Below are 57,537 nucleotides of genomic sequence, written 5' to 3'. Positions count from 1 at the left end.
ACCCCGTGGCGTCCACGCGGGCGGGGCCGGCGAGACCGGCGGAATGCGCCACGGTCAGACCCGTCCGGTCACGTCCCGCCCGGCACCGAACCGGTTCAGTGCGCCGGTGGCTGCGAGCGCCCGCACGACGATCCAGCCGAGCAGGCCGGCGAGGACGGCGCCGGAGACCACGACGGTGCCGAGGTACAGGACGAGGAACTCGGCGGACTTCTGCAGGTTCCCGGAGAGGAAGAGCTCGAGCGTCCACGCGGCGAGGCCCGCCGCGGCGCCGGCGAGCATGGCCGTCACGACGCCGAAGCGGCGGTAGCCGCCGGCGAGGAAGACGAGCTCGGCCCCGAGGCCCTGCGCGATGCCCGAGTAGATCGTCTCGATGCCCCACTGGTTGCCGATGAGCGCCGACACGATCGCGGCGAGCAGTTCGACGTACAGCGCGGCACCCGGCTTGCGGATGATCAGCCCGCCGAGCACGCCGCCGATGAGCCAGATGCCCACGGCGATGCCCCCGAGGCCGGGGGTGACCGCGTCGGCCGCGCTGAACCAGGCGTAGCCGACGTTGTTCCAGATGAGGAAGACGAGTCCGGTGGCGACGCCGATGACGCTCGCCACGACGATGTCGACCACGCGCCAGCGCGAGCGCACGGGTGCCTGGTCTGCGGCCGTCGGGGCCGTGCCCTGGGATGCCGCGCGCTCGGTGGCTGCGGCCGTGGTGCGGTCGGTGCCGCTGGATGTCTCGTGCACTGTTCGTGCCCTTTCGTCTCGTGGAAAGCGGCACGGGAGATGAGATCGGATGCCCTCCCTGCGCTGGCATGACCCAGATCAGGTTCGACGGTCGAAGGTTGGAGAACCTTCCTCTCAGCCCGGCTCACCGGACTCCCGTGTTCGAGCACGAGTATACGCCCGCCGTGCACCGCATGACGCGGCCGGCGGGTGGGCGCGTGGCGTTCGCTCCCGCTACCGCTTCAACGCGCGGATGACGAGCTTCAGCGCCTTCCCGGTGACGGCCACGAGCGGGATCGCGACGATCAGCAGGCCGAGGATGTTCGGCTCGAAGCGCACGTCGCCGCCGCGGCTCACGTACGCGCCGAGCGGCACGGACCATCCGCCCCCGCCGCCGCCCGACCCCTCGCCCTGTTCCGGGGCGTTCCCGGAACCGCCGCCGAAACCGTACGCGCCGAGGGCGACCGGAACGAGGTCGACACCGCCCATCTCGACCTTCTCGGCGTACGAGGTGCGAACCCCGACCCCGGCGACCTTGTCTGCGAGCTCGAGCACGAAATCAGCCATGCGGCCACGCTACCGGTGCGGCCCGGGCCTCGAAAGGGTCTTGACGGATGCCGCCGGCCGCAGGATCACGAGAACGCGCGCGCGCCGGGCGGCAGCGGCCCGTCGGGACGGCCGGAGCGTGAGGGGCGGCCCCGCTGCGACGCCGGCTCGTCGGCGTCGTCACGTTCCCACCCGGTTCCGGCGGTCGGCAGCGGCCCCGGCGCGTCGGGTCGCACGAGCGAGGCGGGCCGCACCGCACCGCGCCCGAAGCGGCGCACCACTTCGTCGATCGTGCGTTCGGCGTCGCGCCAGTCCTCGTCGGGATCCCACAGCGGCGCGCCATCGCCCACAGCGCGAAGGTGCTCGGCGCGCACGCCGATGAGGCGGACGCGACGGCCGTCGCCGACGAGTTCGCCCAGCGGAACGAGTGCCTCCTCGTAGATGCGCCTGGCGACATCGGTCGGCTCGGCGAGCGTGCGCGACCGGGTGACGGTGGTGAAGTCGCCGTAGCGGAGCTTGAGCGTGACCGTGCGTGCGAGCATCGCCGCCCTGCGCAGCCGGACGCCCACGTCGGTTGCGAGCCGGAGGAGCTCGCGCGCGATCTCGTCGTGGTCGACCAGGTCGTGGTGGAACGTCGTCTCGTGTCCGATGCTCTTCTCGACGCGGCTCGTCTCGACATCGCGCGGGTCGACGCCGTTCGCGAGGCGCGAGAGCCGCGCGGCCAGCGCCGGGCCGACCGCGCGAGTCAAGGCGTCGGCGGGCATGTCGGCGACGTCGCCCACCGTGCGGAGCCCGAGCTTCAGCAGCGACTGCTCGGTCACGCGGCCCACCCCCCAGAGCGCCGACACGGGAAGCGGATGCAGGAATCGGGTGGTCTCCGAGGCCGGAACCACCAGCATGCCGTCGGGCTTCGCGCGCGAGGAGGCGACCTTGGCGACGTACTTGCTCGCGGCGACCCCCACCGAGCACGTCAACCCGGTCTCGTCGCGCACGCGCCGCCGGATCGTCCACGCGATCTGGGCCGGGCTGCCGTGCAGGCGTCGCGCCCCGGACACGTCGAGGAACGCCTCGTCGATCGAGAGCGGCTCGACGAGCGGCGTGAGCTCGCGGAAGATCGTCATGACCCGGTCGGAGTACTCGGCGTACCGCTGGTAGTCGCCGCGGAGCACGACCGCGTTCGGGCACCGCTGCAGGGCGACCGACATCGGCATCGCCGAGTTCACGCCGAAGCGCCGCGCCTCGTAGCTCGCCGCCGCCACCACCCCGCGGCCGGCGGTGCCGCCGACCAGCACCGGCTTGCCTCGAAGCTCGGGACGCCGCAGCAGTTCGACGGACACGAAGAACGCATCCATGTCGACGTGCAGGATCGGCGTCGCCGAATCGTCGACCGGGCCGGTGGTGACCTGTCGCGACGAGCCGTCCTGCTTGCTCATGCTGCGACCCTAGCGGCCACGGCCGACGAGGTCGCCGTGATCAGAATCCGCCGAAGTCGCCACCGAAGTCGCCGCCGCCGAAATCGCCGCCGAAGTCGCCCCCGGAGCCGCCCCAGTCGCCTCCCGAGCCGCCCCAGTCGCCACCGGCGTCGCCGCCGGCGTCCGCCGAGTCCGCGCCCGTGTCGCCTGCGGCATCCGCTCCCTCGGCGCCGGCCGCGTCGAACGCCGCCGGGTCGGGAAGGAACGCCTGGGCGATCGCGCTGCCGATCACGACACCGGCCACGGTGCCCAGCAGCGAGCCGCCGACCATCGAGCCGAAGGACGGACCTCCTTGGCGGCCGTAGGCGCCACCGCCCTGAGGGCCCGCGAAGGCGCGTTCCATGGACCCCGGCTGGCGGAGCTCCTGGCGCGTCGCGGCGCGCGCGAGCGACTGCGGGTCGTCGGAGCCGATCCGCTCGCCCGCGGGCGCCTGCTCGGCCAGCGAGCGGTACACCTGTTGGCGCTGCTCGGGCGTCAGCTTCGCGAAGGCCTCGGCGTGCACCGCCTCGATCGACTCGGGCGGCGCGGTGCGCAGCAGGTAGCGGTAGCGCTCGATCGCGAGCTCGTCGTCGCTGAGGCGGCGCTGCTGCGGCGCCTGCGGTACCTGCGGCGCGGGCCGGCGGTCGCGATCGTCGCCGCCGCCGAAGAGCCGGTCAAGGAAACCCATGATGTCCTCACTTCCGTAGGGAACGCCAGCGTATCGGCGCCCACCATGAACCCGCTGGGAAACGACGGATGCCGCGGTGCGACGGGGACGGGTCGCCCCGCGGCATCCGGTCGTCGATCGGGCTACGCGTCGCCGCCGGCGCGCTCGAGCACGAGCTCGCGGACCCGTGCCGCATCGGCCTTGCCCTGCATGGCCTTCATGACCGCGCCGATCACGGCCCCGGCCGCCTGCACCTTGCCGTCGCGGATCTTCGCGAGCACGTCGGGCTGCGCGGCGAGCGCGTCGTCGATCGCGGCGATCAGCGCGCCGTCGTCGGAGACGACCGCAAGCCCGCGCGCATCGACGATCTCGCGCGGCGAGCCCTCGCCGGCGACGACGCCCTCGAGCACCTGACGGGCGAGGCGGTCGGTGAGCACGCCCTCGTCGACGAGCGCCGCCAGCTCGGCGACCTGCGCCGGCTCGGCCAGCTCGGCGGCATCCGTGCCGCGCGCGTTCGCGATGCGCGTGAGCTCGCCAGTCCACCACTTGCGCGCGGCGGCCGGCGTGGCGCCCGCCTCGACCGTGGCGAGCACCTCGTTGAGCAGGCCGCCGTTCACGACGCCCTGGAAGTCGATGTCGGTGAAGCCCCACTCCGCCTTGAGGCGTCGGCGGCGTGCCGCGGGCGGCTCGGGCAGCGCGGCCCGGAGCTCCTCGATGAGCGCCGGCTCGGGCTCCACGGGCAGCAGGTCGGGCTCGGGGAAGTAGCGGTAGTCGTCGGCGTCGGACTTCGGCCGGCCCGGGCTCGTGGTGCCCGTGTCCTCGTGCCAGTGGCGCGTCTCCTGCGTGATCGTTCCGCCGTCGGCGAGGATCGCCGCCTGGCGCTGGATCTCGTAGCGCACCGCGCGCTCGACCGAGCGCATCGAGTTGACGTTCTTCGTCTCGGTGCGCGTGCCGAACTTCTCCTGGCCCTTCGGACGCAGCGACACGTTGGCATCGCAGCGCAGGTTGCCGCGCTCCATCCGCGCCTCGGAGATGCCGAGCGAGAGCACGATGTCGCGGATCGTCGCCACGTAGGCGCGGGCGAGTGCGGGCGCATCGGCCCCGGCGCCCACGATCGGCTTCGTGACGATCTCGACGAGCGGCACGCCGGCGCGGTTGTAGTCCACGAGCGAGTACTCGGCGCCGTGGATGCGGCCCGTCGTGCCGACGTGCGTGAGCTTGCCGGCATCCTCCTCCATGTGGGCGCGCTCGATCGCGACCTGGAACGTCCGACCGTTCGCGAGCTCGACCTCGACCGAACCCTCGAAGGCGATCGGCTCGTCGTACTGCGAGATCTGGTAGTTCTTGCCGAGGTCGGGGTAGAAGTAGTTCTTCCGCGCGAACCGGCTCGACGCCGCGATCGAGCAGCCCAGGGCCAAGCCGAGCGAGATCGAGTACCGCACCGCGGTGCCGTTGACGACCGGCAACGAGCCGGGCAGGCCCATGTCGACCGGCGCGACGAGCGTGTTCGGCTCGGCGCCGTGGTAGGCGCTGTTCGCCGGGTTGGGGGCCGGGGAGAACATCTTGGTGGTCGTGTTGAGTTCGACGTGCACCTCGAGGCCGATCACCGGCTCGAACCGGTCGAGGGCCTCGTCGAAGTCCATCAATGCCGCGCGCGCCATCAGACCACGCCCTCCTCGGTCGCCATGAGTTCGTGGGTGGACAGGTCGGGTGCCTGCGCGAGCAGCGGGCCGCCCCACCGGTCGACGAGCAGTGCCTCGAGCGCGCCGCCGACGTTGTACAGGCGGGCATCCTCGCGTGCGGGCGCGAGGAACTGGATGCCGACCGGCAGGCCGTCTTCGGGCGCCAGGCCCACGGGCACCGAGATGCCGGGCACGCCCGCCAGGTTGGCCGGGATCGTCGCGACGTCGTTGAGGTACATCGCGAGCGGGTCGTCGAGCTTCTCGCCCAGCTTGAACGCGGTGGTCGGCGCCGTGGGGGTGGCCAGCACGTCGACCTCGCCGAACGCGGCGTCGAAGTCCTGCTGCACGAGCGTGCGCACCTTCTGAGCGCTGCCGTAGTACGCGTCGTAGTACCCGGCCGAGAGCGCGTAGGTGCCGAGGATGATGCGGCGCTTGACCTCGGGACCGAACCCGGCTTCGCGCGTTGCCGCCATGACCTCCTCGACCGTGCCGCCGCCGTCGGGCGTGACGCGCAACCCGAAGCGGACCGAGTCGAACTTCGCGAGGTTGGAGGACGCCTCGGCGGGCAGGATCAGGTAGTACGCGGCGATCGCGTACTCGAAGTTCGGGGCGCCGACCTCGACGATCTCGGCGCCGTTGGCCGCCAGCAGCTCGAGCGCCTCGTGGAACCGCTGCCGCACGCCGGACTGGAAACCGTCGGTGTCGAGCTCCTTCACGACGCCGATGCGCAGCCCCGAGACATCCGCCCGCCGAACGGCCTCGGCCATCGACGGCCACGGGTCGGGGATCGAGGTCTGGTCGTGCGGGTCGTGGCCGGCGATCACGTCGTGCAGCAGCGCGGCGTCGAGCACCGTGCGGCTCACCGGGCCGACCTGGTCGAGCGACGACGCCAGCGCGATCGAGCCGTAGCGGCTCACGCCGCCGTAGGTGGGCTTGGTGCCGACCGTGCCGGTGACGTGGGCGGGCTGGCGGATCGAGCCGCCCGTGTCGCTGCCGAGCGCGAGCGGCGCCTCGAACGCGGCGACCGCCGCCGCGGATCCGCCTCCGGAGCCGCCGGGGATGCGCTCGAGGTCCCACGGGTTGTGGGTCGGGCCGTATGCGGAGTGCTCGGTGGAGGAGCCCATCGCGAACTCGTCCATGTTGGTCTTCCCGAGCGGCACCATGCCGGCCTCGCGGACCTTTCGGACGGGCGTCGCGTCGTACGGGGGAATCCAGCCCTCGAGGATGCGCGAACCCGACGTCGAGGGCATGCCCGTGGTGACGAGCACGTCCTTGATGGCGATCGGCACGCCCGCGAGGGGGCCGAGGTCATCGCCGGCGGCCCGCCGACGGTCGACCTCGGCGGCGGTCTCGAGTGCGGCCTCGTTGACATGCAGGAACGCGTGCACGGCGCCGTCGACGGCGGCGATGCGGTCGAGGTGGGCCCTGGTGGCCTCGACGGACGAGACCTCGCCGGCGGCGAGCTTGGCGGCGAGGTCGGCGGCGCTCAGGCGGATCAGGTCGCTCACTGCTCCTCCCCCAGGATCGCCGAGACCACGAACCGGTCGCCGTCGCGCTCGGGCGCGCCCGAGAGGGCCTCCTCGACGGTGAGCACGTCGCCGACGACGTCGTCGCGGAGCGGGTTGTGCAACGGGATCGGGTGACTGGTGGACGGCACGTCGGGCGTGGCCACCTCGCTCACCTTCTCGACCGCCTGCATGATCTGGCCGAGTTCCGTCGTGAGGTGGCCGATCTCTTCCTCCGTGAGCGCGATGCGAGCGAGGTTCGCGAGGTGCGCGACCTGCTCGGCGCTGATTTCAGACATGCTGCTCCGTCGTGTGGGGATGGGGATGCCAGCGATTCTATCGAGGCGCGCCGAACAGGCCGATGCCGTACTTCTGCAGCAGCTCGTACGCCTCGCCGTAGGTCTCCGGCTCGGGCTCGCTGCCGTCGCCGTACTTCGCGATGAGCAGGCCGAGCAATCCCCGGGCCGGTGGGCTGAGCGGCGCGGTGCGGTGCGCGTCGCCGGGGTGGGGCGGCTGCGACTCGGGGTTCGGCGGAGTGTACTGCGGGGTCGTGGCCGGCCAGGTCAGCGGATGACGCGGCGCGTCGAGGGTCACGGCGTTCAGGATGTCGGGCGCCCCGTCGTCGCGACCGGTGAGCGGATCGAGCCGGTGGAGCTTGCAGAGCGTGGCGATGACCGAGCCGTGGTGCATCGCGTCGTGGACGACGCCGCCCTCGGCCGTGTACGCGGAGATCGCGATGGCCGGGACCCGGCAGCCGAGCCGGTCGAACGTGAAGCCCATCTCGCCGGGCTTCGCATCGGCGTGCGGCGGCGTCGCGGCGGGCGGCGCGACGTGGTCGTAGGTGCCGCCGTGCTCGTCGAACGTGATGAGCAGCATGGTGTTCATCGCGTTCGATCCGCCGTCGGTCGCGCTCTCCCGGATGGCCGTGTAGATGCGGTGGACGAGCAGTTCGCCGGCCCGGACGTCGGAAATCGCGCTGTCGGTGACCTCGCGACCCTCGACGTCGGACTCGCGCAGGGGGCCCACCGGAGGGTGGAAGTCGTTGTGGTCGTAGATCATGCGCGGTTCGACGAAGGCGTACGGCGGGAGCGTTCCGCCCGCGACGTCATCCCAGAACTGCGACATGGGTGCGAAGTGATCGGTGCGCCAGTACTCCTCGAGGGCGGGGGCGTGGATGATGCCGGTCATGGAGACGAGCTGGACGTCGTCGAAGTAGATCCGCCAGTCGAGCCCCGCCTCCTCGAGCCGGTTGAAGATCGTCGGCGTCGCCTTGGCGTCGAGCCACTTGCGGTAGCCCTTGCCGCCACGGTTGGTGACGAACCCGTGCGACGTGGAGGCGTGGAAGAAGGAGCGGTTGCAGAAGGTCTGGCTGGGCACGGCGCAATGCCACGCGTCGTACACCGTGAAGCCCCTGGCGAGCGTCGAGAGCACCGGCAGCATCTCGGGCGAGAACGAACCCATGATCTGGTGGATGTCGCGGTGACCCGCATCGTGCACCTCGTGCTCGACGTGGTTGGCGTAGTCGACGAGGAAGCCGTCCATGCTCGGTGCGGTGCCCGGGTCGGGGGCGTTGAACGGCGCCTGCATGTCGTCGATCGCGGCGGAGGCGTTCGAGTCGGGGCGGATGGTGCCGAACAGCTGCGTGTTGACGTGCGGGAACTCCTCGCCCGGATCCGGGTGGGGCCGGCTCATGATCACGTCGGTCGAACCCGCGTAGAGGTGCACGGGGACGCGCTCGCCGTCGGGCGCGGTGTTGGCGTAGTCGCCGAACGCCAGGCCGTCGAACGCGGCGCCGTCGGGGAGCGTCTCGGCGTCGTAGAGCCAGCCGAGCAGGTTGTCGAAGGAGCGGTTCTCGCCCATCACGACGACGAGGTGGTCGAACCCGGGCTTGGAGCGGGGCGCGGGAGCCTTCGGCAGCGCCGCGATCCCCGCGGCGCCGTCGCTCACTCCCGTGGCATGTCCGACGGCCGCGCCGGCGGCCGCCGCTCCTCCCCCGGCGACCACGGCCGCGGCGCCGGCCACCCCGCCGATCTTGAGGAACTCGCGCCGGGTCGCGCCCGACGCCTCGGCGCCGCCCTCGTGCGCGCGTTCGTCGCCGCTCTCCGCCATGCCGCCCCCCTCAGCCGAGCGCGTCGGGCCCCTCGCTGACGAGGATCGCGAACTGCGCCGCGTCGAGGACCCGGATGCCGAGCTCCTCGGCCTTCGCGAGCTTGGACCCGGCCCCCGGGCCCGCCGCGACGAAGTCGGTCTTCTTCGACACGCTCGATGCCGCCTTGCCCCCTGCCGCGATGATAGCCTCCTGCGCTCCTTCGCGGGTGAAGCCCTCGAGGCTGCCCGTCGCGACGACCGTGAGCCCGGCGAGGACGCCGCCGGTGTCGGCGGCGCGCCCGGGGCCGGGATGGCCCGGCGTGGCGAACTGGACGCCCGCGGCGGCCCAGCGATCGACGATCTCGCGGTGCCAGTCGACCTCGAACCAGTCGATGAGCGAGTCGGCGATGATGCCGCCGACGCCCTCGACCTGCGCGAGCTCCTCGCGCGAGGCGGCCCGGACGGCGTCGAGGGAGCCGAAGTGGTCGGCCAGTGCGCGCGCGGCCACCGGCCCGACATGCCGGATGTTGAGCGAGACGAGGATCCGCCAGAGCGGCTTGGTCTTGGCCTTGCCGATCTCGTCGATGAGCTTCAGCGCGCTGGCGGACGGTTGCGGCCCGACGATTCCGGATTTGCGCTCGGCGGCGGTCGGGTTGCGCCGGAACGGCGCGCGGACTCGGGCGGAGCCGTCGGCCTCGAGCTTCTCGAGTCCGGTCTCGGCATCGCGCACGACGACCTCGATCGGGATGAGGTCGTCGACGACGAGGTCGAACAGCCCCGCCTCGGTGGGCAGCGGCGGCTCCTCGGGCACGCGCGGCTGCGTGAGCGCGGCCGCGGACACCTCGCCGAGGGCCTCGATGTCGAGGGCGCCGCGCGAGCCGATGTGCTCGACGCGGCCGCGGACCTGAGCGGGGCACGCGCGCGCGTTCGGGCAGCGGAGGTCGATGTCGCCCTCCTTCATCGGCCGCAGCGGCGTGCCGCACTCGGGGCACTCCGCCGGCATCACGAATGCGTGCTCGTCGCCGTCGCGCAGTTCGACCACGGGCCCGAGCACCTCGGGGATGACGTCGCCGGCCTTGCGCAGCACGACGGTGTCGCCGATGAGCACCCCCTTCGCCTTGACGACCTCCTGGTTGTGCAGGGTCGCCTGGCGGACGACCGAACCGGCGACGCGCACGGGCTCCATCACGGCGAACGGCGTCGCCCGGCCCGTGCGGCCGACGCTCACGACGATGTCGAGCAGCTTCGTGTTCACCTGCTCGGGCGGGTACTTGTAGGCGATCGCCCACCGGGGAGCCCGGCTGGTGGCCCCCAGTTCGTCGTGCAGTGCGAGCTCGTCGATCTTCACGACGACGCCGTCGATCTCGTGCTCGACCGAGTGCCGGTGCTCGCCGTAGTACGTGACGAACTCCTGGACGCCCTCGATCGAATCGACCACACGATAGCGGGCCGACGTGGGCAGCCCCCACCCGGCGAGCAGCTCGTAGACCTCGGACTGCGCCGACACGGGCGGATCGGGCCACGCGCCGATCCCGTGGACGAGCATCTGGAGGCCGGACAGCCGCCGGCGCATGAGCTCGAGCTGCGCGGCGCTCTTGCCCTCGGACTTCTGCCGCAGCGATCCGCTCGCGGCGTTGCGCGGGTTCGCGAACTCGCGTTCGCCCGCCTCCGCCTGTCGTGCGTTCAGTGCTCCGAACGCCTCGGTCGGGAAGAACACCTCACCACGGACCTCGACGAGCTCGGGGTGCCCCTCGCCCTCGAGCTTGAGCGGGATGCCGGGGATGAAGCGGACGTTCTCGGTGACATCTTCGCCGACCCGGCCGTCGCCGCGCGTGGCCGCGGAGACCAGGCGGCCCCGCTGGTAGCGCAGGCTCAGCGCGAGCCCGTCGATCTTCAGCTCGCACAGCCAGTGCACGCGCCGGCCCGCGGCGGCCTCGGCACGCGCAGCCCACTCGGCGAGCTCGGCGGCCGAGAAGACGTTGTCGAGGCTGAGCATGCGCTCGGCGTGTTCGACGGGCGCGAAGAGGGTGGTCTCGCCGCGGCCGCCCACGGTCAGGGTCGGACTGTCCTGGCTCTGGAGCTCGGGGTAGAGCCGCTCGAGTTCCTCGAGCCGGTGCATGAGCCCGTCGTACTCGGCGTCGCTGATGAGCACGGTGTCGCGCTCGTAATAGGCGTCGCGCGCCTCGTTGATGCGGATGGTGAGATCGGCGACCTCGTCGGCCGCGTCTTCACGGGTCACGGTCGGGGTCGCGATGTCGTCGACGGATGCCACGGGGCAAGCCTAACGAGGGCCTCCGACGCTCCGCCGGACCCCGGGCGGGCAGGTGCACCGGGCGGGGTGCGCGGCCCCCACCGCGCACCCCTCTCCGGCGCCGCGCCCCCTGCGTCAGGCGCCGAAGCCGGCGGCGTCCACCTTGCGGTGGTACCGCGTGCCGGCCTTGCCCCCGAGGATGGCTCCGCCGAGGCTCGCGAGGATCACCAGGACCAGGGTCACGATGCCCGTCACCGTGAGTGCGCCCTCGTTGACCGGGATCCGCGGGAACGCATTGAGGTTGGCGAAGATGTCGTACTGGCTTCCGGCGACCGCCGCGATCACCGCGGCGACGACGGCGATGACGATGGCCCAGAGCCACACCGCCAGCCCCTGCTTCATGCCGTTGAAGCGTGCCATGCGCCCGGCCACGTAGCCGCCGGCGAAGTACGCCACGAAGAGGATGACGAGCAGCGCGATGATGCCGACGATGCCGATCGTCTCGACGTTCTCGGCTGCGGCCTCGTCGACGGCCGCCCCCAGCGTGCCGAGGCCGAGCGCGGCGCCGGTCGCGGCGAGGAGGGCCGTGAGGAGCACGGTGACCCCGACGGCGGTGAGCCAGCCGAAGAACGCGGCGCCGAACTTGAAGCCGCCGAAGCGCTCGCGTTCGCGGTCGACGACGGCCGCGCGGAGTGCTGGATCGGAGACGAGCCGCTCCTCGCGCCCGACGTGGCGGCCGCGATCGTCGGGCACGCCGTCGCGGTTCCGGTCGGCGACCTCGCGGTCGTCGCGGACGCCGTCGCCGTCGCGGTCCGCCGGAGTGGGCGGGTACGCGTCAGGGCCGGGTCGATCGGATGAGGTGCTCATGACAGGTCCTCTCGTCGTGTACGCCGCACACGGGTGGAGCCTGCGGCGCCACTTCGACGATACGACTGCGGCCCCCCGGCGGCAGGGGCCTTGACACGAGGGCCTCCGGCGCCCTCGAAGCGCAGGCAACGCTCGGGAGACGTTCAGGTGTGCTCGCTTCCACCGATCGACGAGCGGTGACTAGGCGTCGGCGGGGACGGCGCTCACGGTGCGGTCGATCGTGCACTGGCCGAGTACGCGCGTGCCCACGTAGACCACGGCGGTCTGGCCGGGCGCGACGCCGCCGAGCGGCTGCTCGGGCGTGATCACGAGTTCGGCCGAGCCGGCGGCATCCGTCAGGACCTTCGCGACCGCGGGCACCGGATCGGCGTGCGCGCGAATCTGCACCTCGCACGAGAAGGGATCGCCCGGATCGACGGGCGGCAGACCCGCCCACGTGAAGCGGGCGCCGGCGATCTCGGCGATCGCGAGCGCCTCCCTGGGTCCGACCACGACGGTGTTCTCCTTCGGGCGGACCTCGAGCACGAAGCGGGGCCGGCCGTCGGGCGCGGGCGTGCCGAGGTGCAGGCCGCGGCGCTGGCCGACCGTGTAGGCGTGCGCGCCCTCGTGCGAGCCGACGACCTCGCCCGAGCGGTCGACGATGTCACCTGGGGCGATGCCGACCTTGTCGCCGAGCCAGCCGCGCGTGTCGCCGTCGGGGATGAAGCAGATGTCGTGCGAGTCGGGCTTCTGCGCGACGCTGAGGCCGCGGCGCGCCGCCTCCTCGCGCACCAGCTGCTTCGAGGGCGTGTCCCCGAGCGGGAAGTACGCGTGCGCGAGCTGCTCGGCGGTGAGCACGCCGAGCACGTACGACTGGTCTTTCGCCCACGCGCTCGCGCGATGCAGTTGGCGGTGGCCCGCGGCATCCGTCACGATCGTCGCGTAGTGGCCGGTGCAGACCGCGTCAAAGCCGAGCGCGAGGGCCTTCTCGAGGAGCGCGGCGAACTTGATGCGCTCGTTGCAGCGCATGCACGGGTTCGGCGTGCGGCCCGCCGTGTACTCGGCGATGAAGTCGTCGACGACGTCGGCCTTGAACCGCTCGGAGAAGTCCCACACGTAGTACGGGATGCCGAGCACGTTCGCGGCGCGCTGGGCGTCCATCGAGTCCTCGATGGTGCAGCAGCCGCGGCTGCCCGTGCGCAGCGTTCCCGGCATGCGGCTGAGCGCCAGGTGCACGCCGACCACGTCGTGCCCGGCGTCGACGGCGCGCGCCGCCGCGACGGCGCTGTCGACGCCGCCGCTCATCGCTGCCAGGACTCGCATGGCGTCCAGTCTACGAACCCGGTCCTGAGCGGATGCCGCGGGGGCCGTGCACTTCGTCAAGATCATGCAGTTCCGAGGCGACAGGGTCGCGCGTGAAACGCTCTACTTCGCCGACCCCTTCCCGGCGCCGGAATGGCGCCGGCCGTGGGCTGCGAAGCGACCGCGGCCAAGCGCCAGCATGACCTACCCGATCACGTCATCGGCGGGAACTGAGCCGGCTCCCGCCGGAAGTGCACGTGGTCAGTCGCCAGGTGGGCGACGCAATCGCTTGAGGTCGGTGCGCCGCTTCTTCGCCTGCAACCGCCGTTCTTCGGCCCCTCGACTCCGACGTGTCGGTCGTCGTGACGGTGACGGCGGCCGCAGGGCCTCGGCCACGACGGCGGCGAGCCGAGCGCGCGCAGCAGTCCTGTTGCGCAGTTGCGCGCGATGCTCGGATGCGGTGATCGTCAGCACTCCCCCGACGACGCGACTGCTCAGACGCTCGAGGAGTCGCTCCCTCTGGAGCGGAGTGAGGACGGCCGACCCTGCCACATCCCACACGAGTTCCACTCGGGAGTCGGCGGTGTTCACACCCTGCCCGCCGGGACCGGACGATCTCGAGAACCGCCAGGACAACTCGGACTCTGGGATCGTGAGTCCGAAGCCGATCCGAAGTCCGGGACGGTGGGCAGCGGGCATGGATCCATCATCCTCCTGCGCTCGACGTGCTCGCCGCAGACCGGCTCGGGATCCCGGACGGCAGGTCAGCGGTCGAAGCTCGTGGCGCGGCTCGCCATGCCGGCGCGCGCGGCGCGCTCGTAGGCGGCCGGGAGGGCGTCGAGGAACGCGTCGACGTCGGCGTCGGTCGTCGTGCGGCCGAGGGTGATGCGCAGCGCACCGCGCGCCTCCTCCTCGGAGCGGCCCATGGCCAGCAGCACGTGCGAGGGCTCGGGCACGCCGGCCTGGCACGCCGAACCCGTCGAGACGGCGACGCCTGCGGCATCCAGCAGGAACAGCAGCGAGTCGCCCTCGCATCCGGGGAAGGAGAAGTGCGCGTTGCCGGGCAGCCGGCCGGCAGGGTCGGGATCGCCCGAGAGCCGAGCCTCGGGCACGCTCGCCGCGACACCCGCCACCAGCCGGTCGCGCAGGCGCGACATCCGCTCGTCTTCGACCGCACGCTGCCCGGCGGCGGCGCGCGCAGCCGCCGCGAAGCCGGCCGCGGCGGCGACATCCTGCGTGCCCGAGCGGATGCGTCGCTGCTGGCCGCCGCCGTGCAGGAGCGGCTCGATGCGCGTCGAGCGGTCGAGCACGAGCGCGCCGATGCCGACGGGGCCGCCGAGCTTGTGCGCAGAGACGCTGATCGCGACGAGTCCGGCGCCGGGCGGCGCGTTCGTGTCGAGGCGGATCGCGTGCAGGTCGATCGGCACGTGACCGTACGCCGCGATCGCATCGACGTGCAGCGGCACGCCCGCCCGCGCGCACAGCTCGGCGACCTCGCGCACCGGCTCGATCGTGCCGACCTCGTTGTTCGCCCAGAGCATCGTGACCAGGGCGACGGATGGCGCGCCGCGCCCGAGTACCGCGGCGAGCGCGTCGATGCGCAGACGTCCGAGCTCGTCGAGCGGGAGCTCCTCGATCTCGGCGCCCTCGGCGCCCGCGAGCCACTCGACCGTGTCGATGGTGGCGTGGTGCTCGCCGGCCGGCATGAGGATCCGGTGCGCGCCCGTCTCGTGCCGCCGACGCCAGTACAGCCCCTTGATCGCGAGGTTCACCGCCTCGGTGCCGCTGCCGGTGAACACGACCTCGATCGGGTCGGCGCCGAGCGTTTCGGCGACCTGCTCGCGCGACTCCTCGAGCACGCGCTTGGCGTGCTGGCCGGCGCTGTGGATCGACGACGGGTTGCCCACGATCCCGAGCGCCGCGGTCATCGCATCGATCGCCTCGGGCCGCATCGGCGTGGTCGCGGCATGATCGAGGTACACGGCGTCGCCGGCCGGCATCGCGCACCTCCTGATCGGGAACCGGTTCCCTACGAACTACTGTAGTTCGCATGTCCTCCGCCGATCCGCTCCACGACCTGGGCGTGCGCAGCGGACCGGACGGCGGGAGCATCCGCGTCTGGTCTGAGCACGCGACCTCCGTGGAACTGGTCGTGTTCGACCCCGACGACCTGGACTGGGCGACCAGCCGTGTGCCCCTCGAACGCGGCGCCGACGGCGTGTGGAGCGCGACATCCGCCGCCCTGATCACGGGCGCCAGGTACGGCCTGCGGGTCGACGGGCCGGCGGGCATCGAGCACGCGTTCAACCCCGTGCACACGCTGCTCGACCCGTGGGCGCGCGGGCTGCAGGCCGCGGCCGACGGCTCGTGGCGCGGCGTCGTGCTCGACTCGCTCGAGTCCGAGGGCTTCGACTGGGGCGGGGTCGCCAAGCCGCGCGTGGCCCTCGACCACACGGTGGTCTACGAGACGCACGTCCGCGGGTTCAGCAAGCTCAACCTGCGCATCCCCGAGCAGCTTCGGGGCACATATGCGGGACTCGCGCACGACGCGTCGCTGGAGTACCTGACGGGCCTCGGCGTCACGACCGTCGAGCTGCTGCCGGTGCAGGCGTTCGTGCCCGAGCAGCGGCTGGTGCGCCAGGGCCAGGTCAACTACTGGGGCTACAACACGCTCGGGTTCTTCGCCCCGCACACCCCCTACGCCAGTGCCGCGGCCCAGGCCGGGGGGCCCGCGGCCGTCCGCCGCGAGTTCGCGGGCATGGTCAAGCGCCTGCACGAGGCCGGCCTCGAGGTCGTGCTCGACGTGGTCTACAACCACACCGCCGAGGAGGGCCGGCAGGGCCCGACCTACAGCTTCCGCGGCATCGACAACGCGTCGTACTACCGGCACGACGTGCACGGACGCTACGTCGACACGACCGGATGCGGCAACACCCTCGACTTCGGCCACGACGCCCCGACGCGGCTCGTGCTCGACTCGATGCGGTACTGGGCCGAGGAGCTGCAGGTCGACGGCTTCCGGCTCGACCTCGCCGCGACGCTCGGTCGCGACGCGCTCGGTGCCTACTCCCCCGACCACCCGCTGCTGCAGGGCATGCTCGCCGACCCCGTCATCGGCGCGTCGAAGCTCATCGCCGAACCCTGGGACGTCGGCCCGTTCGGATGGCAGACGGGCAACTTCCCCGCCGGTTTCAGCGAGTGGAACGACCGCTTCCGCGACCGCATGCGCGACTTCTGGCTCGGCGACCTGCGCCGCGAACGGGCGGGAGAGCCCGGAAGCGGCATCGGCCGGTTCGCCACGCGCCTCGCCGGCTCGTCGAACACGTTCGCCGCCGAGCGCGGCCCGCTGGCCAGCCTCAACTTCATCACCGCGCACGACGGGTTCACCCTCGCCGACCTCACCGCGTACGACGTCAAGCACAACCTCGGCAACGGCGAGCACAACCGCGACGGAACCGACCACAACAACTCCTACAACCACGGCGTCGAAGGCCCCACCGACGACGCCGACATCGCTGCGGCGCGGCGGCGCAGCATCCGGAACCTGCTCGGCACGCTGCTGCTCTCGGCCGGCGTGCCCATGCTCACCGCCGGCGACGAGTACGGCCGCAGCCAGCGCGGCAACAACAACGCGTACTGCCACGACTCCGAGCTCACCTGGCTCGCGTGGGACGGCGTCGACCGCGACTCAGCGCTCGAGGCGACCGCTCGGCACCTGCTGCGGCTGCGCCACGAGAACCCGGCGCTGCGGCCCGTGCGGTACGGGCGCTTCGGCGAGACCGTGCCGAGCGCCTCGCAGATGGACTGGTACAACGCCCAGGGCGACACCATGACGATCGACCACTGGAACGACGCGTCGCACCGCACGCTGCAGTTCGTGGCGGCGTCGACGCCCGAGGTCGAGGAGTACAACCGGATCCTCCTCGTCGTGCACGCCTCGGAGACCGATGCCGAGGTCCTGCTGCCCGAGCATCCCGGCGTCGACGACTACGAGCTGTTGTGGGACTCCTCGCGCGAGGAGCCCGACGGCGAACTCGGCGCGCGATTCGCTCCGGGTGAGCCGATGGCGGTGGCCCCGCAGTCCATGCGCCTGTTCCGCGCCACCGGTGAGCCGTCGCCGGGCCCCGCCGCCGCGGCCGCATCGACCTTCGCCACCGACGTCGATGCGCTCCCCGACGCCGACGACACGGTTCCACCGGAGGAACGGGCCGAGCGGCGCTGATGGCCAGGCGAACGGATGGCTCGGCCGGGACGCCGGCCACCGTCGCGCTCGCGCGCGCCGGCATCCGCTTCACCGCGCACGCGTACGAGCACGACCCCCGCGCGGCGGGCTACGGGCTCGAGGCCGCCGAGAAGCTGGGCCTCGAACCGGCGCGGGTGTTCAAGACGCTGCTCGCGACGGTCGACGGCGCACTCACCGTCGCGATCGTGCCCGTCGCCGACCAGCTCGACCTGAAAGCGCTCGCGGCGGCACTCGGAGGGAAGCGCGCCGAGATGGCCGACCCGGCCGTCGCCGAGCGGAAGACGGGCTACGTCATCGGCGGCATCAGCCCGATCGGCCAAAAGACGGCGCTGCCCACCGTACTCGACGAGACCGCGATCCTCTGCGAGTCCGTGTTCGTGTCCGGGGGCCGGCGCGGCCTCGACCTCGAGCTGGCGCCCGACGACCTGATCGCCGTCACGGGCGGCCGCTACGCCCCGATCGCGCGCCCCCGCTGACGCGTGCCGCGCAGCCGCGGCCAGCGTTCTCGATGAAGCGCTTCAGTCGGCGGCGGCGACCAGGCCGAGCTCGGCGGCGGAGAGCAGGAGCGGGTGGCGCGGCACGACCCTCACGGTGTACCCGAACGCGCCCGCGCGGTCGAGCGTGACGGTGCCGACGTAGACGCGGGTCGCGGCATCCGTCGTGGAGGTGCCGTCGGGCTCGAGCACCGCGATGCGCGCGTCGTCGATGCGGTCGTCGCCGTGCGAGTGGCCGTAGACGACCTCGACCGACACGTCGTCGGGCGAGAGCCAGCCGAGGGCGACGTGCGCGCGCAGGTGCAGTTCGTCGCCGACGTGCGGCGTCGACTCGACTCCGCCCGACTCGACGTGCGAGACCTGCACGCCCGACCACGCGGCCCGGACGCCGGCGACCCACTCCGCGAGCTCGCGCGCGGGCTTCGCGCCGTTCGCGCCGACGAGCGCGGCGTGCTCGGCCGCGGGGCGGTAGAGCCGCTCGACGTACTCGCGCACCATCCGGTCGGCGCCCAGCTCGGGCGAGAGGTTCGCGAGCGTGCGCCGCACGCGCGTCATCCACTCGGTCGGAACCCCGTCGTGGTCGCGGTCGTAGAACAGGCGCGTGATGCGGTGCTCGATGAGGTCGTAGAGGGCGGATGCCTCGAGCCGGTCGCGCTCACCGGGGTCGGGCGCCGCATCGGCGGTCGGGATGACCCAGCCGTGGTCATCGGCGGCGTACTCGGCCCACCATCCGTCGAGGATGGACAGGTTCAGCGCCCCGTTCATGGCCGCCTTCATGCCGGACGTGCCGCACGCCTCGAGCGGGCGGAGCGGGTTGTTCATCCAGACGTCGCAGCCCGGGTAGAGGGTCTCGGCCATGCCCATGTCGTAGTCGGGCAGGAACACGATCCGCTCGCGCAGGTCGGGGCGCTGCGCGAACTGGACCAGCTTCTGGATGAGGCGCTTGCCCTCCTCGTCGGCGGGATGCGCCTTGCCGGCGATCACGAACTGCACGGGCCGGTCGGGGTTCGTGAGGATCGCGGCGAGCCGGTCGGGGTCCTGCAGCATCAGCGTGAGGCGCTTGTACGTGGGCACGCGGCGCGCGAAGCCGATCGTGAGCACGTCGGGGTCGAGGACGCGGCGCACCCAGTCGGGCGCGACGGCCCCCGCGTGCTGGTCGGCCCAGGCCGCGGCGAGACGACGGCGGGCATCCTCGACGAGTTGCAGCCGCATGCCGCGCTTGACGCTCCAGAGCTCGGCGTCGCTCACGGCCTGGCTCATCCAGTCGGCGTGCTCGGTGTCGCCCGTGCCGAGTCGCTCCTCGGCGAGTTCGAGCAGGGCGGGGTCGGTCCACGTGGGGGCGTGCACCCCGTTCGTGATCGAGGTGATCGGCACCTCGTCGGGATCGAAGCCCGGCCACAGGTCGGCGAACATGCCGCGGCTGACCTCGCCGTGCAGCTTCGAGACGCCGTTGGCGTGCCGCGCCAGCCGGAGTCCCATGAACGCCATGTTGAAGGCGCTCTCGTCGGGGTGCGCTCCCGGTTCGAGACCGAGCGGCAGCGCGTCGGCCGGGTCGACGCCGGGCAGCAGGCCCGACTCGAGGTACCCGGCGACGAGGGTGCGGTCGAAGCGGTCGATTCCCGCCGGCACCGGCGTGTGCGTCGTGAACACCGTTCCCGCGCGAACCAACTGGAGCGCCTCGTCGAACGTGAGCCCCTCGCCGATGCAGGCCGAGATGCGCTCGAGGCCGAGGAAGCCCGCGTGGCCCTCGTTCATGTGGAACACGTCGGGGAAATGGCGGCCGGTGAGCTCGCTCCAGGCACGCAGCGCGCGGACGCCGCCGATGCCCAGCAGGAGCTCCTGCTGCAGGCGGTGCTCGCCCCCACCGCCGTAGAGCCGGTCGGTGACCTGGCGGAGGTCGTCGTCGTTCGCGGGGATGTCGGTGTCGAGCAGGAGCAGGGTCACGCGTCCCACGGCGGCCTGCCAGACGCGCGCGTGCAGGCTGCGATCGCCCGGCACCGCGAGCGTGACCTGGACGGGCGTGCCGTCGGCTCGCCGCAGCACCGACAGCGGCAGCCCGTCGGGGTCGAGCGCGGGATAGCGCTCCTGCTGCCATCCGTCGGGTGCGATGGCCTGCGAGAAGTAGCCGGCCTTGTAGAACAGCCCGACGGCGACCAGGGGCACGCCGAGGTCGGACGCGGCCTTGAGGTGGTCGCCGGCGAGGATGCCGAGCCCGCCGGAGTACTGCGGCAGTGCCGCCGAGATGCCGAACTCGGGCGAGAAGTACGCGATCGTCCGCGGCGTGTCGGCGCCGAGCGACTGGAACCAGCGCGGCTCGCTCACATAGGCGCGCAGGCCCTCCCGCTCGCGCTCGGCCCAGCCGACGTAGCCCTCGTCGTGCGCGAGCTCCTCGAGCCGGCGCGGGTCGACGTCGCCGAGGAACGCGATGGGGTCGCGCTCGGACCGGCGCCAGCCGACGGGGTCGATGTGCTCGAACAGCCGTCGGGTCGGCTCGTGCCACGACCAGCGGAGGTTCGCGGCGAGCTCCTCGAGCGCGCTGAGCTGCGGCGGCACCACGGCCCGGACGGTGAACTTGCGGATCGGCTTCACGGGACCACATTAGGCGGGCGCGTGTGACATCCGGGTGAACGGACATCACGATCCGGTCGCGAGGCGCGAGCGAGCAGCCGTAGCACGCCTCGTCATGCGGGCGAAACCGTGCTGCCGTTCGCCGGACATCCGCGCTACGGTCGGAACGTGACCAGCCGACCCGTTCGTGCCGGCCGGATCCCCGTGACCCGGCTTACGCCCGCCCTGCCCGATCCGCGATGGAACCCGAAGGCGTTCGCCGGGGAGGTGGTCCCGTTCCGCGCCACGGTCTTCCGCGAGGGGCACGACCTGGTCGGGGCCATGCTCGTGCTCACGAGCCCGTCGGGTGCGGTGCAACGGCACCGGATGTCGCCGCTCGCGGCCGGCACCGACCGGTGGGAGGCCAGGGCGCGGCTCGACGAGACGGGCGCCTGGTCGTGGCACGTGACGGGGTTCGGTGACGAGGTGGGCACGTGGATCCACGACGCCGAGGTCAAGATCGACGCCGGCGTCGACGTCGAGCTCATGTACGAGATCGGCGCGCGCCTGGCGGAACGAGGGGCCAAGCAGGTCGAGCGGCCCGCGGCGGTGCGCAAGCGCCTGAGGGCCTACGCGGCGGCGCTGCGTGCGACCGATGGCGAGCCATCCGCCCGCCGCGCCCTGCTGCACGACCCGCTGCTCGCCGAGTTCGACGTGCGGCCGCTCGCGCGGCTGACGACCGACTCCGAGGAGCACGAGATCGTCGTCGAGCGCCGGCGTGCCGGCGTCGGCTCCTGGTACGAGTTCTTCCCGCGCTCCGAGGGCGCGCGGCAGCTGAAGAAGGACGGCTCGTGGAAGTCGGGCACGTTCCGCACGGCGCAGCGCCGGCTCGACGGCGTCGCCGCGATGGGCTTCGACGTCGTGTACCTGCCGCCGATCCATCCCATCGGCGTCGCGTTCCGCAAGGGGCCGAACAACACGTTGAACCCCGGCCCGCACGACCCCGGCTCGCCGTGGGCGATCGGCGGCGCGGCGGGCGGCCACGACGCCATCCATCCCGACCTCGGCAGCCTCGCCGACTTCCGCGCGTTCGTGCGCCGGGCCGCCGCCCTCGGGATCGAGATCGCGCTCGACCTCGCGCTGCAGGCCTCGCCCGACCATCCGTGGGTGACCGAGCACCCGGAGTGGTTCACGACGCTGCCCGACGGCACGATCGCGTACGCCGAGAACCCGCCGAAGAAGTACCAGGACATCTACCCGATCAACTTCGACGACGACTTCGAGGGCCTCGTGGTCGAGGTGACCCGCATCGTGCGGCACTGGATGAAGCAGGGCGTGCGGATCTTCCGCGTCGACAACCCGCACACCAAGCCGCTGGCGTTCTGGGAGCGCCTCATCGGCGACATCAACGCGACCGACCCCGACGTCGTCTTCCTCGCCGAGGCGTTCACCCGCCCGGCCATGATGCAGGCGCTCGCGATGGTCGGCTTCCAGCAGTCGTACTCGTACTTCACTTGGCGAAACACGAAGCAGGAGCTCGAGGAGTTCCTGACGAGCGTGTCGCAGGAGACCGCCGACTTCATGCGGCCCAACCTGTTCGTGAACACGCCAGACATCCTCACCGAGTACCTCCAGTTCGGCGGGCCGGCCGCGTTCACGGTGCGCGCCACCATCGCCGCGACCGCCGCACCGACGTGGGGCGTCTACTCGGGCTTCGAGCTGTTCGAGTCGGTCGCCCGTCCCGGCGCCGAGGAGGCCATCGACAACGAGAAGTACGAGTTCAAGCCGCGCGACTTCGTGGCCGCCGAGAAGGAGGGTCGCTCGCTCGCGCTCTACCTCGGCATCCTCAACCGCATCCGCGCCGAGCACCCCGCGCTCGGCCAGCTGCGCAACATCCGCTTCCACTACAGCGACGACGACTCGGTGCTCGTCTACAGCAAGCACCTCGAGGGGCGGTTCATCGACGGACACGCCGACACCGACCACGACACCATCCTCGTCGTCGCCAACGTCGACCCGCACTCGGTGCGCGAGACGACCGTGCACCTCGACCTCGCCGCGATCGACCTCGACCCCGGCACGACGTTCGCCGTCGAGGACCTCGTCACCGGCGAACGCTGGGACTGGGGCGAGCACAACTACGTGCGCCTCGACGCGTTCACCCAGCCCGTGCACATCCTCCGAGTGATTCGAGGCGCCTCATGACCGACACCTCCCCCGTCCAGGCGCCCCCGGTGCCCGACGACCTCATCCTCGCCGTCGCGGAGGGCCGCCACCACGACCCGCACTCGGTGCTCGGCCAGCACGGGTTCGACGCGCCGGCGCACGGCGGCGCGCACACGGTCATCCGCGTGCGGCGGCCGCTCGCTGCAAGCGTCGACGCGCTGCTCGACGACGGCACCGAGCTGCCGCTCGAGCACGTCGCGTACGGCGTCTGGGCGGGCGCTGGCGCGTTCGGGCCGACCGGATACCGCGTACGCGCCCGCTACGGCGACGGCAGCCAGTGGACCGCCGACGACCCCTACCGGTATGCGCCCACCATCGGCGAGGTGGACCTGCACCTCATCGCGGAGGGCCGCCACGAGGAGTTGTGGAAGGTCCTCGGCGCCCACCACCGGGAGTTCCCGTCGGTGACCGGCCCGCTGCGCGGCGTGTCGTTCACCGTGTGGGCTCCGCGCGCCCGCGCGGTGCGCGTCGTCGGCGACTTCAACCGCTGGGACGGCGTGGGCCACCCCATGCGGAACATGGGCGCCAGCGGCGTCTGGGAGCTCTTCGTCCCCGACGTGGAGCCGGGGGCGTCGTACAAGTACGAGATCCTCACCCAGTCGGGCGCGTGGGTCATGAAGGCCGACCCGATGGCTCGCCGCGCCGAGGTCGCGCCGGCGACCGCGTCGGTCGTCGCGACCTCGCAACACGAGTGGGCCGACGGCGAGTGGATGTCGCGGCGGGCGCACTCGAACCCGCACGAGCTGCCCATGAGCATCTACGAGCTCCACCTCGGATCGTGGCGGCCGGGCAAGGGATACCGCGACATCGCCGACGAGCTCGTCGAGTACCTGCAGTGGCTCGGCTACACGCACGTCGAGTTCCTGCCCCTCGCGGAGCATCCGTTCGGCGGCTCGTGGGGCTACCAGGTCACCGGGTACTTCGCGATCACCTCGCGATTCGGCAGCCCCGACGACCTCAAGTACCTCATCGACCGGCTGCACCAGGCCGGCATCGGCGTGATCATGGACTGGGTGCCCGGGCACTTCCCCAAGGACGAGTGGGCGCTCGCGCGCTTCGACGGCGAACCGCTGTACGAGCACGCCGACCCGCGCCGCGGCGAGCAGAAGGACTGGGGCACGCTCGTCTTCGACTACGGCAACCCGCGCGTGCGCAACTTCCTCGTCGCGAACGCGCTGTTCTGGCTGGAGGAGATGCACGTCGACGGCCTGCGCGTCGACGCCGTGGCATCCATGCTCTACCTCGACTACTCCCGCGAGGACGGCGAATGGTTGCCGAACTGGTACGGAGGCCGCGAGCACCTCGAGGCGATCGGCTTCTTGCAGGAGGCCACCGCGACCGCGTACAAACGCAACCCCGGCGTCGTGATGATCGCCGAGGAGTCGACCTCGTGGCCCGGCGTCACGGCCCCCACCACGTCGGGCGGCCTGGGCTTCGGCTACAAGTGGAACATGGGGTGGATGCACGACACCCTGCAGTACATCCAGCGCGACCCGATGTACCGCTCGCACCACCACGGCGAGCTCACGTTCTCGTTCCTGTACACGTTCAGCGAGCACTTCATCCTGCCGATCAGCCACGACGAGGTCGTGCACGGCAAGGGCTCGCTCGTGCGCAAGATGCCCGGCGACCATTGGCAGCAGCTCGCGAACACCCGCGCGTACCTCGCCTACATGTGGGCGCACCCGGGCAAGCAGCTGCTCTTCATGGGGCAGGAGTTCGGGCAGCTCTCCGAGTGGAGCGAGGAGCGCGGCCTCGACTGGTGGATCCTCGACCAGCCGAGCCATCGCCAGCTCGCCGAGCTCGTCGGCGCGCTGAACCGCCGCTACCGCGACACGCCCGCGCTCTGGCAGCTCGACGACGACTCCGCCGGCTTCGACTGGGTCGAGGGCGGCGCGGCCGACCTCAACGTGATCGCGTTCCTGCGCTACGACCGCGAGCGCCGGCCGCTGCTCTGCATCGTGAACTTCGCGGGGCGCCCCCACGAGGGCGTGCGGTTCGGGGTCCCGTCGGCCGGTCGGTGGCGTGAGGTGCTGAACACGGATGCCGCGGAGTACGGCGGCTCGGGCGTGGGCAACCTCGGCGGGGTGGAGGCGACCGACGAGCCGTGGGGCGGCAAGCCGGCCTCGGCGGTGTTCACGCTGCCGCCGCTCGCGGCCGTGTGGTTCCAGCCCGAGTGACGCAGGGAGCACCCGGAGGATCCGGGCGCGGACCGAGACCTCAGTACAGGAGCATCGCGAGCCGGCGACGCGCCGCGGTCACGCGCGGGTCCTCGGCGCCGACCACCTGGAACAGCTCGAGCAGGCGCTCGCGCACCGTGTTCTTGCCCGCGGCATCCTGCTTCGGGAAGAGGTCGAGCAGGCGCGCGAAGGCGTCGTCGACGTGCCCGCCCGAGAGGTCGAGGTCGGCGACGTCGAGCTGCGCCTCGAGGTCGTCGGGCGCCGACGCCGCGCGATTGCGGATCTCGTCGAGCGTCTTGCCCTGCAGCCGCCCGAGCAGGTTCGCCTGCGCGAGGCCGGCGACCGCGAGGTCGTCGCGCGGATCCTGTGCGATGGCCGTCTTGTACGCGGATGCCGCGGCGGCGTAGTCGCCGCGGCTGATCGCGTCGAACGCCTCCTGGTGCAGCGGCGGCAGCGGCTCCTCCGCCGGCTCCTCCGGCTCGCCGGGCTCGGCCCCCTCATCCTCGCCGGACACCCGGCCGGTCACGCCGTTGCGCTCGGCGATCTCGAGCAGCTGGTCGAACACCTGCTCGATGACGTCGTCGGGCTGGACGCCCTCGAACAGCGGGACGGGCTGCCCGGCGACGAGCGCCACGAGCGTGGGGATGGCGCGCGCCTGCAGGGCCTGGACGAGCTGCGGACTCCGATCGGCGTCGGCCGCGGCGAGCACCAGCCGGCCGCCACGGGCGCGCACGAGCCGCTCGAGGGACTCGACGAGCTGCACGGACTGCTCGCTCCACGAGGCCCAGAGCACGACCACGACGGGCACCGTGCGCGAGAGCTCGAGCACCTGGCCGAAGCCCTGGTCGTCGGTCGCGACCACCACACCGCCCTGCGCGCGGCCGGGCGTGTCTCCGCCCGGCGCGGCATCGGCCCGCCGTTCGTCGCGGTGCACCAGCGCAGACAGGTCGACCGCGCCGCGGAGGTTCGCGGGTTGCTGCGGGGGAACGGCGTTCGTCACTGGACCTCCGATGCTCCGATGAGGGACTCCGACCAGCCGAGCAGTCGGATCTGCTCGTCGGATCCGACCGCGGGGACGTAGAACATGAGCTGGATGCCGATCACGCGCTGGACGCCCTTCGCGCTCTTCTCGCTGAATCCGGAGAGGGCGGCACCGGGCGCGCCGGCCTCGAACCCGATCGTACCGCCGTCGTTCGGGGTGACCTTCTCGGTCTGCTCGAGCGACACGGTCACGAGCGCTCCGGAGTCGTTCGTGGCGAGCGCGACCGTCGGGCTGTCGCCCACCACGTTCGAGAACGCGATGTCGGCCGTGTCGGGCAGCGCCTCGGCGATGGCCTTCTGGCCCTCGACGCCGAGCTGCTGGCGGATCACGTCGCCCTCGGGGTCGAACAGGGCCGCGTGCGGCGACTCGTCGCCCTTCAGCAGGACGTCGGCGTAGGCCGGCGCGACCTGGCCGGTCGGCATGACGAGGCCCTTGAACTCGGGGTTGATCGGCGGCGCGCCGATGCTCGCCGGGGCGACCTCGGGCACGTCGGCGTCGGGCACGAGCGCCGTCGCGTAGAGCACCTTGTAGTTCTCGCGCGGGGACTCCTGTCGGAGGACGAGCGCGGTCGGCGCCACGGTCTCGTCGTCGCTGTTCTTCGCGATCGTCAGCACCGTGCGCGGCCAACCGGTCGCCTGCTGCGGGAGCGTGAGGGTGAGCGGCGAAGCCGGGATGGCGGGCAGTGCGGGATGCTCGGCGATCGAGCCGCGGATCGCGTAGTTCGCCGTGCGCGCCTCGAGCGCAGGGCCGGTGAACCGCTCCCCGAGGCGGTCGGTGTCGCGGGCCTCGTCGACCTCGGTCGTGAAGACGGCGATGCTGCGCATGATGCGCTCCATCTGCGGCACGGTGACGGCCGGGACGACCTCGGGCGCCTCCGACTCCTCGGTCTCCTCGTCGCCGTCGGCAGTCGCCACCGGCGTCGCAGGCGCGGTGGTCTCGGGTGCCGAGCCGAGGTCGGGCCAGTAGTCGGCGGAGCAGGCAGAGAGGGCGAGCGCGGGCACGAGCAGCAGGGGTGCGACGAGGGCGCGACGCTGGCGGCCCAGCGATCGCCGAGGTCCGGCGCCGGATGCGGCCCTCTGCTGCGACCGCGACGGACGCGGCGCGCGCGCGAGCTTGCCCTTGGGGCCGCGCGGGAGGTTGCGGCGCGGGCCGCGCGAGCGGCGGTGGGCGATCAGCCCGGAGACGACCAGAGCGATGCCCACGAGGAACACCAGTGCACCGCCGACGATGAGCGGTCCCGCCCACGGCGTGGAGTTGTCGAGCGGCCAGGCCACCTCGATGGAGCCGGGCGCCGGCTCGGTGCCGTCGGACGCGAGGAGCACCGAGATGCCCTCGGGCACGTCGACCGTCGTGGTGAGCGTACGCTCGCCGGTCAGCTCGTCGAGCCACAGGTCGCTTCCGGCGGGCGAGGCCGCCGGCGTCTCGGCCTCGGAGGCGGCGCCGGCCTCCGGTGCCGGCGTGGCGGGCGTGTCGTCGTCGGCGGTCGAGGAGGTGACCACCTCGTCGGTGAACTCGCCGGTCTCGGCGTCGTACCCGACCGCGACGTACGAGTCGTCGCCGATCCAGGCCTCGACGTCGGCGGTGCGACCGTACGACAGGAACACGGACTCGGCTCCGGAGACCGTGATGGTCTGCTTGCCCGGGTTCGCCGCGAGGGCGTCGGGCTGGAGCACGATGTAATCGGCCTGGCTGTCGACGACGGTCTCGAGGGAGACCTCATCGGGCTCCAGGAAGACCGTCCGTTGCGCGATGCCGAAACCGATCAGCACGGCCGCGGCGGCGAACGCCAGAATGGCGAGAACGAATCGCACGCAGTTACCTCCAGGCCGCCCACGCGGCATCCGACAAAGACACCCAACACTACCGACCCTGTCTGGGAGTCGCCTCACCGATGACTGGATGGTGGCGGGGCGGGGCCACCCGCGGCGGCGCGGGCCGACCCTGCGGTCACAGGACGGACACGAGGGCCCCGCGTGCGGGCGCCCGGCCGTATGATCGGAGGCGACCCGCGCACCCCCACAACCCCCCACATCGCGGGACACGACTCCGGAGGAAGAATTGGCCGTCGAAGAGACCGAGTTCACGCAGGTTTTCCGCGGATACGACAAGGACGAGGTCGACCGGAGCATCAACGCGCTCCGCCGCGAGATCATCGCCGCGAACAACGCGTCCGGCGAGGTGCAGAAGGAGAACAAGCGACTCCTCGCCCGCATCGAGGAGCTGACCGCCGAGCTCGAGGAGGTCGGCAGCCCCACGTTCTCCGGACTCGGCACCAAGCTCGAGAACACGTTGCGCGTGGCGGAGGAGCAGTCCACGCGCCTCATCGCCCAGGCCGACATCGACGCCGAGAAGCTGCGCCGCGCCGCCGAGGACGAGGCGCACCTGATGCGCTCCGACGCGCACGAGCTCGCCGAGCGCACGCTCTCCGAAGCGCGCGCGCAGGCCAACCGCCTCCTCGAGAACGCGCGTGCCGAGGCCGACGACATGGTCGCCCGCGCGCAGGAGTCGAGCGAGCAGTTCCGCGACGACGCCGAGCGCGACGCGGCATCCGTCCGCGGCGCCGCCGCGACCGAGGCGGCCGAGGTGCGCTCGACCGCCAAGCGCGAGGCGTCCGCGCTCATCGCCGAGGCCGAGCGCAAGGCCGCCGAGATGCTGGTCGCCGCCAACACCGAGGCGAACGAGGCGCGCGCCGCCGCCGCGGGCCTCCAGGAGGAGACCGAGCAGACGCGTGCCGAGGTGGCGATCGAACTCGACCAGAAGCGCGCCGAGCTGGCCAAGGAGACCGAGCAGGCCCGCATCGACCTGGCCCGCGAGACCGAGCAGGCCCGCCTCGATCTCGAGCGCGAGACCGCGGAGTCGCGCGCGGCCATTGCGGCCGAGGTCGAGGAGCGTCGCGCGGCGCTCGACCACGAGCTCGAGCAGGCGCGCACCGACCTCGAGCGCGAGCTCGAGGCCGAGCGCGCGAAGCTCGAGCAGCAGCGCCGGCAGACCACGGTCGACCTCGAGCGGGAGTCCGAGACCACGCGCCTGAAGCTGCAGCACGAGCTCGACCGCATCCGTGCCAAGCACGCCGCCGAGCTCGACCAGATGCGGGCCGACCTCGCGCTCGAGCAGGAGCAGGCCCGCGCCGACTTCGAGGCCGAGGCCGAGCAGGCGCGCATCGACCTCGACAATCAGCTCACGTCGATGAAGAAGAAGACCACGCACGAGGTCAACCGCATGCGCCGCGAGATCGAGCGGGCGCGAATGGACCTCGACTCCGAGCTCGCCACGAAGCGCGACGAGGCCGAGCAGGAGCTCCTCGCCGCCCAGCAGCAGGCCGCCGAGCAGACCAGGAAGTTCCTCGACGACGCCAATGCCGAGCTCGAGGAGGCGATCGCCCGCACCAACCAGAGCCGTGCCGAGGCCGAGCGACTCGAGACCGAGGTTCGGTCCGAAGCGGCCGCGTCCCGTGAGAAGGCCGATGAGGAGGCGCGCGAGCGCGTCGCCGCGGCCCACGCGCAGGCACGCAAGCTCATCGCCGACGCCGAGGAGCGCACCCGCTCCCTCGTCGCTGACGCCGAGGACCGCCTCGCGCAGATCAAGATCGAGCGCGACGCCGTCGCCGGCTACTTCGAGAGTCTGCGCGGCGTGCTCACGCAGGCCGAGCAGGTCGCGAACCGGAAGTAGCGGACGGGAACGGCCTGGGCGCGGCGGTGAGGATCCAGAACGCGTTCCGCATCGCCCTCGTCGGCACGCTCGGCGTGGGCGTCGGACTCCTGATCCTCTCGGCCGTCTCGAGCCTGTCCACGATCCTGACCTACATCGGGGCCGCGCTGTTCCTCGCCCTCGGCCTCGAGCCCGCCGTCAGCGGGCTCGAGCGCCGAGGGCTTCCGCGTTGGGCCGCGATCGTCCTGGTCATCCTCGGCGTCGCAGCCGTCGTCGCGGCGCTGCTGCTCGCGGTGATCCCGATCATCGTCGACCAGGTCGCCGAGCTGATCGCCCAGATCCCCGGGATCGTGGCGCAGCTGAATCGGGTCGACTGGATCGAGTGGCTCCAGGCGCAGTTCCCGCTGCTGAAGATCGACGAGATCAGCGAACAGGCGGGCGCGGCGCTCACCGAGTTCTTCACCAACCCCGACAAGCTCAGCGAGCTGCTCGGCGGCGTCTGGGCGGTCGCGCTCGCCATCGGCGGCGGCGTGTTCGCGGTGATCGTCGTCGCCGTCCTGACCGTGTACTTCACCGCGTCGCTCGACGCCATGAAGCGCGCGACGTACCAGCTCGTCCCGGCCTCGCGACGCGCGCGGTTCGCCGACCTCACCGAGCAGATCACGCAGTCGGTCGGCCGCTACGTCATCGGCCAGGTCTCCTTGGCCGCCGTGAACGGCTTCCTGAGCTTCGCGTTCCTCTCGATCATCCAGGCGCCGTTCCCCGCGGTGCTCGCGTTCATCGCGTTCCTGTTCTCGCTCGTGCCGCTCGTCGGCACGCTCACCGGTTCCATCCTCATCGTGCTGATCTGCCTCATCCCGGGCATCGGGTCGCCACTGACCGCGCTGACGGCGGCCGTGTACTACCTCATCTACATGCAGATCGAGGCGTACGTGCTGTCGCCGCGCATCATGAGCCGGGCCGTGAAGGTGCCGGGCGCGCTCGTGGTCGTGGCGGCGCTCGCGGGCGGCGCGCTGCTCGGCATCCTCGGCGCCCTGGTCGCGATTCCGATCGCCGCGGCCATGCTGCTCATCATCAAGCAGGTCGTCATCCCCCGACAGAACGAGCGCTGACCCGCGCCCCGCCGTGGCTCCGTCGCCGCGGCTCAGGCCGTCGGCTGGGTGACGGACGCCGCTGGCCACTCGGTCGGCAACGGCAGCGCCGACGGATTGACCGCCCGAACGATCTCGTCGAGGACGCGCCGCGTCTGCGACTCCCCCACCCAGAGGTGCTTGCCGCCCGCGACGTCGATGCGGGTCAGGTGCGGCAGGTCGGCGAACCGCTCGGCCGCCTCGGCGGGCCGCAGGTAGTCGTCGTGCTCGGGGATGACCGCGATGAGCGGCACCGGAGCCGATCGCCACCGCGCAAGCTCCTCGTCGCTGGTGCGGTGCAACGGCGGCGAGAGGAGGATCGCACCCGCGATGCCGTGCTCGAGGCCGTACTTGAGCGCGAGCTCGGTGCCGAACGACCAGCCGACGAGCCACGGGTTCGGGAGGCCGCGCTCCTCGACGAAGCGCATCGCCGCCGCGACATCCGCCCGCTCGGCGACGCCTTCGCCGAACGCGCCGTCGCTCGTGCCGCGCGGCGAGGTCGTGCCACGCGTGTTGAACCGGAGGACGGCCAGGCCGGCGAGCGCCGGAAGGCGCGCCGCTGCCTTCCGGATGATGTGGGAGTCCATGAAGCCGCCGGCCGTGGGGAGCGGATGCAGCGTCACGAGCGTCGCGACGGGCGCGCGGTCGACCGGCGTGGCGAGCTCGCCGACCAGCCGGAGGCCATCGCTCGTGCGGAGCTCGATCTGCTCGCGGTTCGCGGGCAACTCGACGCCCGCGCGGATCTCGGTCATCGTCTCGTCGGTCACTTCGGTCCGATCCTCCAGCAGTGCGTGTGCCAGTGCCGCCTCGAGGCGAGGTCGGCCGCGTCGCCGAGCACGCCATCGGCGCGCCAGGCCACGAGATGCGCGGTCCCGGGCTCGATCTCGAGGCCGCAGCCGGGACACAGGTAGGCCTTCGCCGCCTGCGCCTCGCCGACGGGCTGCACGTTCCATTCGCGACCGCCCCGGACCTCGGTGCGCCGCCAGCCGGCGGTCAGTCGCTCGACGTCGAGTTCGGGATGCGGTTCGCGGGCCTTCGCCGCGCGACCAAGGGAGCGGTGCGAGCGAGGCATGCTCCCAGTCTATGGCCGGGCCCGAAGGGGCTCAGTACCAGCCGACGCTCTGGGAGTGAGCCCACGCGCCGCAGGGCGCGTCGTAGCGGGCGGTGATGTAGCCGAGGCCCCACTCGATCTGCGTGGCGGCGTTCGTCGCCCAGTCGGCGCCGGCGGTGGCCATCTTGGAGCCGGGCAGGGCCTGCGGGATGCCGTACGCCCCGCTCGATGCGTTGTACGCGTTCACGCGCCATCCGGATTCCTTGCTCCAGAGCGCGACCAGGCAGTCGAACTCGGTGCTCGGCCAGCCACGGGCGGCGACCGCCCCGGCCGCGTACGCCTGCGCCGAACCCGGGTCGGGCACGACGGCGGGCGGCGCCCAGCCGGCCGCCTCGGCGGGTTCGGGCTCGGGCTCGGGCTTCTTCTCGACGAGGTAGCCCTCGGACGCGACCGATGCCGCGGCGACCTCGCCGTCGACGGCGAACTGCTGCGCGGCCTGCCCGCCGAACCGGTCGGCGGGGACGTAGGTCGACGACGCCGTGGCGCCGGAGTACGGGTCGACGATGTTGACGAGGAGGAAGCTGACCGAAGCGGCGAACGCGACCACGACCGTCGCCCCCTGCTTCACGCGGCCGGCGACGCTCATACCGCGGGGCGCGCGAGCGACCTCGATCGGCTCATCGCCGTATTCGCCCGAATGCCTGCCCACGATTCGACGAGTGTATCGGAGGGAACTCGCCGAATCGAACCGATCCCGCGTCACCTGACCGCGAGCATCACATCGACGACCGCGTCGAGCACGAGATCGACCTGCGACTCGCGATAGCCGCCGCGCTGCGCGGAGAACACGACGCCGCGCACGTCGTCGATCGCGATCGGCCAGCCGTCGCGGAAGTACCGCGTGAGACGGTCCGCGAAGCGGTCGACCTCGTGCACGTCGTAGCCGAGTGCCAGCACGCTGACCCGGTCGAAGCGCTCGCCCTCGGGACGGGCGAGCCGATTGGCGACGACCTGCGCGGTCGTGCGCGCCTCGGCGAGCCACGCCTCGTCGCCGTGCAGCCGTGAGGCGATCTGCCGCTCGCGATGCGCGAAAGCATCCTCGAGCCGCTCCATGGCCGCGTCGACGTGCGCCGTCGAGTAGCCGCCCTTCTGCATCGAGAAGGCGGTCAGGCGGATGCGCTCCGCGTCGAGCTGGGGGTCGTCGGGCTGCGGCCGTCCGTCGTACGCGCGCCGCGCGCGCTGGAGGAATTCCTCGACCTCGATCGTCTTGTAGCCCAGCTGGTTCCTGCGGGCGCGGGGGAACGTGGCATCCACCGCACCAGTATCGCGCACGATCACCCGAAGACCCGGAAGGCCGCGTACGCCACCGCGGCCGACGGCAGGATCGAGTCGAGCCGGTCGAGGAAGCCGCCGTGGCCGGGCAGCCACGAGCTCATGTCCTTGATGCCGAGGTCGCGCTTGATGAGCGACTCGGCGAGGTCGCCCAGCGTCGCCGTCAGCAGGATCGCGGCGCCGAACACCAGACCGAACCACCAGGGCTGGCCGAGCATGAACAGGGCGAGGATGACGCCGGCCACGAGGCTCATCAGCGCCGCCCCGGCGAAGCCCTCCCAGGTCTTCTTCGGGCTGATGACCGGGGCCATCGGATGCTTGCCGAATGCGAGCCCGAACGCGTACGCGCCGGTGTCGGTCGCCACGGCCGTGATGATGAAGGCGAGGGTCCACCACTGCCCGCCGTCGCCCGCGGTGAGCACCACGATGAAGGTCGCGAGGAACGTGACGTAGCCCTGCACGAACACGCCCGCGCCGAGGTCGCGCACCAGCCCGCTCGAGCCGGTGCGGACCGTCGGCGACGCCTGCTCGGCGAGCCGCCAGACCACGACCAGCGCCATGCCGCCGAGCACTGCGACGAGCTGCCCAGCGGCGCCTCCGTAGTAGGAGATCGGCACGGCGATGACCGCGGCCGCCACGGTCGGGATGCGCGGCACGAGGTAGCCGCCATGACGGAGCGCGGCGGCCAGTTCCGAACTGGCGAACCCGGCGACGACCACCGCGAACACCATGAACAGCTCTTTGACGACCAGGAGGCTCAGCAGCAGCGCACCGCCGAAGACCACGCCGATGACGATCGCGACCAGCAGGTTGCGACCCGTGCGGGCGTTGATTCGCTCCTGCGCCTGGTCGAACTGCGCGCGCGACGTCTCGAGCTGCCGCTCGAGGTCGACGCGCGCCTGGTGCATCTGCGCGCGGAACTCCCCTCGCCCGGGATGCCGTTCGTCGCCGGAGTCCGGACCCTCCCCCTCGGGACCGCCTGTCATGTTCGGCCCCTAGACCTCGAGGAGTTCGGCTTCCTTGCGCTTGAGCGCATCGTCGATCTGGTCGACGTGCGACTTGGTGATGTGCTCGAGCTCCTTCTCGCCGCGCGCCACCTCGTCGTCGCCGACCTCGCCCTTGAGCGCGTCGAGGTCGTCCTTCGTCTTGCGGCGGATGTTGCGGACCGACACCCGCGCATCCTCCGCCTTCGAGCGGACGATCTTGACGTACTCCTTGCGGCGCTCCTCGGTGAGCTCGGGCAGCGTCACCCGGACGATGTTGCCGTCGTTGGTCGGGTTCGCCCCGAGGTTCGGGGTGTCGCGGATGGCCTGCTCGATGTCCTTCAGCGCGCTCTTGTCGTACGGCGTGACGACGAGGGTGCGGGCCTCGGGGTTGTTGAGCGAGGCGAGCTGCGACAGCGGCGTCGGCGTGCCGTAGTAGCTCACCATGATCTTCTGGAAGAGCTGCGGGTTCGCGCGCCCGGTCCGGACGGATGCGAAGTCGTCCTTCGCGACCTCGACGGCCTTCTGCATGCGTGCACTTGCTTCGGAAAGTACATCCGCGATCACGGGAACTCCTTCTCTCGGGCTCGGGCCAGTCTATCGAGCGATGGCGGGCTCGCCGTTGCTCACCACGGTGCCGAGATCCTCGCCGAGGATCGCCTTCGTGACGCTGCCGGCGGGCTGCATCCCGAACACGACCATCGGCATGCCGTTGTCCATGCAGAGGCTGAACGCGGTCGAGTCGACGACCTTCAGTCCGCGCTGCAGGGCCTCCTGATAGCTGATGCGGTCGATCTTGCGCGCGTCGGGATTCGTGCGCGGATCGTCGGTGTAGACGCCGTCGACGCCGTTCTTGGCGACGAGCACCACGTCGGCGTCGATCTCGAGGGCGCGCTGCGCCGCGACCGTGTCGGTCGAGAAGTAGGGCAGGCCGGCGCCCGCGCCGAAGATCACGACCCGCCCCTTCTCGAGGTGGCGCTCGGCGCGACGGGGGATGTAGGGCTCGGCCACCTGCGTCATCGAGATCGCCGACTGCACGCGCGTCTCGGCACCGGCCTGCTCGAGGAAGTCCTGCAGGGCGAGGGAGTTCATCACGGTGCCGAGCATGCCCATGTAGTCGGCGCGTCCGCGATCCATCCCGCGCTCGGAGAGCTCGGCGCCGCGGAAGAAGTTGCCGCCGCCGACCACGATGGCGACCTCGACGGTGCGGGCGGCATCGGCGATCTCGCGGGCCATCTGGCTCACCACGTCGGGGTTGACCCCGAGCGCCCCACCGCCGAACGCCTCGCCCGACAGCTTGAGCATGACCCTGCGCCTGTGTTCCGTCATGAGCGACCGATCCTTCCCCTCTGGGAGTCAAAACTAGTGGTTCGCCGGTCCGGGCCGCAGCGACCCGACCGGTTCCGCCCGGCTGCCGGCCGGGCGGCGCCCGCGTGCCGCAGGGAGTCGCGGCATCCGGACACAGCAAAGGAGTCCGGATCGCCGAGGCGATCCGGACTCCCCTGTCGCAACTTACGCGCCGACCTTGAAGCGGGCGAAGTCGGTGACGGTCAGCCCCGCGTCGGAGACGACCTTGCCGACGGACAGCTTGTTGTCCTTGGCGTAGTCCTGCTCGAGCAGCGCGACCTGCTTGAAGAAGGCGCCGAGGCGACCCTCGACGATCTTCGGGAGGGCGGCCTCGGGCTTGCCCTCCTCGCGCGTGATCTGCTCGACGATCGTGCGCTCCTTCTCGACGGCCTCGGCCGGGACGTCCTCACGCGTGAGGTACTCCGGCGCGGCGAACGAGATGTGCTGCGCGATCGAGCGGGCGGTCTCGGCGTCGGCGCCGGCGTAGCCGAGCACCACGCCGACCTGCGGGGGCAGGTCCTTCGACGTCTTGTGCAGGTAGATCGAGAAGTTCTCGCCCTTGACGAGGCGCACGCGGCGCAGCTCGACCTTCTCGCCGAGGATGGCGGCATCCTCGTCGATCACGGCGGCGACGGTCTTGCCCTCGGCCGGCGCGGCCAGGGCGGCCTCGACGGTCTCGGCACGGGCCGCGGCGACGGCGGCGAGCACGCGGTCGGCGAGGCCGACGAACTTGTCGCCCTTCGCGACGAAGTCGGTCTCGCAGGCCAGCTCGATGAGCGAGGCGGTGCCGTCGCCGTTGTCGACGGCGGCGACGAGGCCCTCGGCGGTCGAGCGGTCGGCACGCTTCGCGTTGCCCTTCGCGCCCTTCAGGCGGAGGATCTCGACGGCCTTCTCGAGGTCGCCGTCGGCCTCCACGAGCGCATTCTTGGTGTCGACCATGCCGGTGCCGAGGCGCTCGCGCAGGGTCTTGACGTCTTCGAGGGTGAAGTTGGCCATGTTGTGGCAGTCTCCTGGACTCGTGGTCTGGCTGATGGAGTGGTGGGCTTACTCGGCCTTGGCGGCCTCGGCCGCCTCGGCGCCCGCGGCGTCGGCCTCGGACTCGGTCGCGGCGACCTCGGTAGCCGCCTCGTCGACGACCTCGGCGGCCTCGGCCTTCGCCTCGGCCTCGGTGCCGGCGACCTTCTCGGTCTCGGCCGACGACTGCTCGGGGGTCTCGGCGGCGCCGGCCTGCAGGAGCTCCTGCTCCCACTCGGCGAGCGGCTCGGCCTCCTCGCCCTCCTCGGGCTTCTGGTGGCGCTGGATGAGGCCCTCGGCCGCGGCGTCGGCGATGATGCGCGTGAGCAGGCTCACCGAACGGATCGCGTCGTCGTTGCCCGGGATCGGGTACTGGACCTCATCGGGGTCGCAGTTCGTGTCGAGGATGCCGATGACGGGGATGCCGAGCTTCTTGGCCTCGTCGATCGCGAGGTGCTCCTTCTTGGTGTCGACCACCCAGAGCGCCGACGGGGTCTTCGCGAGGTTGCGGATGCCGCCGAGCGACTTGTGGAGCTTGTCGAGCTCGCGCTTCTTGAGCAGCAGCTCCTTCTTGGTGAAGCCCGAGGTGGTGCCCTCGAAGTCGAGCTCCTCGAGCTCCTTCATGCGAGCGAGGCGCTTGGAGACCGTGGTGAAGTTGGTGAGGAGGCCGCCGAGCCAGCGCTGGTTGACGTAGGGCTGGCCGACGCGCGTCGCCTGCTCGGCGATCGACTCCTGCGCCTGCTTCTTGGTGCCGACGAAGAGGATGGTGCCGCCGTGCGCGACCGTCTCCTTGACGAAGTCGTAGGCCTTGTCGATGTAGGCCAGCGACTGCTGCAGGTCGATGATGTAGATGCCGGAACGCTCGGTGAAGATGAAGCGCTTCATCTTCGGGTTCCAACGGCGGGTCTGGTGCCCGAAGTGCACGCCGCTGTCGAGCAGCTGGCGAATGGTGACGACGGCCATGGCCGTTCTCCTTCTGTTCTCAGTTGTCGCCCCGGCCGGCGGCCGGAAGCCCTGGTGCCCGGCACGGCTCCGCCGGCCCGGCTTCGAGAGCACGGGCGGGACTGAGTGGAGTCGGTGGCCGAATGGGCACGCGTAGTCGCCCCGACAGGCGGGGCGCTCCGGACATGCTATCACGGCACGCCCGGCCGGACCGGTCCTCCACAGCCGCTCGTCGACGGCCCGTTCCGCTCCGGTACGGGGTCGGCGGAACGGGACGGATGCCACGGCGGGCATGCTCCACGCATGTCCTCTCCAGTCGGCCGCGGCGTGGTCCGCGTGGTGCTCACGATCGGCGTCGCGCTCGTGCTGCTTCCGCTGTGCCCCGGGACCGCTGCCTCCGCTGCCCGGAACCTCGTCGCACCGCAGGTCGCCGTACCGGCGTCCGGCGCGCCGGCGATGTGGACGTGGCCGGTGACCCCACCGGTGCGACTGGTCCAGCCGTTCCGAGCGCCGCCCACGCCGTATGCGGCCGGGCATCGCGGCATCGACCTCGCCGCGGCAGCCGGAGACGTGGTCCATGCACCGGCCGACGGCGTCGTGTCGTTCGCCGGGCCCGTCGCGGGCCGCCCGGTGCTCTCCGTCGACCATGGCGACGGCGTCGTGAGCTCGATCGAGCCCGTCGCAGCGACGGTGACGACCGGCGCCGCCGTCGCCGAGGGCGGGGCGGTCGGCGTCGTGGCGGAGGGGGGTCACTGCGACCGTGTGTGCGTGCACTTCGGCGTGCGCGTGCACGGCGAGTACGTCTCGCCCCTGCTGCTCCTCGGCGGTGTACCGCGCGCGGTGCTCCTGCCGCTCGAGCGCTGAGACGACGGCGATTCAGGCCCGCGGGTGCGCGGTCCGGTAGGTCTGCTTGAGCCGTTCCGCGGAGACGTGCGTGTAGATCTGGGTGGTGCCGAGGCTCGCGTGGCCGAGGAACTCCTGCACCGCCCGGAGGTCGGCGCCGCCGTCGAGGAGGTGCGTCGCCGCGCTGTGACGGAACGCGTGCGGGCCTGCGGGCCCGGATCCGGGCAACTCGCGGAGCAGCCCGGCGACGAGGCGGTGCACGCTTCGCACGCCGAGTCGCGCACCGCGCACGCCGAGGAAGACGGCGAGCTCGGCCCCCGGCGCTTTGGCCCCGACCCGCCCGTCGGGGTGCGCGCTCGCCAGGATCGCCGCTCTGGCGCCGCCGAGGTATCGGTCGAGCGCCGCGGCCGCCGGCGCCCCGAAGGGAACGACACGCTCCTTCGATCCCTTGCCGGTCACGCGCACGGTGCGGTTGCCGCGGTCGACATCGTCGATGTCGAGCCCGACGAGTTCCGACACCCGCAGTCCGCACGCGTAGAGCAGCTCGATGATCGCGAGGTCGCGCACCGCTACCGGGTCGCCGTCGGCGGCGTTCGCCTGCAGGCCGTCGAGCAGCGCGGTGACCGCCGGCGCGGCGACGACGCGCGGCAGCGTGCGTGAGGCGCGGGGTGCGCGGAGCCGGACGGCGGGGTCGGTGGAGACGACGCCCGCGCGCTCGAGCCAGGCGCCGAAGCCGCGCGCGGATGCCGCGTGACGCGCGACCGTCGCTCGGGCGAGTCCGCGCTCCGTCGCGACCCAGAGCCAGTCGCGGAGGAGGTCGAGACCGAGTCCGTCGGCGTCGCGGATTCCGCGCGTTTCAGCATATCTGGCGAGGTCGGCGAGGTCGGAGGCGTAGGCCGCGACGGTGCGAGCCGAGTAGCCGCGCTCGATGGCGACGTGTTCGAGGTACCGGTCGACCAGCGCGTCCAGCCGGGCGGGCGCGATCGCGTCAGCCATCGGCGGAAGCCTGGCGCTTGCGCGAGAAGCGCTCCAGACGGCCGGCTTCGTCGAGGCCTTCGATCTCGCGCAGGAACTGCTCGCCGAAGCTCGTGATCTCGGGGAACTCGCCGACCGGGACCACCGAGGTCACGACATCCTCCTCGAACAGGTGCACGAGCGAGACCGAGTGCCCTCCGTCGATGCCGACGAGTTCCCGCGGCGGCGCCGACAGGTCCATGGTGTAGGCGAGCGCTCCGGCGACGAAGACGGGGATACCGGCGAAGCTGCCCTGCGTCGGGTAGTGCAGGTGGCCGCCGAGGATGGCGCGGACGTCGCGTCCTCGCACGACCTCGGCGAGCTCGTCCTGGCCCCTCAGTTCGAGGATGTCCATGAGCGCGAGCGGCGTCGCGATCGGGGCGTGATGCATGGCGAGCACGGTGCCGCCGGTGGCGGGCTCGGACAGCACCTCGTCGAGCCAGGTGAGCGTCGCGGGTTCGAGCACGCCGTGGTGGTAGCCCGGCACGCTCGTGTCCAGCGTGATGAGTCGGAGGCCCGCGAGGTCGATCGCCCGATTGACCGGTGCGTCGCCTCCGGGCTCGCCGAGCAGGATCTCGGTGAACGGCCCCCGTTCGTCGTGATTGCCCATGGCCCAGACGAGGCGCGCGCCGGTCTCCGCGGCGAGCGGCTCGAGGATGCCGCGGATGCGACGGTACGCGTCGGGTTCGCCGAGGTCGGCGACATCGCCGGTCACGACGATCGCCGTGAGCGACCCGGCGAGCCGGCGCAGCTGGGTCACGGCGCGTTCGAGGTGGGCGACGGTGTCGGCGCGCCCGCCGAGGGGCGCACCGCCCGCGAGGAAGTGCGTATCGCTGAGGTGGGCGATCACGTGCCGTGCCGCGGGGTACCGTCCGAGCCGAGGGTGGTCCATGTCTGCCTCCGCGGCCAGCCTAGGACCACCGTCGGCGCGCGCGCCGCTGTCACGCCGATCGACGGCGAACCCACCCGTCGCGCTCCGCGCGTGCCAGCCCGGTCGCCTCGAGGGCGCCCAGCGCGCCCATCACGGAACCGACGCCGAGGTCGGCGCGTTCGGCGAGCTCGATGATGGTCCGTGCGCGGCGGACGCCGAGTGCGTCGAGCACGCGCCGCTCGTCGTCGGTGAGCTCGTCCGACGCACGCGCAGCCACGAGGCCGTGCGCATCGTCAGCGGGCGCGTCGTCGGTCGCCGAACCGGTCGTGGGCACGAGCTCCGCCATCTGCGCGGCATCCGTGACGCAGACCGCGTCGAACTCCCGCATGAGGCGGTGGCAACCCGCCGAGGCGGGGCTCGTGACCGGCCCGGGAACGGCTCCGAGCGGGCGGCCCAGCGCCGCGGCGTGCCCGGCGGTGTTGAGCGAGCCCGACCGCATGCCCGCCTCGAGCACGACCGTGGCGTCTGACGACGCCGCGATCAGGCGATTCCGTTGGAGGAACCTCCAGCGGGTGGGTGCGGCGCCGCAGGCCAGCTCCGACACGACGGCGCCGGTCTCGGCGATACGTCCGAGGAGCGCCTCGTGGCCCGCTGGATAGAACCGGTCGACTCCACCGGCGAGGAACGCCACCGTGGTGCCGCCGTTGGCGAGCGCCGATCGGTGCGCCGTGCCGTCGATGCCGTACGCGCCGCCGGAGACGATCGCGAAGCCTCGGTCGACGAGTCCGGCTGCAGCCTCGATGGCGACGTGCTCGCCGTAGTGCGTCGCGGCTCGCGCACCGACGAGCGCGATCGAGGGTGATGCGGCGAGCGCCTCGAGGCGACCGCGAACCCAGAGGGTGAACGGGGCGTGCGCATCGAGCCCGTCTACGCCGTCGGGCCAGTCGGCGTCGGAGGGCAACAGCAGCCGGGCGCCGACCCGGGCGGCCTGGCCGATCGCGCGAGCGAACGCCGCGGAGTCGACCCTCGGGCGCCAACGGTCGAGCCCGGCACCCAGCTCGCGGGCACTGACGGCGGCGCCCGCGTCGCTCGCTGCGGTGATCCACTCCTCCGCAGGCCGGTGCTCGATGAGTGCGGCGGCGGTCCGCTCGGCGCCGAGCGCGGCGACCAGCCGCCCGAGCACGCCGTCGCCGGGCTCGGAGACGAACCCGAGGATGGCCGAGGCGATCACGAGCCGCGGGGGCGTCGCATCATGCTGCCCGCGGATCTCCAGGAGCTCGCCCGCGAGATCGGTCACGGCATCGTCGAGTCGAGTCATGCCGCCATCCCCCGTCGCATTCCCAGCGCGCGACCCACGTGCTCGGCGCGCGGCCGGTCGGCTCCCTCGAGGTCGGCGATCGTCCACGCGGTCTTCAGCACGCGGTCATAACCGCGCATCGTCACGGAGCCGCGCTCGAGCGAGGCGTCGAGGGCACGAGTGGCCCGACCGCCGGGATGCAGGCCGCCCTCGCCTCGGAGCCACGGGCCGGGGACCTCGGAGTTCGTGCGCCACGGGGTTCCGGCGAGTCGCTCGGCCGCGGCGCGCCGCGCGCGGTCCACGACCGCCCTCGCCTCCGCAGAGGTCATCCGCCCGGCCTCGAGGGGCATGCGGAGCGTCGCCGGCGTGATGCGGTTGACCCAGAGCTGCAGGTCGACCCGGTCCAGCAAGGGCCCCGAGATCCGGGCGAAGTACCGGCGCTTGGCCGCCGGCGGGCACGTGCAGCCGTCGTTCGGCGTCTCGCCCCCGCCGCACGGGCACGGGTTGGCGGCGAGCACGAGCTGGAACCGCGCTGGATAGGTGGCGACGGCGTTCGCGCGGTGGATGCTGATCTCGCCGGACTCGAGCGGTTGACGGAGCGCGTCGAGCACGGCGGACGGGAACTCGGGCGCCTCGTCGAGGAAGAGGACGCCGTGGGAGGCGCGCGCCGCGGCGCCCGGCCGGATGACACGGCTGCCGCCGCCCACCATGGCCGCGGCCGACGCGGTGTGGTGCGGCGCCTCGAACGGCGGCCGCACCGAGAGCGTCTCGCCGACGCGCCGCCCGGCGAGTGAACGCAGCGAGGCGACCTCGAGCGCCGCCTCGGCGGTGAGGTCGGGCAGGATCCCGGGCAGCCGCGACGCGAGCATGGTCTTCCCGGCACCGGGTGGTCCCGCGAGGAGGAGATGGTGCCCGCCCGCGGCGGCGGTGAGCAACGCGTCGATCGCCTGGGGGTTGCCGACGACATCGGCGAGATCGCCGACAGGGGCGCGGTCGGGATCGCCGGCGTCATCCGCGTCCACGGCGTCGGGTGATGTCCCGGCGGCGGTCGCGAGGTCGTGGTCGAACCGGCCGCCATGGTGAACGGCCGCTTCGAGCAGGGTCGTGACCGCGACGACCTCGATGCCGGGCACGAGCCGTGCCTCGGCGGCATTCGCCATCGGCACCATGACGCGCTCGATCCCCGCGCGCGCGGCCGCGAGCACCGCGGGCAGTATTCCGTGCGTCGGACGAAGCCGCCCGTCGAGGCCGAGCTCGCCGAGGTGCGCGAACCGGTCGACCGACAGCAGATCGACCGTTCCTGCTGCCGCGAGACACGCCATGGCGATCGCGAGGTCGAAGCCGGATCCCTGCTTGGGCAGGGCGGCCGGCGACAGGTTCACGGTGAGCCGGCGCGAGGGCAGCGGGCAGCCGGCGTTGGTGGCGGCCGAGCGGACCCGCTCGCGGGCCTCGCCGAGCGCGGCATCCGGCAGTCCGATGATCACGAAGGCCGGCAACTGGCTCGAAAGGTCGGCCTCGACCTCGACGACCGAGCCGGCGAGCCCGACGAGGGCGATCGAGCGCGTGCGGGCGACCGGCATCAGGCGATCCCCTCGAGGTGCTCGACGATCGCGGGCGACGTCGCGGGCGCGAACACCGCGATCGCGTCGATGCGGATGCGACTCGCCGGCGCGCCGCGTTCACCGCACCACTCGAGCGCGAGGCGCCGGAGCCGGGCGAGCTTTCGCGCCGTGATCGCCTCGAACGGATGCCCGAAGCCGTCGCCGGCGCGGGTCTTCACCTCGACGAAGACGGTCTCGTCGCCGTCGCGCGCGACAAGGTCGAGCTCGCCGTGCCGGCAGCGCCAGTTGCGCTCGATGACGCGCATGCCGCGCGCCTCGAGGTGGTCGGCCGCGAGCTGCTCGCCGCGCCGGCCGAGTTCGGTGTTGTGGGCCATGGGGCCAGCTTCGCCGCGCCCTCGCTCCGGCGATCACCCAGGCCGAGGGTCGGTGGGGAAGGCACCACGGATCGATGCTGGGGAGGACGAATCGCCCGTGCACGGCACCGGGCAGTCGACCCCGCTACTCCTCGAGCGCGAGGTCCTTCGGCAGCTCGAACTCGCGCGTCGCGAGCTCCTCGACGTTGACATCCTTGAAGGTCAGGACGCGCACGGCCTTCACGAACCGGTCGGCGCGGTAGACATCCCACACCCAGACGTCCTTCATCGTGAGCTCGAAGTAGAAGTCGTGCTCGGTGTCGCGGCGCACCAGTTCCACCTCGTTCGCAAGGTAGAAGCGCCGCTCGGTCTCGACCACGTACTTGAACTGCGCCACGATGTCGCGGTATTCGCGGTAGAGCGCGAGCTCCACTTCCCGGTCGTAGTCTTCGAACTCGTCCTCATCCATCGCTGATCATCCTACTTCGAGGTCGAACGGCGACGGGGCCTCCTCGGCCGCCCGCTCGTGCAGCCACGTGTGCCGGTGCAGACCGCTCGGGCCGTGCTCGGCGATCGCCGCGAAGTGCGCCGGGCTCGAGTAGCCCTTGTTCTCGTGCCAGTGGTAGAGCGGCGTCTCGTCGTGCGCCCGACGCATGCCACGGTCGCGGTGCACCTTGGCGATGACGGATGCCGCCGACACCGACGCGCAGTCGCGATCGGCCTTGATGCGGGTGACCACCTGGGCGCGGTGCTCGATGGACGGGCTGAGCCAGTCGTAGTTGCCGTCGAGCAGGAGCGGCGCCCCGGCGACCAGGCCGCGGTCGACGGCGAGCGCGGCGAACGCGCGAGCGCCGGCGAGCCCGAGGCAGGCCATGATGCCGAGCCGGTCGATCTCCTCGGCCGAGGCCTCGCCGACGGCCGACGCGAGCACCCATGACGCTGCGCGCGGCGCGAGCAGCTCGCGCTTCGGCTCGGGCAGCAGCTTCGAGTCGCGCAGGCCCGCCGGCATCCGCTTCACCGACGCGTCGATCACGACGATGCCCACGCTCACGGGGCCGGCAAGCGCTCCCCGGCCGACCTCGTCGCAGGCGAGGACCACGGGCGCTCCCCCCGCCAGCAGTTCGCGCTCGACCCGAAGTGTCGGCACGCCGGCGGGGCTCACCTCACTCGGCCCCTTCGTCGACCCCGGCGAACACCTCGGGGTAGTTGTCGAGCCAGACCCAGTGCGAGATGGGCCAGCTCACGACCACCGCGCGACCGACCACGTTCTCGGTCGGCACGAAGCCCTTCAACGGCGTCTCGGTGTTGTAGCGGGAATCCTTGGAGTTGTAGCGGTTGTCGCCCATGACCCAGAGGGAGTCGTCGGGCACCACCGTCTCGAAGTCGTCGCGCGAGACCTTGGTCTCGCCGGGCGGCAACGCCACGTACGGCTCGTCGAGCGGCACGCCGTTGACGGTCATCTGTCCGAGGGCGTTGCAGCAGACGACCGTGTCGCCGGGCAAGCCGATGACGCGCTTGACGAGGTGGTCATTGGAGTCGGGCGCGGAGAGTCCGACGAACGCGAGGAACCAGTCCACCGCCGCGACGAGCGGCGGCTGGGACTCCTCGGCGCGCGCCGGCAGCCATCCGCCCGGGTCCTTGAAGACGACCACGTCGCCGCGCTCGATCGGAACGACTTCGGGCACGAGCTGGTTGACGATGATGCGGTCATCCTGCACGAGGGTCATCTCCATCGACTGCGACGGGATGAAGAACGACCGGATGAGGAAGGTCTTGATGAGGAACGACACCAGGACTGCGACGAGGAAGATCACCACCAGGTCGCGCAGGAACAGCAGTGTGCTCCGGCGACGCGACGACGGCGTCCCGGATCCGGCGCGTTCCCCGCGCTCGGTGCGTGTGTCTTCAGTCATGAAACGGCTCGAGCTCCCCGACCCAGTCTAGGGGTGGGGAGCTCGAGCGAATGACGCGATGCGTGCGGCGGACGCCGATCAGCTCTCGCGCTTCTCCTTGATCTTCGCCTTCTTGCCGCGGAGCTCGCGGAGGTAGTACAGCTTGGCGCGACGGACGTCACCGCGGGTGACGACCTCGATGTGGTCGATCACCGGCGAGTGCACCGGGAACTTGCGCTCGACGCCGACCTGGAAGCTGATCTTGCGGACGGTGAAGGTCTCGCGCACGCCTTCGCCCTGGCGGCCGATGACGACGCCCTGGAAGACCTGGATGCGCGAACGGTTGCCTTCGACGATGTTCACGTGCACCTTGACGGTGTCGCCGGGGCGGAAGTCCGGGATGTCCGTACGGAGGCTCGCGGCGTCGACGTGGTCGAGGATGTGCATGATGGTTCGCTCTCTGCGCCCGCCACCGGTCGAACGCGGATCATGGATGGAAGTGTCTGGTGCCGCTTCGCGCGATTCCTCGCGTCATGCGGGCCCCCCGGAGGCAGGGCCATGCGACGGCACAATCGTCCATTCTGCCAGACCGCGGGCCTCACGACCAAAAGCAGCCGGTGACGGATGTCGCGGCGTCGGTCGCACGCCGACGATCAGTCGCGGCGCTCCTCCCAGCTGCGCTCCTCCCGGATCACGATGACCTCGCCGCCGTCGGCCGGCGGGCGTCGTTCGCTCTGCCCCGGAATGCCCGCGGAGGGCGCTCCGCCCGAGTACGCGATCCGCTCGTATTCCTCCATCGTGGCCCGCACCCGCCGGGCGCCGTCGCTGAGCAGGCGCCATACCGCGTACCAGAACGCACCGATCGCGCCCACCATGGCCAGGATCGCGAAGGTGATGCCGGTCTCTCCGTAGAACCCCGCGGCGATGATGAGCAGGTGCCAGACGCCGAGCACGGCGACATCGGCCCAGTCGACGGCCTTGAGGCGTCGCACGTCGGGCCGGGCCGCGACCAGGAGGGCCACGACGCCGAGCGTGATGAACGCGATCGGCGTGGCGAACATGAGGCCGATGACGCCCCAGCCGCTCGAGCCGAAGATCGCATAGCCGATGAGCAGCCACACGGGCAGCACGATCGCGGCGGCGAACTGCCACCGGTAGAACGCGCGTCGGATGAGCATGTGGAAAGCGTACCGGCGGCACCTGCGGGTCGGCCGGGTGTTCACTCAGGGCGGAGCCGACAGAATGGGAGCGTGATCGAACTGAGGACCCCTGCCGAGATCGAGGAGATGCGTCCTGCGGGCCGCTTCGTGGCGAGCGTGCTGGAGGCGACGTCGAAGGCGGCTGCGGTGGGCGTGAACCTGCTCGAGCTCGACGCGCTCGCGCACGACATGATCCGCAGGGCCGGCGCCGAGAGCTGCTACATCGACTACCACCCGTCGTTCGGCGGCAGCCCGTTCGGCAAGGTCATCTGCACGTCGGTGAACGACGCGGTCCTGCACGGGCTCCCGCACGACTACGCGCTGAAGGACGGCGACCTGCTGAGCCTCGACTTCGCGGCATCGGTCGACGGGTGGGTCGCCGACTCGGCGATCTCGGTCGTCGTCGGAACCCCCCGCGACGAGGACCTGCTCCTCATCGACACCACGCGCCGCGCGCTCGACGCGGGCATCGCGGCCGCGCGCCCCGGCAACCGCATCGGCGACATCTCGCGCGCGATCGCAGAGGTGGCGAAGGCCGAGGGCTTCTCGATCAACACCGACTTCGGCGGCCACGGCGTGGGTCGCACGATGCACGGCGAGCCCCACGTGCCGAACAACGGCCGGCCGGGCCGCGGGCTGCCGCTGAAGCCCGGGCTGGTGCTCGCGATCGAGCCGTGGTTCCTCCACACGACCGACCGCATCTTCACCGACCCCGACGGGTGGACGCTCCGCAGCGCCGACGGGTCGCGCGGCGCGCACTCCGAGCACACGATCGCGGTCACCGAGGGCGAGCCGATCGTGCTCACGCAGCGCGGCTGAACGCCGGTCGCGTCAGCCCTCCAGCTCGACCTCGATCATTCCGCCGACGACGCGCGTGCGATACGTCCGCAGCGACAGCGCAGGGTCGGTGAAGCACTCCCCCGTGCCCAGGTCGTATACCTCCTTGTGCAGGGGCGACGCGATGGTCGGGCGATCGCCGCGCGACCCGACGATGCCGCGCGCCATGACGGGCGCACCCGTGTGCGGGTCGTGGTGGTCCACGGCGTACACCTCCTCGTCGACGACGCGCACGAGGGCGACCCGCCGCGCGTCGAGCAGCGCGACCTCGCCCCAGCCGGGCTCGAGGTCGCTCACCGCGCACGCGCGGACCCAGGTGGTCGTGATCTCCAGCGTCGACGTCATCTCGGCTCCTCCTTCTCGGTGCACCCGACGCTAGGCGTGCGATGTTTCCCCGGCCGCCTCCGCCGTGTTTCGCACGGGTGAAACCGCCCTCACATCGACCCGATGCGCCCGTAAGGTCCCCGTGCGCTTGCGTTACGACCACGAAACAGGGAGGAAACGCCCCCGCCGTACGCTCGCCGTCAACCTGAGCCCGGGAGGCAGCCATGAACGAGACCGCGAACGCCGCGGCCGGCACGCGACACGTCGTCGTCGTCGGCGGCGGGCCGGCGGCGCACCGCCTGGCCGACAGCCTGCACGCTCGCGACACCGACCGGCGCCTCCGCGTGACGGTCGTGGGCGAGGAGACGTGGGCGCCGTACGACCGCGTCGCGCTCAGCACGCGCCTGGCCGACACCGCGGCCGACCTCACCCTTCCGGACACGCCTTGGGACGACGGGCATGTCCGCCTGCTCACCGGCGAGCGCGTCGTCGAGGTGAGCCGCGCCACCCGGACCGCGACGACGGCGACCGGCCTCGAACTGCGCTGGGACGACCTCGTGTTCGCGACCGGTTCCAGCGCGCCCGTGCCCGATATCCCCGGTCGCGAGCACGCCCGCGTCTACCGCACGATCGACGATGTCGACGCCCTCGTCGCCGAGACCCGCGACCTCGCCGAGCGGCTCGGCCGGGCGCCCCGCGCGATCGTCGCCGGCGGCGGTCTGCTCGGCCTCGAGGCCGCGGGCGGCCTCGCCGAGCTGGGCGCGGAGGCCGCGATCGTGCACTCCGGCTCCTGGCTCATGTCGGCGCAGCTCGACGAGGGCGCCGGGCGCGCGCTCGGCCGCATCATCGCCGGCAAGGGCATCACCCTGCACCTCGGGGTCCGCCCCGCGAAGGTGCTCGAAAGCAGCGGCGGCGTCGTGGGGGTGGAGCTCACCGACGGCCGCCGCGTCGACGCCGACCTCGTCGTGTTCGCGATCGGGATCACGCCGCGCGACGAGCTGGCTCGGGCGATGGGGCTCGAGCTCGGCCCGCGCGGGGGCGTGTCGATCGACACGGCGTGCGCGGCATCCGTGTCGAACGTCTGGGCGATCGGCGAGGTCGCGAGCTTCGAGGGCCGCTGCACCGGCCTCGTCGCCCCCGCGAACGCCATGGCCGAGGTCGTCGCCGATCGGCTGCTGGGTGGCGCGGCGGAGTTCACGACGGTCGACGACGCGACCAAGCTCAAGCTCGCCGGCGTCGACGTCGCAAGCTTCGGCGACGCGCTCGCGCGCACCGAGCAGGCGCTCGAGATCGTCTACGCCGACCCGGCGCGCGGGCTGTACCAGAAGCTCGTCATGACGGACGACGCCAAGACGCTGCTCGGCGGCGTCTTCGTGGGCGACGCGTCGCCGTACGCGTCGCTGCGGCCGCTCCTCGGCACCGAGCTGTCGAGCGAGCCGGCGGCCTACCTCTCCGCGTCGGGCATGGAGGCGCCCGCGGGCGACGAACTGCCGGCCGCGGCGCTCGTGTGCGCGTGCAACAACGTCGCCGCAGGCACCATCCGCGACGCCGTCAACGGCGCGCACGGCGCGCACCAGGAGGGGTGCACCGAGCTGGGCGCGCTGAAGGCGTGCTCGCGCGCCGGCACGCAGTGCGGCTCGTGCGTGCCGCTCGTGAAGAAGCTGCTCGAGGCCGAGCTGAAGAAGTCGGGCCAGACCGTGTCGCGCGCCCTCTGCGAGCACTTCGGGATCTCGCGCCAGGAGCTGTTCGAGTCGATCCGGGTGCTCGAGCTCACGTCGTTCGAGGACATCGTCGCCCGCCTCGGGACCGGCCGCGGCTGCGACGTGTGCAAGCCCGTCGTCGCGTCGATCCTCGCCGCGCAGCACGGCTCGTACATCCTCGACGGCGGTCGCGGCGGCCTGCAGGACACGAACGACCGCGCCATGGCGAACATGCAGAAGGATGGCACGTACTCCGTCGTACCGCGCATCCCGGCCGGCGAGATCACCCCGCAGAAGCTCGCCGTCATCGCACAGGTCGCGACCGACTTCGGCCTCTACACCAAGATCACCGGCGGCCAGCGCATCGACCTGTTCGGCGCGCGGCTCGAGCAGCTGCCCGACATCTGGAAGCGGCTCGTGGACGCCGGGTTCGAGTCGGGCCAGGCGTACGGCAAGGCCCTCCGGAACGTGAAGAGCTGCGTCGGGTCCACCTGGTGCCGCTACGGCGTGCAGGACTCCGTCGCCATGGCCATCCGCCTCGAGCTCCGGTACCGCGGGCTCCGATCGCCGCACAAGCTGAAGTTCGGCGTCTCGGGCTGCGCGCGCGAGTGCGCCGAGGCGCGCGGCAAGGACGTCGGCGTGATCGCGACCGACCAGGGCTGGAACCTCTACGTCGGCGGCAACGGCGGGTTCCAGCCGGCGCACGCGCAGTTGCTCGCGAGCGACCTCGACGACGAGACGCTGCTGCGCTACATCGACCGCTACATGATGTACTACATCCGCACCGCCGACCGCCTGCAGCGCACCGCGCGGTGGATGGAGGACATCGAGGGCGGGCTCGACCACGTGCGCGACGTCGTCGTCAACGACTCCCTCGGCCTGGCCGACGAGCTCGAGGCCGCCATGGCCCGGCACGTCGACACGTACGAGGACGAGTGGGCGGCCACGCTCGCCGACCCCGATCGGCTCCGCCGCTTCCGCTCGTTCGTGAACGCGCCGGAGGCCGCCGACACGCCGCTCGCGCGTATCGAGGAACGCGGCCAGATGCGCCCGGCGACACCCGACGAGATCGCACGCGGCGAGGCCGTGCTCGTCGCCGGGACGACCATCCCGGTCCGGGGGGACGGCGCATGACCGGCCGCGTGACGCTCGTCGGGGGTGGACCCGGCCGCGAGGACCTGCTCACCGTCGCCGCGGTGCGCGCGCTCGGCTCGGCCGACGTCGTGCTCTACGACCGGCTCGCGCCGCACGCGCGCCTCGCCGAGCTCGCACCCGACGCGGAGCTTGTCGACGTCGGCAAGCGACCCGGCCACCACGCGATCCCGCAGCCCGAGATCGAGGCGCTGCTCGTGGGTCACGCGCTCGCGGGCCGCCACGCGGTGCGGCTGAAGGGCGGCGACCCGTACGTGCTCGGTCGCGGCAGCGAGGAGGTGCTCGCGTGCCACCGTGCGGGCGTCCCCGTCGAGGTCATCCCCGGCGTGACGAGCGCCATCGCGGTGCCCGGCGCCGCCGGCATCCCGCTCACGCACCGCGGCGTCAGCCACCTCTTCACGGTCGTCTCGGGGCACGCCCCCCTCACCGACGACGAGCTCGGGCACCTCGCCGGGCTCGGCGGCACCATCGTCGTGCTCATGGGCGTGAACACGCTGCCCATGCTCGCGGCCGGCCTCGCTCGCCACGGCATGCGCGCGTCGATGCCCGTCGCGATCGTCGAGCGCGGCTTCCGCGGCGACCAGCGCACGACGATCGCCGACCTCGGCGGGATCGTGACCGCGGCCGGAGCGGCCCGCGTCAGCTCTCCCGCCGTCATCGTGGTCGGCGAGGTCGTCCGCCTCGCGCACGACGGCGACCTCAGCGCCGCGCAGCTCATGGAGCGGGCGGCGGGATTCGCGGCGGTGGCCACGTGACCGATCAGGCGGAGTTCGCGATCGGGTTCCGGCCCGACCAGCTCCACGGCTTCCGGATCGGCGTCACGAGCGACCGACGATCCGGGGACCTCATCGACGCGTTCGCGCGCCGCGGGGCGCAGGTGGTGCATGCGCCGACCATCCGCATGGCGAATGCGAGCTCGGACGAGCCCGTGATCGCCGACACGCGCGCGATCATCGAGGCGCGCCCCGACGTGCTCCTCGCGACGACGGCGTACGGCGTCCGGCGCTGGTTCGAGGTCGCGGATGCCGCGGGGCTCGGCGATGACCTCCTCGACGCGCTGCACGACACGGCCATCCTGGTCCGCGGTCCGAAGGCGCGGGGAGGCATCCGCGCGGCCGGCCTCGACGACGTCGGCATGAGCGCCGAGGAGACCACCGAGTCCCTCATCGACGAGGTGCTGGCGACGTATCCGCCCGGCCTCACCGTCGCCGTGCAGCTGCACGGCTACCTGCCTCCGTCGCAGCTCGACCGCCTTCGGGATGCGCACGATCGCGTGCTCACGGTCGAGCCGTACCGGTGGATCGACCCCGACCTCTTCGACGAGGGCGTCGACCGGCTCATCGAGGCCGCCTGCACGGGCGGCCTCGACTGCATCACCTTCACGAGCGCGCCGGCCGTGCACGCCCTGCTGATGGCGGCGGAGGCGCGCGGCCGGTACGACGACCTGGTCGACGCCATGCGCGGCCCGGTCGTCGCGGCCACCGTCGGTCCCGTCACCGCCGCGCCGCTCCTCGCTGCCGGCATCGAGCCGCTCCAGCCCGAGCGGTTCCGCATGGGCGCCATGATCCGGCAGGTGTGCGAGCACCTCGAGACCGAGCGCATCGTCCGCCTCGAGACGCAGCACGGGCCGCTCGCGCTGCGGGGCTCGGTCGTCGAGGTCGCCGGGCGGCGGGTCGAACTCGCCCCGGTCGGTCGCACCATCCTCTGCGCCCTCGTCCGCGCGCGCGGTTCCGTCGTGTCGCGGGAACGCCTCGCCGCGAGCCTGCCAGGCACGACCGACGAGCACGCGCTCGAGGTCGCGCTGAGCCGCCTCAGGCAGACGATCGGAGTGCCGGGGCTGATCGCCACCGTCGTCAAGCGGGGGTACCGGATCGATGTCTGACCACCACCTCACATGCGCCGCCTCCCGGGGTGAGCAGGTGGGAACGCAGGGTTCACAGCCCGCGCCGTTCGGGGAAACACACGGTCGATAGCGTCGGCGACACCACCTCGAACTTCGAGACCGAGACCTCCCGGAGGCACACCGATGACCGAGACCATGCAGGCTCCCCCGCCCTCGTCCACCCATGCGACGAACGTCGCCACGCCCGTCGACCAGGGCCTGCTCACCACCCGGCCCGGCCGCTGGATCGACGGCTGGGACGCGGAGCACCCCATCCAGTGGGAACGCGAAGGCCGTCGCATCGCACGACGCAACCTCAACTGGTCGATCTTCGCCGAGTTCCTCGGCTTCGTCGTCTGGCAGCTGTGGAGCATCGTCGCCGTGGCGCTCCCCGCCGCCGGCTTCGAGCTCTCCACCGGGGAGCTCTTCTGGCTCATCTCCATTCCGAGCCTCGTCGGCGCAACCCTCCGCATCCCCTACTCGTTCCTCGTACCGATCTTCGGCGGCCGGAACTGGACCATCATCTCGGCTGGCCTGCTGCTGGCGCCGACGATCGCCCTCGCGATCTGCGTGTCGAACCCCGAGACGCCGTTCGGCGTGCTGCTGTTCGCCGCGGCGCTCGCGGGCTTCGGCGGCGGCAACTTCGCCAGCTCGATGTCGAACATCACGTACTTCTACCCGCAGCGTGAGAAGGGATGGGCGCTCGGACTCAACGCGGCCGGCGGCAACCTCGGCGCGTCCGTCGCGCAGTTCACCGTCCCGATCGTCATCACGATCGGTGCCGGTGCGAGCCTGAACCTGCCGCTCGCGGGAATCATCTGGGTCCCGTTCATCCTCGTGGCGATGTTCGGCGCATGGAAGTACATGGACAACCTCTCCAACGCGAAGGCCGACCTCTCGGGCTCGGCGGCCGCGCTCAAGGAGCCGCACCTGTGGCTGCTGTCGCTGCTCTACATCGGCACGTTCGGCTCCTTCATCGGCTTCGCGAGCGTGTTCCCGAAGCTCATCGCCGACCAGTTCCCGGAGTTCTCGACCATCGGCGTGCTCGGCGCCACGATCTCGCTGGCGTTCCTCGGCGCCCTCGTCGGCTCGCTCGCCCGCCCGTACGGCGGCCGGCTCTCGGACCGCTTCGGCGGGGCGCGCATCACCATGGTCGCGTTCGCGGCGATGGCGGCGATCACGGTCGCGGTGCTCGCGACCCTGCCGCTCGGCAGCTTCTGGCTCTTCCTCGGCCTGTTCCTCCTGCTGTTCGCCATGGCCGGCATCGGCAACGGCTCGACCTATCGGATGGTGCCGATCGTGTTCGCGATGCGATCCTCGCACGGCGGCGCCGGCGACGTATCGACCCAGCGCAAGGCCGCGGCCGCGCTCGGACTGATCTCGGCCATCGGCGCCTACGGCGGCTTCCTCATCCCCCAGGCGCTGAACCTGTCGTTCCAGACGACCGGGAACTACGCGGGCGCGTTCATGGGCTTCATCGCGGGGTACGTGGTGCTGCTCGTCATCACCTGGGCGGTGTACGTCCGTCCGCGCCACCTCCGCGAGCAGAAGATCTGAATCGAGCACGCATGATCGACGCCTCCGCCCCCACGCACTGCCCGTACTGCGCCCTGCAGTGCGCGATGACCCTCACGAAGACGGATGCCGCTGACGCCGCGTCCACGCCCGTGACGGTCGCCGGCCGCGACTTCCCCACCAACCGCGGCGGGCTGTGCAAGAAGGGGTGGACGTCGGCCGAGCTGCTGCGTGCGCCCTCGCGCCTCGGCGCCCCGCTCGTGCGGGGCGCCGACGGCGCGCTCCGGGAGGCGAGCTGGGACGAGGCGCTCGACCTGGTCGCGACGCGGCTGCGCGACATCCGCTCGCAGCACGGCGCCGACGCGGTCGGCGTCTTCGGCGGGGGCGGGCTCACGAACGAGAAGGCGTACCTGCTGGGCAAGTTCGCCCGGCTCGCGCTCGGCACCAGCCGCATCGACTACAACGGCCGGTACTGCATGTCGTCGGCGGCGGCCGCGGGCAACCGGGCCTTCGGCGTCGACCGCGGGTTGCCGTTCCCCCTCACCGACCTCGACGACGCCGACACCATCCTGCTGCTCGGCACCAACGTGGCCGAGACCATGCCGCCGTTCATCGGCCACCTCGCCGGTGCGCAGGCCGCGGGCGGACTCGTCGTCGTCGACCCGCGTCGCACGGCGACCGCCAGGCTCACCGACGATGCCAAGGGGCTGCACGTGCAGCCGGCTCCCGGCACCGACCTCGCGCTGCTGCTCGGCATCACGCACGTCGTCATCGCCGAGCGGCTCGTCGACGAGGCGTACGTCGCCGCGCGCACCACCGGGTTCGACTCCCTGCGCCGCAGCGTCGCCTCGTGGTGGCCCGAGCGCGTGCAGGCCGTCACGGGCGTCGCCGCGCCGACGGTCCGGCGTCTCGCGCGTCGCCTCGCCGCCGGCGGCAACACCTACATCCTCACGGGACGCGGCGTCGAGCAGCACGTCGACGGCACCGACACCGCGACGGCCGCGATCAACCTCGCGCTGCTGCTCGGCCTTCCCGGCCGTCCGGGAAGCGGCTACGGCACGCTCACCGGCCAGGGCAACGGCCAGGGCGGTCGCGAGCACGGCCAGAAGTGCGACCAGCTGCCGGGCTACCGCAAGATCACCGACCCCGAGGCGCGCGCCCACGTCGCCCGCGTCTGGGGCGTCGACCCTGCCGACATCCCCGGCCCCGGCATCCCGGCCATCGAACTGCTCGCCTCGCTCGGACAGCCCGACGGCGTGCGGGCACTCATGGTGCACGGCTCGAACCTCGTCGTCTCCTCGCCGAACGCCGCCGAGGTCCGCCGCGGCGTCGAGGCGCTCGACCTCCTCGTGGTGTGCGACTTCGTGCTCTCCGAGACGGCGGCCCTCGCGGACGTGGTGCTGCCGGTGCTGCAGTGGGCCGAGGAGGAGGGGACGATGACGAACCTCGAGGGTCGCGTCATCCGCCGTCGCCGCGCGCTCGAACCGCCGCCCGGCGCACGCGACGAGCTGTGGATCATGCATGAGCTGGCGCAGCGCCTCGGATCGGCCGCGCGCTTCGACGTCGACCCCGAGCGGGTCTTCGACGAGCTCCGGCTCGCGTCGGAGGGCGGCATCGCCGACTACTCCGGGATCGACTACGCGATGCTGGACGCGGGCGAGTCCGCGTACTGGCCCTACCCGCGGGGCGGCACCGGCACGCCGCGGCTCTTCGCCGACCGCTTCGCCCACGCCGACGGACGAGCCCGTCTCGTGGCCGTGACGATGCGCGCCGCCGCACATCCGGCACCGGCGGCGGGCGAGCTGACCCTCGTCACGGGGCGGCTGCTCGAGCACTACCAGAGCGGTGCCCAGACCCGGCGCGTGCCCGAGCTGCTCGACGCCCAGCCCGAGCTCCGGGCCGCGCTGCATCCGGCCACCGCCGCCCGACTGGGCATCGCGGACGGCGACCCCGTCGAGCTCGCCAACCGGCGCGGCACGGTCCGCGGGCGCGCCCGGCTCACCACCGACATCCGCCCCGACGCCGTCTTCCTGCCCTTCCACTACGGCGACGAGCAGGCGGCCAACCTGCTGACCTCCGACGCGGTCGACCCGATCTCGTCGATGCCGGAGTTCAAGACCAACCTCGTGCGCGTCACGAGCCTCGCGGAAGCCGGAGCCCCCGCATGACCACACCGCTCAGGATCGTCCTCGTGGGATACGGCCCGGTCGGCGCCCGCTTCGTCGAGGAACTGCTGCCCGAGGTGGCCGCTGGCCGCGTCGCCCTCACCGTCGTCGCCGGCGAGCACGTCGAGGCGTACAACCGCGTGCTCGTGGCCGAGTACGCGGTCGGGAACACCGACCTCGACTCGATGCTCGTCGGCGACCGCGACGCCGCCGAGGCCGCGGGCGCACGCGTGCTGCTCGGCGTCGCCGCCACCTCGATCGATCGCACGGCCCGGGTCGTGCGCTGCTCGAACGGCGAGGAACTGCCGTACGACCGCGTCGTGCTCGCCACCGGCTCACGCGCCAACGTGCCGACGCTCGACGGCGTCGAGCGTCACCGGCGCGACCTCGCCTCGCTCGAGAAGTACGCGTCGACGCTCGTCGCGCGCGACGACGCCCTCCCCGAGGGCATCACGGCGCTCCGCGACCTCGACGACGCGCAGCGCGTGCTCGAGGCCGTTCGCGACCGGCGCCGCATCATCGTGCTCGGCGCCGGCGTCCTCGGGCTCGAGCTCGCCCTCGCGGCGGCGCACGCGGGCGCCCAGGTCTGCGTGGTGCACCACGGCCCCATTCCCATGCCCCGCAACCTGGACCGTGGCGCCGGGCACGTGCTGCGCTCGGCGCTGCGACGGACCGGCATCACCGTCGTGGCCCACAGCCGGGCCGAGGCCGTGAGCTTCCGCACCGACGAGGACGGCGGCCGCCGCTTCGACATGCTCGTCACGGCCGACGGCAAGCAGCTGCGCGGCGACCTGCTCGTGCTCTCGTGCGGCGTGAGCCCCCGCAACGAGCTCGCGACGCTCGCCGGCCTCCGAACCGCCGTCGGCGTGGTCGTCGGGACCGACCTTCGCAGCTGGAGCGATCCCGACGTGTACGCGATCGGCGACTGCGCCCAGGTCGTCGAGCGCACCGACGAGACGGCCGGACGTCGCGACCTCCCGGGCGCGCCATCCGGCCTCATCGGCCCCGGCTGGCGGCAGGCGTCGTGGCTCGCCGCCGCGTTCGCCGCCGAGGCGGCGGGCGCCGTGACCGCAGACGAGGACGCGGGCATCGTCGCGTCGCTTCCCGCCGAGCGCGAGCCGATCGTCATGCTCAAGGCCGAGCACGTCGACGTCGTCGCGGTCGGCGACGTGAGCGCCGACCCGTGGGACGACGACGCGCTCGCCCCACGGCGCCGCGTCGCGCAGTGGGCCGACCCCGAGCACCTGCGGTACGTGAAGATGGTCACCGAGGACGGGGTCCTGACCGGCTTCGCGAGCGTCGGGATGCCGCGCACCGCCGCCGAGCTGACCCTCCTGTTCGAGCGGGGCGGCGAGCTGCCCGCCGACCGCTCGCTGCTGCTGCGCTTCGACGGGCCCGACTACGACCCCGCAGAGGACGCCGACGCGTTCGCCCCCGAGACCACCGTGTGCTGGTGCAACGGGGTCACCGTCGGGCGCATCGAGGAGTCGGCGGCGTGCGGTCACACCACGGTCGAGTGCGTCGGGCGCGACACGCGCGCCGGCACCGGCTGCGGCGGATGCCGCGGGCGCATCGCCGAGGTGCTGGCGCGGGGCGCCGGGGGAGGTGATGGGGAAAGGCTCGCCCTCTGGTCCGGGTGGGGTGGGGGGAGAGCACTCCGGGGGGGGGGGGGGGGGGAGGGGGGGGAGAGATGGCGG

Annotated in this window: 50 protein-coding genes, 1 pseudogene and 1 riboswitch (1 of these 52 only partly in view); of the genes and pseudogenes, 14 read left to right on the top strand and 37 right to left on the bottom strand. The window is 72.2% G+C overall.

Translation table 11 applies throughout. The features are described from left to right. The 14 genes from ACZ4TW_RS05925 to ACZ4TW_RS05860 all read right to left on the bottom strand — a co-directional run. Positions 1–52 carry the beginning of an ABC transporter ATP-binding protein gene (locus tag ACZ4TW_RS05925; protein ID WP_465541114.1) on the bottom strand. 1,445 nt of this gene lie to the left of the window's left edge, so 52 of the gene's 1,497 nt are visible here — the first part of the coding sequence; its start codon is at positions 50–52; the stop codon falls past the left edge of the window. A gap of 2 nt (positions 53–54) precedes the next feature. Then, positions 55–738 carry an ECF transporter S component gene (locus ACZ4TW_RS05920; RefSeq protein WP_465541112.1) on the bottom strand — a complete coding sequence of 228 codons (684 nt, stop codon included), beginning with the start codon at positions 736–738 and terminating at the stop codon, positions 55–57. A 38-nt stretch (positions 739–776) separates the two neighbouring features. Continuing rightward, positions 777–887, bottom strand: a riboswitch (TPP riboswitch). 64 nt (positions 888–951) lie between these two features. Then, positions 952–1,284: a hypothetical protein gene (locus ACZ4TW_RS05915; RefSeq protein WP_465541110.1), complete on the bottom strand. Its 333-nt coding sequence runs from the start codon at positions 1,282–1,284 to the stop codon at positions 952–954. Positions 1,285–1,349: 65 nt separating this feature from the next. Next, positions 1,350–2,696 carry a DNA polymerase IV gene (locus ACZ4TW_RS05910; RefSeq protein WP_465541108.1) on the bottom strand — a complete coding sequence of 449 codons (1,347 nt, stop codon included), beginning with the start codon at positions 2,694–2,696 and terminating at the stop codon, positions 1,350–1,352. A 40-nt stretch (positions 2,697–2,736) separates the two neighbouring features. Continuing rightward, on the bottom strand, positions 2,737–3,402 hold the full coding sequence (locus ACZ4TW_RS05905) for a hypothetical protein (protein ID WP_465541106.1): 666 nt from the start codon (positions 3,400–3,402) through the stop codon (positions 2,737–2,739). 122 nt (positions 3,403–3,524) lie between these two features. Beyond that, on the bottom strand, positions 3,525–5,042 hold the full coding sequence (gene gatB / locus ACZ4TW_RS05900; RefSeq protein WP_465541104.1) for an Asp-tRNA(Asn)/Glu-tRNA(Gln) amidotransferase subunit GatB: 1,518 nt from the start codon (positions 5,040–5,042) through the stop codon (positions 3,525–3,527). Continuing rightward, complete coding sequence (gene gatA, locus ACZ4TW_RS05895; protein ID WP_465541102.1) at positions 5,042–6,571, bottom strand: Asp-tRNA(Asn)/Glu-tRNA(Gln) amidotransferase subunit GatA; 1,530 nt, start codon at positions 6,569–6,571, stop codon at positions 5,042–5,044. The genes gatB and gatA overlap by 1 nt, the downstream gene beginning before the upstream one ends. Further along, positions 6,568–6,867, bottom strand: a complete 300-nt coding sequence (gene gatC, locus ACZ4TW_RS05890; protein ID WP_465541100.1) for an Asp-tRNA(Asn)/Glu-tRNA(Gln) amidotransferase subunit GatC — start codon at positions 6,865–6,867, stop codon at positions 6,568–6,570. Before gatC ends, gatA begins: the two co-directional genes overlap by 4 nt. A gap of 37 nt (positions 6,868–6,904) precedes the next feature. Beyond that, entirely contained in the window at positions 6,905–8,677 is a 1,773-nt protein-coding gene (locus ACZ4TW_RS05885) for an alkaline phosphatase family protein (RefSeq protein ID WP_465541098.1), read from the bottom strand. Between the two features lie 10 nt (positions 8,678–8,687). Next, positions 8,688–10,910 (bottom strand): NAD-dependent DNA ligase LigA, encoded by a 2,223-nt coding sequence (gene ligA / locus ACZ4TW_RS05880; RefSeq protein WP_465541423.1) that lies wholly within the window; start codon positions 10,908–10,910, stop codon positions 8,688–8,690. 132 nt (positions 10,911–11,042) lie between these two features. Continuing rightward, positions 11,043–11,774, bottom strand: a complete 732-nt coding sequence (locus ACZ4TW_RS05875; RefSeq protein ID WP_465541096.1) for a hypothetical protein — start codon at positions 11,772–11,774, stop codon at positions 11,043–11,045. Between the two features lie 180 nt (positions 11,775–11,954). Further along, positions 11,955–13,076 carry a tRNA 2-thiouridine(34) synthase MnmA gene (mnmA, locus tag ACZ4TW_RS05870; protein ID WP_465541095.1) on the bottom strand — a complete coding sequence of 374 codons (1,122 nt, stop codon included), beginning with the start codon at positions 13,074–13,076 and terminating at the stop codon, positions 11,955–11,957. 240 nt (positions 13,077–13,316) lie between these two features. After that, positions 13,317–13,754, bottom strand: coding sequence for an alternative ribosome rescue aminoacyl-tRNA hydrolase ArfB (gene arfB / locus ACZ4TW_RS05865; protein ID WP_465541093.1), 438 nt, complete (start codon positions 13,752–13,754; stop codon positions 13,317–13,319). Positions 13,755–13,819: 65 nt separating this feature from the next. Beyond that, complete coding sequence (locus ACZ4TW_RS05860) at positions 13,820–15,055, bottom strand: cysteine desulfurase family protein (protein ID WP_465541091.1); 1,236 nt, start codon at positions 15,053–15,055, stop codon at positions 13,820–13,822. A 50-nt stretch (positions 15,056–15,105) separates the two neighbouring features. On the opposite strand from ACZ4TW_RS05860, the gene glgX reads away from it, so the two are divergent. After that, positions 15,106–17,277, top strand: a complete 2,172-nt coding sequence (glgX, locus tag ACZ4TW_RS05855; RefSeq protein WP_465541089.1) for a glycogen debranching protein GlgX — start codon at positions 15,106–15,108, stop codon at positions 17,275–17,277. Next, the gene (gene ybaK, locus ACZ4TW_RS05850) at positions 17,277–17,774 is read left to right on the top strand and encodes a Cys-tRNA(Pro) deacylase (protein ID WP_465541087.1); all 498 of its coding nucleotides are present in this window, start codon (positions 17,277–17,279) and stop codon (positions 17,772–17,774) included. Before glgX ends, ybaK begins: the two co-directional genes overlap by 1 nt. A gap of 42 nt (positions 17,775–17,816) precedes the next feature. Here the strand turns inward: ybaK and glgP are convergent, their stop codons facing one another. Continuing rightward, positions 17,817–20,381 (bottom strand): alpha-glucan family phosphorylase, encoded by a 2,565-nt coding sequence (gene glgP, locus ACZ4TW_RS05845; protein WP_465541085.1) that lies wholly within the window; start codon positions 20,379–20,381, stop codon positions 17,817–17,819. A 147-nt stretch (positions 20,382–20,528) separates the two neighbouring features. Between glgP and ACZ4TW_RS05840 the strand changes: the two genes are divergently transcribed. Continuing rightward, on the top strand, positions 20,529–22,544 hold the full coding sequence (locus ACZ4TW_RS05840; RefSeq protein WP_465541084.1) for a maltotransferase domain-containing protein: 2,016 nt from the start codon (positions 20,529–20,531) through the stop codon (positions 22,542–22,544). Then, complete coding sequence (gene glgB / locus ACZ4TW_RS05835) at positions 22,541–24,745, top strand: 1,4-alpha-glucan branching protein GlgB (RefSeq protein ID WP_465541082.1); 2,205 nt, start codon at positions 22,541–22,543, stop codon at positions 24,743–24,745. The genes ACZ4TW_RS05840 and glgB overlap by 4 nt, the downstream gene beginning before the upstream one ends. 40 nt (positions 24,746–24,785) lie before the next feature. Here the strand turns inward: glgB and ACZ4TW_RS05830 are convergent, their stop codons facing one another. Then, on the bottom strand, positions 24,786–25,745 hold the full coding sequence (locus tag ACZ4TW_RS05830) for a co-chaperone YbbN (RefSeq protein WP_465541080.1): 960 nt from the start codon (positions 25,743–25,745) through the stop codon (positions 24,786–24,788). Next, on the bottom strand, positions 25,742–27,598 hold the full coding sequence (locus ACZ4TW_RS05825) for a DUF8094 domain-containing protein (protein ID WP_465541079.1): 1,857 nt from the start codon (positions 27,596–27,598) through the stop codon (positions 25,742–25,744). Before ACZ4TW_RS05825 ends, ACZ4TW_RS05830 begins: the two co-directional genes overlap by 4 nt. Positions 27,599–27,845: 247 nt before the next feature. Here ACZ4TW_RS05825 and ACZ4TW_RS05820 point away from each other — a divergent pair, with 247 nt between their 5' ends. Together ACZ4TW_RS05820 and ACZ4TW_RS05815 are read left to right on the top strand one after the other, a co-directional pair. Beyond that, positions 27,846–29,456: a DivIVA domain-containing protein gene (locus tag ACZ4TW_RS05820; RefSeq protein WP_465541078.1), complete on the top strand. Its 1,611-nt coding sequence runs from the start codon at positions 27,846–27,848 to the stop codon at positions 29,454–29,456. Between the two features lie 26 nt (positions 29,457–29,482). Further along, complete coding sequence (locus tag ACZ4TW_RS05815) at positions 29,483–30,547, top strand: AI-2E family transporter (RefSeq protein WP_465541076.1); 1,065 nt, start codon at positions 29,483–29,485, stop codon at positions 30,545–30,547. Positions 30,548–30,579: 32 nt separating this feature from the next. Here ACZ4TW_RS05815 and ACZ4TW_RS05810 read toward each other — a convergent pair whose 3' ends face one another. The 9 genes from ACZ4TW_RS05810 to rpsB all read right to left on the bottom strand — a co-directional run bounded on the left by ACZ4TW_RS05810 (position 30,580) and on the right by rpsB (position 37,255). Beyond that, entirely contained in the window at positions 30,580–31,317 is a 738-nt protein-coding gene (locus ACZ4TW_RS05810; protein ID WP_465541421.1) for an alpha/beta hydrolase, read from the bottom strand. Between the two features lie 11 nt (positions 31,318–31,328). Further along, positions 31,329–31,637, bottom strand: coding sequence for a hypothetical protein (locus ACZ4TW_RS05805; protein WP_465541073.1), 309 nt, complete (start codon positions 31,635–31,637; stop codon positions 31,329–31,331). Between the two features lie 31 nt (positions 31,638–31,668). Continuing rightward, positions 31,669–32,325, bottom strand: a complete 657-nt coding sequence (locus tag ACZ4TW_RS05800; RefSeq protein WP_465541071.1) for an aggregation-promoting factor C-terminal-like domain-containing protein — start codon at positions 32,323–32,325, stop codon at positions 31,669–31,671. Between the two features lie 50 nt (positions 32,326–32,375). Continuing rightward, positions 32,376–32,930: a DivIVA domain-containing protein gene (locus tag ACZ4TW_RS05795; protein ID WP_465541069.1), complete on the bottom strand. Its 555-nt coding sequence runs from the start codon at positions 32,928–32,930 to the stop codon at positions 32,376–32,378. A gap of 20 nt (positions 32,931–32,950) precedes the next feature. Further along, on the bottom strand, positions 32,951–33,934 hold the full coding sequence (locus ACZ4TW_RS05790; RefSeq protein WP_465541068.1) for a phosphatidate cytidylyltransferase: 984 nt from the start codon (positions 33,932–33,934) through the stop codon (positions 32,951–32,953). Positions 33,935–33,943: 9 nt separating this feature from the next. Continuing rightward, complete coding sequence (gene frr, locus ACZ4TW_RS05785) at positions 33,944–34,498, bottom strand: ribosome recycling factor (protein WP_465541066.1); 555 nt, start codon at positions 34,496–34,498, stop codon at positions 33,944–33,946. A gap of 30 nt (positions 34,499–34,528) precedes the next feature. Continuing rightward, entirely contained in the window at positions 34,529–35,260 is a 732-nt protein-coding gene (pyrH, locus tag ACZ4TW_RS05780; RefSeq protein ID WP_465541064.1) for a UMP kinase, read from the bottom strand. Positions 35,261–35,443: 183 nt separating this feature from the next. Continuing rightward, positions 35,444–36,274, bottom strand: coding sequence for a translation elongation factor Ts (tsf, locus tag ACZ4TW_RS05775; protein ID WP_465541062.1), 831 nt, complete (start codon positions 36,272–36,274; stop codon positions 35,444–35,446). Between the two features lie 48 nt (positions 36,275–36,322). Beyond that, entirely contained in the window at positions 36,323–37,255 is a 933-nt protein-coding gene (rpsB, locus tag ACZ4TW_RS05770) for a 30S ribosomal protein S2 (RefSeq protein WP_465541060.1), read from the bottom strand. A 282-nt stretch (positions 37,256–37,537) separates the two neighbouring features. Between rpsB and ACZ4TW_RS05765 the strand changes: the two genes are divergently transcribed. Then, positions 37,538–38,098 carry a murein hydrolase activator EnvC family protein gene (locus ACZ4TW_RS05765; RefSeq protein WP_465541058.1) on the top strand — a complete coding sequence of 187 codons (561 nt, stop codon included), beginning with the start codon at positions 37,538–37,540 and terminating at the stop codon, positions 38,096–38,098. Positions 38,099–38,110: 12 nt separating this feature from the next. Here ACZ4TW_RS05765 and ACZ4TW_RS05760 read toward each other — a convergent pair whose 3' ends face one another. The 10 genes from ACZ4TW_RS05760 to ACZ4TW_RS05715 form a co-directional block, all read right to left on the bottom strand. Then, a complete protein-coding gene (locus tag ACZ4TW_RS05760; RefSeq protein ID WP_465541056.1) occupies positions 38,111–39,073 on the bottom strand; it encodes a tyrosine recombinase XerC in 963 nt (320 codons plus the stop codon). Beyond that, a complete protein-coding gene (locus ACZ4TW_RS05755) occupies positions 39,066–39,983 on the bottom strand; it encodes a phosphodiesterase (RefSeq protein ID WP_465541054.1) in 918 nt (305 codons plus the stop codon). The genes ACZ4TW_RS05760 and ACZ4TW_RS05755 overlap by 8 nt, the downstream gene beginning before the upstream one ends. 49 nt (positions 39,984–40,032) lie before the next feature. Continuing rightward, positions 40,033–41,280, bottom strand: coding sequence for a DNA-processing protein DprA (gene dprA, locus ACZ4TW_RS05750; protein WP_465541052.1), 1,248 nt, complete (start codon positions 41,278–41,280; stop codon positions 40,033–40,035). Further along, positions 41,277–42,839 carry a YifB family Mg chelatase-like AAA ATPase gene (locus ACZ4TW_RS05745; RefSeq protein ID WP_465541050.1) on the bottom strand — a complete coding sequence of 521 codons (1,563 nt, stop codon included), beginning with the start codon at positions 42,837–42,839 and terminating at the stop codon, positions 41,277–41,279. The genes dprA and ACZ4TW_RS05745 overlap by 4 nt, the downstream gene beginning before the upstream one ends. Continuing rightward, positions 42,839–43,195, bottom strand: coding sequence for a YraN family protein (locus tag ACZ4TW_RS05740; RefSeq protein WP_465541048.1), 357 nt, complete (start codon positions 43,193–43,195; stop codon positions 42,839–42,841). The genes ACZ4TW_RS05745 and ACZ4TW_RS05740 overlap by 1 nt, the downstream gene beginning before the upstream one ends. Positions 43,196–43,319: 124 nt before the next feature. Then, on the bottom strand, positions 43,320–43,643 hold the full coding sequence (locus ACZ4TW_RS05735; protein WP_465541046.1) for a DUF2469 family protein: 324 nt from the start codon (positions 43,641–43,643) through the stop codon (positions 43,320–43,322). A gap of 6 nt (positions 43,644–43,649) precedes the next feature. After that, positions 43,650–44,336 carry a ribonuclease HII gene (locus ACZ4TW_RS05730; protein WP_465541044.1) on the bottom strand — a complete coding sequence of 229 codons (687 nt, stop codon included), beginning with the start codon at positions 44,334–44,336 and terminating at the stop codon, positions 43,650–43,652. 1 nt (position 44,337) lies between these two features. Beyond that, on the bottom strand, positions 44,338–45,087 hold the full coding sequence (lepB, locus tag ACZ4TW_RS05725) for a signal peptidase I (RefSeq protein ID WP_465541042.1): 750 nt from the start codon (positions 45,085–45,087) through the stop codon (positions 44,338–44,340). Positions 45,088–45,165: 78 nt separating this feature from the next. After that, a complete protein-coding gene (gene rplS / locus ACZ4TW_RS05720) occupies positions 45,166–45,513 on the bottom strand; it encodes a 50S ribosomal protein L19 (protein ID WP_465541040.1) in 348 nt (115 codons plus the stop codon). A gap of 206 nt (positions 45,514–45,719) precedes the next feature. Continuing rightward, positions 45,720–46,244, bottom strand: coding sequence for a hypothetical protein (locus tag ACZ4TW_RS05715; RefSeq protein WP_465541039.1), 525 nt, complete (start codon positions 46,242–46,244; stop codon positions 45,720–45,722). Positions 46,245–46,316: 72 nt separating this feature from the next. On the opposite strand from ACZ4TW_RS05715, the gene map reads away from it, so the two are divergent. After that, entirely contained in the window at positions 46,317–47,084 is a 768-nt protein-coding gene (gene map, locus ACZ4TW_RS05710; RefSeq protein WP_465541037.1) for a type I methionyl aminopeptidase, read from the top strand. 12 nt (positions 47,085–47,096) lie between these two features. Here map and nirD read toward each other — a convergent pair whose 3' ends face one another. Beyond that, positions 47,097–47,447, bottom strand: coding sequence for a nitrite reductase small subunit NirD (nirD, locus tag ACZ4TW_RS05705; protein ID WP_465541035.1), 351 nt, complete (start codon positions 47,445–47,447; stop codon positions 47,097–47,099). Between the two features lie 203 nt (positions 47,448–47,650). On the opposite strand from nirD, the gene nirB reads away from it, so the two are divergent. From nirB to ACZ4TW_RS05675, 6 genes and pseudogenes are all read left to right on the top strand, one after another. After that, on the top strand, positions 47,651–50,260 hold the full coding sequence (gene nirB / locus ACZ4TW_RS05700; RefSeq protein ID WP_465541033.1) for a nitrite reductase large subunit NirB: 2,610 nt from the start codon (positions 47,651–47,653) through the stop codon (positions 50,258–50,260). Next, complete coding sequence (gene cobA, locus ACZ4TW_RS05695; RefSeq protein ID WP_465541031.1) at positions 50,257–51,033, top strand: uroporphyrinogen-III C-methyltransferase; 777 nt, start codon at positions 50,257–50,259, stop codon at positions 51,031–51,033. Before nirB ends, cobA begins: the two co-directional genes overlap by 4 nt. Then, positions 51,030–52,160, top strand: a complete 1,131-nt coding sequence (locus tag ACZ4TW_RS05690) for a uroporphyrinogen-III synthase (protein WP_465541029.1) — start codon at positions 51,030–51,032, stop codon at positions 52,158–52,160. The genes cobA and ACZ4TW_RS05690 overlap by 4 nt, the downstream gene beginning before the upstream one ends. Before the next feature lie 144 nt (positions 52,161–52,304). Further along, positions 52,305–53,717, top strand: coding sequence for an MFS transporter (locus tag ACZ4TW_RS05685; RefSeq protein WP_465541027.1), 1,413 nt, complete (start codon positions 52,305–52,307; stop codon positions 53,715–53,717). Between the two features lie 14 nt (positions 53,718–53,731). Beyond that, on the top strand, positions 53,732–55,843 hold the full coding sequence (locus ACZ4TW_RS05680) for a molybdopterin oxidoreductase family protein (RefSeq protein ID WP_465541419.1): 2,112 nt from the start codon (positions 53,732–53,734) through the stop codon (positions 55,841–55,843). Further along, positions 55,840–57,537 (top strand): annotated as a pseudogene (locus tag ACZ4TW_RS05675) (FAD-dependent oxidoreductase); the annotation flags it as partial. The gene ACZ4TW_RS05680 and the pseudogene ACZ4TW_RS05675, both read left to right, overlap by 4 nt.

The sequence above is a fragment of the Agromyces sp. NPDC029043 genome (assembly GCF_055564615.1).
This window is presented reverse-complemented; position numbering and strand designations above follow the sequence as displayed.

Bases quoted from the DNA above. Each gene is read 5' to 3' on its own strand.
- ACZ4TW_RS05915 (WP_465541110.1), bottom strand. From the start codon at position 1,284: ATGGCTGATTTCGTGCTCGAGCTCGCAGACAAGGTCGCCGGGGTCGGG.
- ACZ4TW_RS05910 (WP_465541108.1), bottom strand. From the start codon at position 2,696: ATGAGCAAGCAGGACGGCTCGTCGCGACAGGTCACCACCGGCCCGGTC.
- ACZ4TW_RS05905 (WP_465541106.1), bottom strand. From the start codon at position 3,402: ATGGGTTTCCTTGACCGGCTCTTCGGCGGCGGCGACGATCGCGACCGC.
- gatB (WP_465541104.1), bottom strand. From the start codon at position 5,042: ATGGCGCGCGCGGCATTGATGGACTTCGACGAGGCCCTCGACCGGTTC.
- gatC (WP_465541100.1), bottom strand. From the start codon at position 6,867: ATGTCTGAAATCAGCGCCGAGCAGGTCGCGCACCTCGCGAACCTCGCT.
- ACZ4TW_RS05885 (WP_465541098.1), bottom strand. From the start codon at position 8,677: ATGGCGGAGAGCGGCGACGAACGCGCGCACGAGGGCGGCGCCGAGGCG.
- ACZ4TW_RS05875 (WP_465541096.1), bottom strand. From the start codon at position 11,774: ATGAGCACCTCATCCGATCGACCCGGCCCTGACGCGTACCCGCCCACT.
- mnmA (WP_465541095.1), bottom strand. From the start codon at position 13,076: ATGCGAGTCCTGGCAGCGATGAGCGGCGGCGTCGACAGCGCCGTCGCG.
- arfB (WP_465541093.1), bottom strand. From the start codon at position 13,754: ATGCCCGCTGCCCACCGTCCCGGACTTCGGATCGGCTTCGGACTCACG.
- ACZ4TW_RS05860 (WP_465541091.1), bottom strand. From the start codon at position 15,055: ATGCCGGCCGGCGACGCCGTGTACCTCGATCATGCCGCGACCACGCCG.
- glgX (WP_465541089.1), top strand. From the start codon at position 15,106: ATGTCCTCCGCCGATCCGCTCCACGACCTGGGCGTGCGCAGCGGACCG.
- ybaK (WP_465541087.1), top strand. From the start codon at position 17,277: ATGGCCAGGCGAACGGATGGCTCGGCCGGGACGCCGGCCACCGTCGCG.
- glgB (WP_465541082.1), top strand. From the start codon at position 22,541: ATGACCGACACCTCCCCCGTCCAGGCGCCCCCGGTGCCCGACGACCTC.
- ACZ4TW_RS05810 (WP_465541421.1), bottom strand. From the start codon at position 31,317: ATGACCGAGATCCGCGCGGGCGTCGAGTTGCCCGCGAACCGCGAGCAG.
- ACZ4TW_RS05805 (WP_465541073.1), bottom strand. From the start codon at position 31,637: ATGCCTCGCTCGCACCGCTCCCTTGGTCGCGCGGCGAAGGCCCGCGAA.
- ACZ4TW_RS05790 (WP_465541068.1), bottom strand. From the start codon at position 33,934: ATGACAGGCGGTCCCGAGGGGGAGGGTCCGGACTCCGGCGACGAACGG.
- pyrH (WP_465541064.1), bottom strand. From the start codon at position 35,260: ATGACGGAACACAGGCGCAGGGTCATGCTCAAGCTGTCGGGCGAGGCG.
- tsf (WP_465541062.1), bottom strand. From the start codon at position 36,274: ATGGCCAACTTCACCCTCGAAGACGTCAAGACCCTGCGCGAGCGCCTC.
- rpsB (WP_465541060.1), bottom strand. From the start codon at position 37,255: ATGGCCGTCGTCACCATTCGCCAGCTGCTCGACAGCGGCGTGCACTTC.
- ACZ4TW_RS05765 (WP_465541058.1), top strand. From the start codon at position 37,538: ATGTCCTCTCCAGTCGGCCGCGGCGTGGTCCGCGTGGTGCTCACGATC.
- ACZ4TW_RS05760 (WP_465541056.1), bottom strand. From the start codon at position 39,073: ATGGCTGACGCGATCGCGCCCGCCCGGCTGGACGCGCTGGTCGACCGG.
- ACZ4TW_RS05755 (WP_465541054.1), bottom strand. From the start codon at position 39,983: ATGGACCACCCTCGGCTCGGACGGTACCCCGCGGCACGGCACGTGATC.
- dprA (WP_465541052.1), bottom strand. From the start codon at position 41,280: ATGACTCGACTCGACGATGCCGTGACCGATCTCGCGGGCGAGCTCCTG.
- ACZ4TW_RS05745 (WP_465541050.1), bottom strand. From the start codon at position 42,839: ATGCCGGTCGCCCGCACGCGCTCGATCGCCCTCGTCGGGCTCGCCGGC.
- ACZ4TW_RS05740 (WP_465541048.1), bottom strand. From the start codon at position 43,195: ATGGCCCACAACACCGAACTCGGCCGGCGCGGCGAGCAGCTCGCGGCC.
- ACZ4TW_RS05735 (WP_465541046.1), bottom strand. From the start codon at position 43,643: ATGGATGAGGACGAGTTCGAAGACTACGACCGGGAAGTGGAGCTCGCG.
- lepB (WP_465541042.1), bottom strand. From the start codon at position 45,087: ATGACTGAAGACACACGCACCGAGCGCGGGGAACGCGCCGGATCCGGG.
- rplS (WP_465541040.1), bottom strand. From the start codon at position 45,513: ATGCACATCCTCGACCACGTCGACGCCGCGAGCCTCCGTACGGACATC.
- ACZ4TW_RS05715 (WP_465541039.1), bottom strand. From the start codon at position 46,244: ATGCTCATCCGACGCGCGTTCTACCGGTGGCAGTTCGCCGCCGCGATC.
- nirD (WP_465541035.1), bottom strand. From the start codon at position 47,447: ATGACGTCGACGCTGGAGATCACGACCACCTGGGTCCGCGCGTGCGCG.
- nirB (WP_465541033.1), top strand. From the start codon at position 47,651: ATGAACGAGACCGCGAACGCCGCGGCCGGCACGCGACACGTCGTCGTC.
- cobA (WP_465541031.1), top strand. From the start codon at position 50,257: ATGACCGGCCGCGTGACGCTCGTCGGGGGTGGACCCGGCCGCGAGGAC.
- ACZ4TW_RS05685 (WP_465541027.1), top strand. From the start codon at position 52,305: ATGACCGAGACCATGCAGGCTCCCCCGCCCTCGTCCACCCATGCGACG.